The organism is Bacteroidota bacterium (genome assembly GCA_039714315.1).
Classification (GTDB): domain Bacteria; phylum Bacteroidota; class Bacteroidia; order Flavobacteriales; family JADGDT01; genus JADGDT01.
The window spans coordinates 1-57,671 of record JBDLJM010000005.1; the positions used below are offsets into that span (position 1 = coordinate 1).

Annotated in this window: 35 protein-coding genes (1 of these 35 running past the window's edge); 10 read left to right on the top strand and 25 right to left on the bottom strand. The window is 36.0% G+C overall.

What is annotated here, in order from left to right; translation table 11 throughout:
- Positions 1–284 precede the first annotated feature (284 nt).
- The 7 genes from ABFR62_01350 to ABFR62_01380 all read right to left on the bottom strand — a co-directional run bounded on the left by ABFR62_01350 (position 285) and on the right by ABFR62_01380 (position 7,826).
- Positions 285–1,910 carry a gliding motility protein RemB gene (locus ABFR62_01350; protein ID MEN8137056.1) on the bottom strand — a complete coding sequence of 542 codons (1,626 nt, stop codon included), beginning with the start codon at positions 1,908–1,910 and terminating at the stop codon, positions 285–287.
- 1 nt (position 1,911) lies between these two features.
- Positions 1,912–2,487 carry an acyltransferase gene (locus ABFR62_01355; GenBank protein MEN8137057.1) on the bottom strand — a complete coding sequence of 192 codons (576 nt, stop codon included), beginning with the start codon at positions 2,485–2,487 and terminating at the stop codon, positions 1,912–1,914.
- 63 nt (positions 2,488–2,550) lie between these two features.
- A complete protein-coding gene (locus tag ABFR62_01360) occupies positions 2,551–3,048 on the bottom strand; it encodes a hydrogenase maturation protease (protein ID MEN8137058.1) in 498 nt (165 codons plus the stop codon).
- A 125-nt stretch (positions 3,049–3,173) separates the two neighbouring features.
- The gene (locus tag ABFR62_01365; protein MEN8137059.1) at positions 3,174–4,613 is read right to left on the bottom strand and encodes a Ni/Fe hydrogenase subunit alpha; all 1,440 of its coding nucleotides are present in this window, start codon (positions 4,611–4,613) and stop codon (positions 3,174–3,176) included.
- 53 nt (positions 4,614–4,666) lie between these two features.
- A complete protein-coding gene (locus ABFR62_01370) occupies positions 4,667–5,212 on the bottom strand; it encodes an NADP oxidoreductase (GenBank protein ID MEN8137060.1) in 546 nt (181 codons plus the stop codon).
- 145 nt (positions 5,213–5,357) lie between these two features.
- Entirely contained in the window at positions 5,358–6,056 is a 699-nt protein-coding gene (locus tag ABFR62_01375) for a 2Fe-2S iron-sulfur cluster-binding protein (GenBank protein MEN8137061.1), read from the bottom strand.
- A gap of 39 nt (positions 6,057–6,095) precedes the next feature.
- Complete coding sequence (locus ABFR62_01380) at positions 6,096–7,826, bottom strand: NAD(P)H-dependent oxidoreductase subunit E (protein ID MEN8137062.1); 1,731 nt, start codon at positions 7,824–7,826, stop codon at positions 6,096–6,098.
- A 397-nt stretch (positions 7,827–8,223) separates the two neighbouring features.
- On the opposite strand from ABFR62_01380, the gene ABFR62_01385 reads away from it, so the two are divergent.
- Together ABFR62_01385 and ABFR62_01390 are read left to right on the top strand one after the other, a co-directional pair.
- Complete coding sequence (locus tag ABFR62_01385; protein ID MEN8137063.1) at positions 8,224–9,411, top strand: phosphoglycerate kinase; 1,188 nt, start codon at positions 8,224–8,226, stop codon at positions 9,409–9,411.
- Positions 9,412–10,417: 1,006 nt separating this feature from the next.
- Positions 10,418–14,233, top strand: coding sequence for a T9SS type A sorting domain-containing protein (locus ABFR62_01390; GenBank protein MEN8137064.1), 3,816 nt, complete (start codon positions 10,418–10,420; stop codon positions 14,231–14,233).
- A 258-nt stretch (positions 14,234–14,491) separates the two neighbouring features.
- Here the strand turns inward: ABFR62_01390 and ABFR62_01395 are convergent, their stop codons facing one another.
- Positions 14,492–14,692 (bottom strand): hypothetical protein, encoded by a 201-nt coding sequence (locus ABFR62_01395; protein ID MEN8137065.1) that lies wholly within the window; start codon positions 14,690–14,692, stop codon positions 14,492–14,494.
- Positions 14,693–14,852: 160 nt separating this feature from the next.
- Here ABFR62_01395 and ABFR62_01400 point away from each other — a divergent pair, with 160 nt between their 5' ends.
- On the top strand, positions 14,853–16,313 hold the full coding sequence (locus ABFR62_01400) for an FAD-dependent oxidoreductase (protein ID MEN8137066.1): 1,461 nt from the start codon (positions 14,853–14,855) through the stop codon (positions 16,311–16,313).
- Between the two features lie 296 nt (positions 16,314–16,609).
- Here the strand turns inward: ABFR62_01400 and tdh are convergent, their stop codons facing one another.
- The 3 genes from tdh to ABFR62_01415 form a co-directional block, all read right to left on the bottom strand.
- Entirely contained in the window at positions 16,610–17,632 is a 1,023-nt protein-coding gene (tdh, locus tag ABFR62_01405) for an L-threonine 3-dehydrogenase (protein MEN8137067.1), read from the bottom strand.
- Between the two features lie 645 nt (positions 17,633–18,277).
- A complete protein-coding gene (locus ABFR62_01410; protein ID MEN8137068.1) occupies positions 18,278–20,191 on the bottom strand; it encodes a right-handed parallel beta-helix repeat-containing protein in 1,914 nt (637 codons plus the stop codon).
- Between the two features lie 83 nt (positions 20,192–20,274).
- A complete protein-coding gene (locus tag ABFR62_01415) occupies positions 20,275–21,549 on the bottom strand; it encodes a uroporphyrinogen decarboxylase family protein (GenBank protein MEN8137069.1) in 1,275 nt (424 codons plus the stop codon).
- A gap of 372 nt (positions 21,550–21,921) precedes the next feature.
- Between ABFR62_01415 and ABFR62_01420 the strand changes: the two genes are divergently transcribed.
- Positions 21,922–22,788 carry an AraC family transcriptional regulator gene (locus ABFR62_01420; protein MEN8137070.1) on the top strand — a complete coding sequence of 289 codons (867 nt, stop codon included), beginning with the start codon at positions 21,922–21,924 and terminating at the stop codon, positions 22,786–22,788.
- A 105-nt stretch (positions 22,789–22,893) separates the two neighbouring features.
- On the opposite strand, the gene ABFR62_01425 is transcribed toward ABFR62_01420, so the two are convergent.
- Positions 22,894–23,412, bottom strand: a complete 519-nt coding sequence (locus ABFR62_01425; protein MEN8137071.1) for a hypothetical protein — start codon at positions 23,410–23,412, stop codon at positions 22,894–22,896.
- 65 nt (positions 23,413–23,477) lie between these two features.
- Here ABFR62_01425 and ABFR62_01430 point away from each other — a divergent pair, with 65 nt between their 5' ends.
- Together ABFR62_01430 and xylE (ABFR62_01435) are read left to right on the top strand one after the other, a co-directional pair.
- Positions 23,478–23,783: a T9SS type A sorting domain-containing protein gene (locus ABFR62_01430; protein ID MEN8137072.1), complete on the top strand. Its 306-nt coding sequence runs from the start codon at positions 23,478–23,480 to the stop codon at positions 23,781–23,783.
- A 6-nt stretch (positions 23,784–23,789) separates the two neighbouring features.
- Positions 23,790–25,241: a D-xylose transporter XylE gene (xylE, locus tag ABFR62_01435; GenBank protein MEN8137073.1), complete on the top strand. Its 1,452-nt coding sequence runs from the start codon at positions 23,790–23,792 to the stop codon at positions 25,239–25,241.
- A 267-nt stretch (positions 25,242–25,508) separates the two neighbouring features.
- On the opposite strand, the gene ABFR62_01440 is transcribed toward xylE (ABFR62_01435), so the two are convergent.
- From ABFR62_01440 to ABFR62_01500, 13 genes are all read right to left on the bottom strand, one after another.
- A complete protein-coding gene (locus tag ABFR62_01440; protein ID MEN8137074.1) occupies positions 25,509–26,789 on the bottom strand; it encodes a glycoside hydrolase family 172 protein in 1,281 nt (426 codons plus the stop codon).
- Positions 26,790–26,841: 52 nt separating this feature from the next.
- Positions 26,842–29,955, bottom strand: coding sequence for a DUF2961 domain-containing protein (locus ABFR62_01445; GenBank protein MEN8137075.1), 3,114 nt, complete (start codon positions 29,953–29,955; stop codon positions 26,842–26,844).
- Positions 29,956–30,274: 319 nt separating this feature from the next.
- Complete coding sequence (locus ABFR62_01450; GenBank protein ID MEN8137076.1) at positions 30,275–31,942, bottom strand: glycoside hydrolase family 43 protein; 1,668 nt, start codon at positions 31,940–31,942, stop codon at positions 30,275–30,277.
- Between the two features lie 225 nt (positions 31,943–32,167).
- Positions 32,168–33,586 carry a D-xylose transporter XylE gene (gene xylE / locus ABFR62_01455; GenBank protein MEN8137077.1) on the bottom strand — a complete coding sequence of 473 codons (1,419 nt, stop codon included), beginning with the start codon at positions 33,584–33,586 and terminating at the stop codon, positions 32,168–32,170.
- Between the two features lie 231 nt (positions 33,587–33,817).
- On the bottom strand, positions 33,818–35,149 hold the full coding sequence (gene xylA / locus ABFR62_01460; GenBank protein MEN8137078.1) for a xylose isomerase: 1,332 nt from the start codon (positions 35,147–35,149) through the stop codon (positions 33,818–33,820).
- Positions 35,150–35,200: 51 nt separating this feature from the next.
- Positions 35,201–36,685, bottom strand: coding sequence for an FGGY family carbohydrate kinase (locus ABFR62_01465; protein MEN8137079.1), 1,485 nt, complete (start codon positions 36,683–36,685; stop codon positions 35,201–35,203).
- Positions 36,686–36,760: 75 nt separating this feature from the next.
- Positions 36,761–37,819, bottom strand: a complete 1,059-nt coding sequence (locus tag ABFR62_01470) for a GntR family transcriptional regulator (protein ID MEN8137080.1) — start codon at positions 37,817–37,819, stop codon at positions 36,761–36,763.
- Positions 37,820–37,930: 111 nt separating this feature from the next.
- Positions 37,931–39,613 (bottom strand): exo-alpha-sialidase, encoded by a 1,683-nt coding sequence (locus ABFR62_01475; GenBank protein MEN8137081.1) that lies wholly within the window; start codon positions 39,611–39,613, stop codon positions 37,931–37,933.
- Positions 39,614–39,755: 142 nt separating this feature from the next.
- The gene (locus ABFR62_01480; protein ID MEN8137082.1) at positions 39,756–41,363 is read right to left on the bottom strand and encodes an RICIN domain-containing protein; all 1,608 of its coding nucleotides are present in this window, start codon (positions 41,361–41,363) and stop codon (positions 39,756–39,758) included.
- 18 nt (positions 41,364–41,381) lie between these two features.
- Complete coding sequence (locus tag ABFR62_01485) at positions 41,382–42,518, bottom strand: glycoside hydrolase family 2 TIM barrel-domain containing protein (GenBank protein ID MEN8137083.1); 1,137 nt, start codon at positions 42,516–42,518, stop codon at positions 41,382–41,384.
- 112 nt (positions 42,519–42,630) lie between these two features.
- Positions 42,631–44,211, bottom strand: coding sequence for a RagB/SusD family nutrient uptake outer membrane protein (locus ABFR62_01490; protein ID MEN8137084.1), 1,581 nt, complete (start codon positions 44,209–44,211; stop codon positions 42,631–42,633).
- Positions 44,212–44,252: 41 nt separating this feature from the next.
- Positions 44,253–47,339 carry a TonB-dependent receptor gene (locus ABFR62_01495; GenBank protein ID MEN8137085.1) on the bottom strand — a complete coding sequence of 1,029 codons (3,087 nt, stop codon included), beginning with the start codon at positions 47,337–47,339 and terminating at the stop codon, positions 44,253–44,255.
- Positions 47,340–47,680: 341 nt separating this feature from the next.
- Positions 47,681–50,371, bottom strand: coding sequence for a glycoside hydrolase family 3 C-terminal domain-containing protein (locus ABFR62_01500; protein MEN8137086.1), 2,691 nt, complete (start codon positions 50,369–50,371; stop codon positions 47,681–47,683).
- Positions 50,372–50,700: 329 nt separating this feature from the next.
- Between ABFR62_01500 and ABFR62_01505 the strand changes: the two genes are divergently transcribed.
- The 4 genes from ABFR62_01505 to ABFR62_01520 form a co-directional block, all read left to right on the top strand.
- On the top strand, positions 50,701–52,686 hold the full coding sequence (locus ABFR62_01505; protein MEN8137087.1) for a T9SS type A sorting domain-containing protein: 1,986 nt from the start codon (positions 50,701–50,703) through the stop codon (positions 52,684–52,686).
- An 88-nt stretch (positions 52,687–52,774) separates the two neighbouring features.
- Positions 52,775–55,423: an RICIN domain-containing protein gene (locus ABFR62_01510; GenBank protein MEN8137088.1), complete on the top strand. Its 2,649-nt coding sequence runs from the start codon at positions 52,775–52,777 to the stop codon at positions 55,421–55,423.
- Positions 55,424–55,667: 244 nt separating this feature from the next.
- Positions 55,668–56,675, top strand: a complete 1,008-nt coding sequence (locus ABFR62_01515) for a LacI family DNA-binding transcriptional regulator (GenBank protein MEN8137089.1) — start codon at positions 55,668–55,670, stop codon at positions 56,673–56,675.
- A gap of 87 nt (positions 56,676–56,762) precedes the next feature.
- Positions 56,763–57,671 carry the 5' portion of a ribulokinase gene (locus ABFR62_01520; protein MEN8137090.1) on the top strand. The gene runs 774 nt beyond the window's last position, so 909 of the gene's 1,683 nt are visible here — the first part of the coding sequence; the start codon lies at positions 56,763–56,765; its stop codon lies beyond the right edge, outside the window.

The following is a 57,671-nucleotide window of genomic DNA, read 5'->3' on the forward strand; positions in this document are numbered from 1 at the left end:
GATTCACAAACATTTTATATAAAAAAGCTGCCGTTTTTATCCGGGGCGTTTAGATCCCGCTATTCTGTAGTATATTATTTTAATACTTTACGAAGTAATACCATTTACACTTTAAATTTACTGCAAAATAAAGTAGGAGATTTTTGCCTTAGTTGAAAAAGAAAATTTCAGCATAGCAGCGCTACGGTTAAATTTTCTTTTGATGAATAAGGTAAAAATATTCGTTTTATTGCGGTAGATTTAACTTGTAGATGGTATAATGTACATGGTAATACAGGTATTTATTAAAAATCGTAATACGTATTAAATAAATCTGTTCTTAGCCCAAACGAAATAATTGACCCTTTACTGTTTTGTAAAAATTCTGTTTCATTCAAAACATTAAAATCCCGATAAGTAAAATCAATAAAAAGTTTAAGGTTTGTTGCCGGATTAACAATGTAGCCACTTTTTAAATTAGCGAAAAATAAAGTACCGGTGTTCCCCTGGGCGATTTCATTTCCATAGTATTGTTCCTTATCACCATAAGGGTTGTAAATATCTCCTCCCCAATTTGAGTCGGGAGTGTCATATCCTTTTTTGCCATAAATTAATTTCACATCAGCAAATAACCTTTTATATCTGTATCTGATGATTGAAACAGATTCCCAAAAATTAGCTCCCCAGGGATGTCCTATGGGTTGATTGAAATGCCCGTAGTTTTGAAGGGGTATTCTGTGCGAAAAAGTATATGGCCTTGCCCAGTTGACCTCAGATTTTATTTGTAGGTTTTTAATGCCAAATGCATTGTAATAGTTTATTCCGGTTTGAAAAGCGAATTTATTTGCCCAGTAACCTTCACTGTCTTTTACTTCGGCAAGTGTGAATTCGTCTAATACTGCCTGACCATATAATTGTATGGAATTAGTTAGTTTTATTTTAGTGCTAAATCCTAAGAGGGCATTTCCTCCTGCCGAACCCAGGCTAAATTCTATAGGTCGGTAAAATATCACCGGATTTAAATAATTTATATCAAACCCTCTGTTGCCGGTAGAATCTGCCCAGACAATTGCCTCGAAGAAACCAACATTAATTCTGTCGGTTATATTCCAGCTAAGGTGATGTACAGTAACAAATTTTTGTTGATGTACATCGTTTATGGCAGTTTCGGGTCTGATATCCTGCATAAACATCCAGTAGTTTGTGTACTTTATATTCCAAAAGCTTGTGTTTATTTTGAAGTAAGGATAATTAAATCCGGCATCACTTAAAAACATCGACCTGTAGCCGTCGCCTATGAAGTTCTTTCCCGTGCCGAACTGGAGGTTGAAAAATTTACTGGGAGTGAAGGATATATTAGCCTCAGCCATTGGATAATCATATCCGCCGGTTTTAAAATTTTGTGCCAATCCCTGACCGGGGACAATTCCGTCGATTCCGCCTCCTGTATTTTTTTCATGTTCACTAATCCAATTAGTAACATAATCAGGGAATCTTGCCTGAGACTCATAGAAAGCCGATTGAAACGAAAATTTAGATCCAAGCTCACCCTGTATATAAAAACCTCTTGTATTAACATAGGTATAATCATGGTCAGAATTAAGATCTTTTCCAATTTGAAGATTCATAACTGGATCTACTGAAAACCAGAAGTCTTCTTTTTCAACCTTTACAAAGTTTTCATCAAACAATTTACGACCCCACCAATTCTTGTATTTGTAACTCAATGTACTGTCATAATCGTTAAGACTATAATATTGGTTTACCTCTCTCTGAATAAAAGGTTTGCTGGCAGTGTGCGAATTGTTTCCTATTTGGTTATATCCATTTTCAATTTCAGCATATCTGAATTTTGAATATTTAATATTCTGATCTTGTGAATAAGCTTCTGAGAACAGTAGTACAGTTATTAATAGTAAGAGTCTGTGCATATTATACTTTAGTTACTTTACCGTCTTTTAGTAAATAATCATCACCACTTTCGGGGCAAGTAGCAAATCCTTCTTTATTGAATATTAATTTATGGCCATATTCGCTCATCCATCCTATTTGTTTAGAAGGATTTCCAATAACCAATGCATAGGGTTTTATATTCTTTGTTACTACTGCACCCGCTCCAATAAAAGCATATTCTCCAATATCATGTCCGCAGACAATTGTAGCGTTTGCCCCGATAGAAGCTCCTTTTCCCACATGAGTTTTAGTGTATTGCCCTCTTCTGTTTATTGCGCTTCTCGGATTTGTTACATTAGTGAATACCATTGAAGGACCCAGGAAAACATCGTCGTCGCATGTAACACCGGTATATATTGATACATTGTTTTGTACTTTGACGTTTTTACCTAAAATAACTTCGGGAGATATTACAACATTCTGACCAATGTTGCAGTTTTCTCCCAGTGTACAATTGCTCATTATATGGCTGAAATGCCAAATTTTAACACCTTTTGAAATATTGCACCCGTCATCAACTACAGCAGTTTCGTGTGCAAAGTATTCTTTTCCCATTTTCGATATGTTAGATTGTAACAAACATACGAAATTTAAATACTAATAAAACCTGCGATTGTGTTATACCCCAAGTTTGTGACAGATGTCTTTTTTGAATATTGAATCTCTTAATACTGAACGAAGAAACAGTTCTGCCTTGTCTAAATTCATGCTTGCTTCTTTCGATAATCCTTCTGTAATGTGGTAGCTCAATCCTTTTATCGACAGTAAATAGCTTTCGGGTTTTTCCCCGAAAAGTTTATCGCAAAGGTAAAGCAGGTATGATGGCGAGACAGCATGCATTGTGAATTCTATGGTTTTTTGAGCAGGGTTTAATTTTTCAAGTTTACATGTTTTAATCTCTTCTTTCGAAGCATCGACAAAAATAACCCTTTGATAAGAACTTATTTTTTCGGCATCTTCTATATTTAACTGGTAATTGCTCTCAAGGTCAACATCCATTATATAATTATCTTTAAGCCATGACTCCAGGCGAAGAATCATGACATTTCCTATACCATCGTCTTGTCTGCCGGGATTTCCAAATCCGTAAACCAGAGTTTTAATTTTATTTTTCATGTGTCGATAATTTTATGTTTTGGTCATCACTCTTAAGCGCGACAGGTATGTTATCCCCAAAATATTCATCCCGTTTGGTGTACGCTCGTCATTTATGGCCATTTCATGTGTGAAAATATTATGGTTTATGTTCTCAGTCGGTCAATTTCTTTCCCATTGTTATCTAATACTGCAATGTCTAATGGCATTTGTCCCATTGCGTGTGTGGCACAGCTCAAGCAGGGGTCGTATGCTCTTATAGCAGTTTCAACTGCATTCAACATTCCTTCACTTATTTTTTCCTGACCATTAAGGTATGATTTTGCTACATTTTCTACCGACAGGTTCATTGCTGTATTATTGTGAGTGGTTGAAACAATAAGGTTAGCCATAGTAATTTGGTCGTTTTTATCTATTTTATAGTGATGGAAGAGTGTTCCCCTCGGAGCCTCGATCGCTCCTACACCCTCAAATTTTTTAGCTCCCTTTTTTATTAAATCCATATTCTGCAAATCGGGATCTTTAAGCAAATCTCTGATTACCTCTGCCGAATGAAGAATTTCTATCAATCGTGCCCAATGAGTGTGGAGACAACTTGAGTTAGGCTTACCACCCGTATAAGTTTTGAATATTTCGAATTCTTTTTGAGCTAAGGGGGTAGGAATAAAATTAACCGTGTTTAATCGGGCCAGGGGACCTACTCTGTACCAACCATTTTCTTTGCCAAGAAATTTCAGATAAGGAAATTTCATGTACGACCAGTTTTTTACTTCTTCCTCAATGTATTTATGGTACTCTTCATAATTTATATCATCAATGACTTTATTTCCTGATTTATCTACTACTCTTAGTTTTCCGTGATATAAATCCATTGCTCCATCTTCGCGAACCAAACTCATAGATGATGAAGGGAATACTGAGAAGTTATCTATAAAGTCTTTATTGTGTTTATGGTATATCTTAAAAAAGTCTAATGCCTCTTGTGCCCAGTCGACCATCATTTCGGCATTTAGATCCGGATTCTTAAGCAGAGCGTCTCTTTCATCAATGCTTAATTTTTTATTTATTCCACCCGGAATAGCTCCTGTTCCATGAATTTTTTTACCGGCTGTGAATTCAATTATCTGCTGTCCGAATTTACGCATCATCACACCTTTTATAGCCAAATCGCGGTGCTCATCTATAACACCAAATACGTTTCTGGTTGTAGGATTACCATCAACTCCAAATAATAAGTCGGGAGAGCTTAGATGGAAAAAGTGCAATGAGTGAGATTGAAAAATCTGGCCATAATGCATTAAACGGCGCATTTTTTCGCCAACAGCAGTTAGCTTATCTACTCCCACAATTGTATCAAGTGCTTTGGCAGCAGCTAAATGATGACTTACCGGACAGATACCACACAAGCGCTGAACCAAGACCGGAGCTTCCCAATATGGACGGCCTTGTATAAATTTCTCAAAACCTCTGAATTCTACAATGTGTAAACGCGATTGTTTTACCTGTTTATTTTCATCCATCAGGATGGTCACTTTTCCGTGTCCCTCTACTCTGGTTACAGGTTCTATGGTTATCTTTTTGTCCATTGTTTCTCTTTTTAAGGTCAAATAATTACATTTTGGAACAGTAACAAATTATTTCAGTCGAATTTCAATGATTCGTAGCTTGGTTCTATTTCTCTTCCCTGCAGAAGTGCTGTTAGGGCTTCCCAGATCAGATCTGCTCTTGGTGGACATCCCGGTAGGAAATAATCTATTTCCACAATCTCGTTGCAGGAGTAAACACGTGGTAAAATTTTTGGTAATTCCGGGTCGTCCGGAACTATTTTTTCATGGTTAAGTTTTACGGTAGGCCCCGACAGATATGCTTCATCAAAACACTCTTCAATTTCTATTCCGTTGCGCATAGCCGGAACACCTCCCATCAGTGCACACTCTCCAACAGCCACAAGTATTTTGCAGTTTTTTCTGAACTCCTTCAAGGTTTCAATGTTTTCTGAATTGCAGCATCCACCTTCTATAAGTCCAATGTCTATAGGACGTGTGAATTTTTTTATGTCGGTTATTGGTGATTTGTCGAACTCTACAAGATCAGCAAGATCCAGTATTTTTTCGTCAATATCTAAAATCGACATATGGCAACCGAAGCAGCCTGCTAATGAAGTTGTCGCTATTTTTGGTTTCATCTGTTTAAAATTGCCGCGAATTCGCGAATTATTTGCGCCGCCTACCGGTCGGCTTTGTTTTTAATCGGTCTGATGGTACATTCATGTATTATCATTTTTCTGAGTGATAACGATAGTACTCATGAATGTTTCATTTGCCTACATTTTATTTTTTGTTACTTTCTATCGGGACTTTATCAAACTGACGTAGTCCTATTGGTGTTTGGAATCCGTTTGCTTCTTTTATCAATATGCAACCTACGGGACATTGTTTTACAGCATCTCTTGCTTTTTCCATTGTGAATTTGTCGTTCATATCTTTGTCGAATATAACTTCAAGAGCATTGCTTCGTCCCTGAAGAACGAAAAATGGTTTTCCATTATCGTCTTTTATTGCCTGGATACAGCGCTGACATAGGATGCACCTGTTCTTTTCCATCATTATTTTATCAGAAGATGATGTGTCGATACCTTTTTTAGGATAAAGATGTTCGAATCTCGAGAATAGTAACTTGTAGTGATATCCTATTGCCTGTAGTTCGCAATCACCACTTTTTTGGCATATCGGACAAATGTGATTTCCTGTAGAAAACAGGAGTTCTGTAATGTATTTTCTCATTTCTTCCAAATCGTCTGAATCACTGATTACATTCATTCCGTCTTTGGCTATAGTAGAGCATGAGGGATAGTGATAGCCATCTATCTTAATTGTACAGATTCTACAGTTACTGTGGTCAAGCTTATCTTTTAGGAAACAAAGGGTAGGAATGAATATTCCGTTTTCACGGGCAATTTCTAAAACAGTTTTAGGGTACCCGGATTTAACCTTTTTACCATTTATTGTTAGTGATATATTGTTTTGCATAATCTTTTTATTTCAGTTGTTATTATTTGTGAAATTTTCTTAATTAACACTCAAAAAATTATCCTCAATACTATCCTCAATCTCATAATCGTCGGTAAACTTTCTGATAAATCCTATCAGTAAGCTTGAAACGCTTTTACCCAATCCGCAGCGACTTATGCTCAAAAGCTTACTCCATTCTTCTATCCTCAGAAGGTCTTTTTCCGATAGTTTTTTGTGTTCCATATATCTTGCAATTTCTCTAAGATATCCCGGTACATTTCTACATGTTGAACATGAACCACATGATTCATCAATGAAGAAATCAAGAGCCGGTAATACGACATCTTTTAATAGATTTCGGTTGTTGTTTAGTATCATAAATGCTCCTCCCGTTGCAAGGTCGGAGTAGCAAATTTTTCTATCGAATTCTTCGGGAGGAATTAATTTACCTGACATTCCCCCAACTATTACCGCTTTAGAGTTTTTGGCGTAGCTGAGTTTTAAAATTGTATCTACTGTTATCCCCCAAGGAAGTTCATAAATACCTGGTTTAGCACAGTCGCCCGCTATACTCAATACTTTTGTACCTGCCGAGAATTTTGTTCCATAGGCTTTGTACCATTCAGCTCCGTTTTTAATGATTGAAGGAACAATTGCAAAAGTTTCAACGTTATTTACGATAGTTGGTTTTCCAAGATATCCAAACTCTGTAGGTTGCATGTATTTTTCTCTGGGTTCGCCCCGTTTACCTTCCATCGACTCGAGTAGGGCAGAAGCCTCACCACAAACATATGCACCGGCACCAATTTGTATCCGCATTTCGAAATTATAGCTGTTGTCACGTCCCAGTATACCTTTATCTCTCATCTGCTGAAGTACATTTTCGAGATAGGGTTTCATGTATTCATACTCTTTTCTTAAATACAGAATTCCTTTGTGTGCTCCGATTGCATAAGCACAAATTAACATTCCCTCAAATATTTTTTCCGGTTTTTCAGTTAAAAGAACCCTGTCCTTAAATGTTCCCGGTTCACCCTCATCAGCATTACAGATCACATATTTTTTTTCACTTTTTACTTTTGCTGCCGCTTTCCACTTTCTACCTGCAGGGAATCCTGCTCCACCTCTTCCCTGTAGTCCTGAATCGGAAATGATGCCTAAAATATCTGAAGGAGAATTCCTGGTATTTAGCAGTTCTACCGCAGAAAAATTGCTGTAATCATTATCGAGAAGCGGCCCTCTTATATAAGTTTTAGTCTTGTTTACGGACGACTGCCCTATGAGCAGTTTGTATTTATCTGTTTCGTATTTGTTAAAAAGCTGTTTTAGTTCTACTCCTTCTTTTAAATCGGAAATTATGTTTTTAGTTTTCTCAGGAGTTAGGTCGGTGAATGGTAGCCCGTTAATAAGTATGGCCGGTTCCTGATCGCTCATTCCTATGCATGATGTATTCCAGAGACCAAATTTTGCAGATTCAGAAAGTGATTCAAGTTTGCAGTTACATTCCTCTTCCAGTGTTTTAACAACTTCGGCATAACCACTAATCAGGGCGACAACGCTTCTGTTAATGTGAATTGTGTATTCTCCCATGTTTTTATCATATAAATAATGATAAAAGCTGATTACCTGTTTTATCTGACTTGGTGAAATATCCATATCAGTAGAAAGTTCATCTATAATATCCTCTGATATGAATTTATATTCCGACTGCAGCTTGTGAAGTATGTCTAATAGCCTGTATCTGGCATTTCCTGTACTATTGATTATTGAAGAAATTGTTGTTTTCATTGTAAACTTTTTAAAAATTACAATCATTACATATAAATGTATCAAATGTTACATAGTAATAACATGATTTTTCTCTAAAATGGAAATGCTAATTAGCATATGTTTAAATAATGCATATATTTATGGTAGGTAAATGTGTATTTACCAGACTTAAATTAAATATACCCTCTATTCCTGTCTAAGCTTTTTAATGCTATTGTTTTACTGTATTATATTGTGGTTTGGATTAAGCATACTTTTTTCTTAAATCAGGTATAAATGAAAATTATAAATTTTCAGGAAATAAAAGTGTAAAAAATACACTTATTGTTTTCTTTTAAGTGGAAGAAAGTTTAAATTTGTTGCTTAAATCATATGTAAATAAGTGCTTTAATAGCATGTTTAATTTATAGAAAGAATGAAAACACTCGATCAGTTAAATTTTGCGGGTAAAAGGGCAGTAATCAGAGTAGATTTCAACGTGCCTTTAGATGAAAATTATAATATTACTGACGACACAAGAATTCTTGGTGCAGCACCAACAGTGAAGAAAATTCTTGCTGACGGTGGATGTGCAGTTTTGATGTCGCATTTAGGTCGTCCAAAAGGTGTGGAGGAGAAATTCTCATTAAAACACATTGTAAAGCGAGTTGAAGAAGTAATGGGAGCTGAAGTTATTTTTGCTGATGATTGTATTGGCGAAAGTGTTGTGGCTAAAGCTGAAGCTCTGAAGCCGGGACAAATTCTATTGGTTGAGAACTTACGTTTTCATAAAGAAGAAAAGGCAGGTGATGTTGAGTTTTCGAAAGAACTGACAAAACTTGGTGATATTTACGTTAACGACGCATTTGGTACGGCTCACCGTGCGCACGCTTCAACTACTGTTATGGCGCAGTTTTTCCCTGAAGATAAATGTTTCGGAGCTTTATTGGCCAAAGAAATTGAGAGTATCAATAAAGTATTGAAAGAAGGAGAAAGACCGGTTACTGCAATTTTGGGAGGAGCAAAAGTTTCTTCAAAAATTACTATTATTGAAAAAATGCTTGATACTGTTGATAATATTATTATCGGCGGAGGAATGGTATTTACATTTGCCAAAGCACAAGGTGGAAACATTGGTTCTTCTTTGGTAGAAGATGATAAATTAGAATTAGCTATAGATATTCTTAAGAAGGCTGAAGCCAAAGGGGTAAAAATTATTTTACCTTCTGATGCTGTTGTTGCTGATGCATTTTCTAACGATGCAGCAATAAAGGTAACTGCTACAGGCGAAGTTCCTGAAGGATGGATGGGACTTGATGCAGGACCTGAAGCTCTTAAGGAAATAAGAGAAGTTGTATTGGCTTCAAAAACTATTCTTTGGAATGGTCCATTGGGAGTTTTCGAAATGGATAACTTCGCTAACGGAACTAAGAAATTAGGCGATTTTATTGCTGAGGCAACTGAGAATGGAACATTTTCGCTTGTAGGTGGAGGTGATTCAGTTGCAGCAGTTAAAAAATTCGGATATGCCGATAAGGTGAGTTATGTATCTACAGGTGGTGGTGCAATGCTTGAATCTTTAGAAGGTAAAACCCTTCCCGGTATTGCTGCAATTTTGGAATAGCAGTAAATTAAAATAATATCAGTCCGTGAAACTATGGTGAAAATATTGCTGTGGATTCACGGATTTTTTATTGCTATTTAGTAACGAGATGTTTTCATGAATTTATCTGTCAATTCATGCTTTTTTCATCTAATACCATCTACGCATTTAATATACTGTGATAAAACGAATGTTTTCACCTTATACCAATTACGATTCAAAGTGATTGATAAGTAAATTGAATTATATTTTTCTTAATCGAGGCAAAAAATCTTTGCATCTAGGCTAAGCCTAGACGGAACTATTTTTTAACGAAGAATAAGGAAAAGAGAAACAATTTATGTCGGTCAGTTTGATTCGTAATTGGTATTACTCTTCAAAATAAAATTTAACCGTCTAGGCTGAGCCAAAATGCTGAAATTTTCTTTCTCAAATAAGGTGAAAATCTTCTACTTTATTTCACAGTAAAATTAAAACGTAAATGGTATAATAGAAATTTTCCATCCTAAACTTAGTTCTCCAAAATCAGCCGATAGATATATTTTTTCGCAGTTTTCTATCATTATTACTATATGGTATTATACCAAAATCTAAGATTATTATTAATAATGCTTTGGGGCTTGTTTACTTAGGCTAAATGCATAGTTTACCTCTGGAAACAAATATTCTTTGATCAAAGGTTCTTTATATATGTATACTTGTCCGGTTTGGAATCAACAAACGAAATATCCTTGCAATATTGGTGTTTCAGAATGAAGTTTGTTCTAATTTTTTTCAACTGATCCGGCCCACCTATCAGATTATCTACTGTTGTGATTTACAACAGAATTTATTTATAATTCCAGACAATCAATTGCAAAATATTCATTCAATCTTGATGTATAGGTTCTAACGGTTTGAAAATCAACGTTTTATTTGTATATTTAGTGTTGTGGTGAATACTCTTAGTAATAGAACATAAATATTACCCTTTTGTTCACTCAAAATCAGATATCAATAATTATTTCTACTATTAAAATTATTTTTTATGAACAAAGTAAACTACTTTTTGATCGTTGTATTGTCCCTTTTTACAATGACAATAACTGCACAAGAGGAATGGAATCAGGTAGGTTCTTCTATTTTGGGAGCAGACTCGGGAGATGAATTAGGACATTCGGTGAGCTTAAGTTCCGATGGTTCTGTAATGGCTGTAGCGGCACCTAATAACGGAGACAATAACGGGCAGGTAATAATTTACCAAAATACAATCGGTAGCTGGGAGCAAATAGGTTCGCCTATTTCCGGTGAAAGTGGTGACCGTTCCGGTTATTCGGTAAGTTTAAATTCTGAAGGTTCAATAGTTGCAATCGGATCTCCCACGCATGGAGAAAACAGTCCGGGTTGCGTAAGAATTTACCAAAATATTGATGGTGTCTGGACTCAGATAGGAGATAAAATAGACGGAAAGATTATAGATAATCAGTTTGGAAGGTCGGTAAGTTTAAGTTCTGACGGTTTAACCTTAGCAGCAGGAGCAGTAGAAAACGGCACAACAGAAGCCGGGCACGTTGGAGTTTACAAACTAATTGATGGATCCTGGCAGCAGATGGGATTAGATATAACAGGGGAATCCGGAGGCGACCAGTTTGGAAGCGCAGTAAGTATAAGTTCGGATGGTTCAGCAGTAGCTGTCGGAGCACCGTATAATACTATTGGAGGTACTTTAGTTGATGTGGGACATGTTAGAGTTTACATGTATAGCAATAACGAATGGATACAGACAGGGTTAGATATTGACGGAGAAACTGCGGGCGATAAATTTGGTAGTTCTGTAAGTTTAAGTAATGATGGTTCATTATTAGCAATAGGTGCTCCTGATCATGACGATAGTAATTTCGGACATGTAAAAATTTATCAGAATAACAATAACGAATGGGAACAGGTAGGAGAAACTATCGAAGGAAAGTTATCGCATAATTATGCCGGTACTTCTGTAAGTTTAAGTTCAGACGGTTCTATGGTAGCAATAGGCGGAGTAGAGGATAATGATCTCAATAGGTCTCCCGGTTATGTTATGGTTTATAGAAATAATGGAGGAGCCTGGCAACAGGCAGGTCCGGATATACAAGGAGCCACAGATGGAGACAAATTCGGTAAATCGGTAAGTTTGAGTTCTGATGGTAAAATAGTAGCAATAGGAATACCAGGTTTTGGACCTGATCAGGGTAGTACTGAAGTATATGAACTTAGTGGAGAAGTAGTTGAACCACCAACAATTGATGAAGAATGGGTACAGGTAGGTTCTTCTATTTTGGGAGCAGATTCGGGAGATGAGTTAGGACATTCAGTGAGCTTAAGTTCCGATGGTTCTGTAATGGCTGTAGCAGCACCTTATAACGGAGATAATAACGGACTAGTAATAATTTATCAAAATATTGCCGGTAGCTGGGAGCAAATAGGTTTGTCTATTTCCGGTGAAAGCGGTGATCGTTCCGGTTATTCGGTAAGTTTAAATTCTGAAGGTTCAATAGTTGCAATCGGATCTCCAACACATGGAGAAAACAGTCCGGGTTGCGTAAGAATTTACCAAAATATTGATGGTGTCTGGACTCAGATAGGAGATAAAATAGACGGAAAGATTATAGGTAATCAGTTTGGAAGGTCGGTAAGTTTAAGTTCTGACGGTTTAACCTTAGCAGCAGGAGCAGTAGAAAACGGCACAACAGAAGCCGGGCACGTTGGAGTTTACAAACTAATTGATGGATCCTGGCAGCAGATGGGATTAGATATAACAGGGGAATCCGGAGGCGACCAGTTTGGAAGCGCAGTAAGTATAAGTTCGGATGGTTCAGCAGTAGCTGTCGGAGCACCGTATAATACTATTGGAGGTACTTTAGTTGATGTGGGACATGTTAGAGTTTACATGTATAGCAATAACGAATGGATACAGACAGGGTTAGATATTGACGGAGAAACTGCGGGCGATAAATTTGGTAGTTCTGTAAGTTTAAGTAATGATGGTTCATTATTAGCAATAGGTGCTCCTGATCATGACGATAGTAATTTCGGACATGTAAAAATTTATCAGAATAACAATAACGAATGGGAACAGGTAGGAGAAACTATCGAAGGAAAGTTATCGCATAATTATGCCGGTACTTCTGTAAGTTTAAGTTCAGACGGTTCTATGGTAGCAATAGGCGGAGTAGAGGATAATGATCTCAATAGGTCTCCCGGTTATGTTATGGTTTATAGAAATAATGGAGGAGCCTGGCAACAGGCAGGTCCGGATATACAAGGAGCCACAGATGGAGATAAATTCGGTAAATCGGTAAGTTTGAGTTCTGATGGTAAAATAGTAGCAATAGGAATACCAGGTTTTGGACCTGATCAGGGTAGTGCTGAAGTATATGAACTTGTAGAGACTCCGATTGAACCACCTATGTTTGAGGATGATTGGGTGCAAATAGGATTAGATATGGTAGGAGAAGCTTCAGGAGATGAATTTGGACACTCGGTGAGTATGAGTTATAGCGGATCAATTGTGGCAATTGGAGCTCCTGATTATGAACAAAATAAAGGACAAGTAAGAATTTACAAAGACATCTCTAATAGTTGGAAACAACTGGGGTTGTCTATCATAGGTGAATCCTGGGATCATTCCGGTTCCTCAGTAAGCTTAAATTCGGATGGATCGATAGTAGCAATCGGATCTCCCACACATGGAGAAAACAGTCTGGGTTGCGTTAGAATTTACCAAAATATAGATGGTGCCTGGACCCAGATGGGGGATAAAATAGACGGGAAGGTTCTTTTTAACCAATTTGGAAGATCGGTAAGTTTAAGTTTTGATGGTTTAACAGTTGCAGTTGGAGCCGTAGAAAATGTTATAACAGAGGCCGGGCATGTAGGAGTTTACCAATTTATTGATGGTGCATGGCAACAGTTAGGATTAGATATAACAGGAGAAGAAGTAGGTGATCAGTTTGGAAGGACAGTAAGTTTAAGTTCCGATGGATCGACTGTGGCTGTTGGAGCTCCTTATAACACAATAGGGTGGGCTTTTGTTGATGTAGGTCATGTAAGAGTTTATAGGTTTAATAATAATGAATGGATACAGATAGGATCAGATATTGACGGAGAAGCTGCGGGCGACAAATTTGGAAGTTCTGTAAGTTTAAGTATTGATGCTTCAATTTTAGCCATTGGTGCTCCTGATTATGACGATAGTAATTACGGACACGTAAAAGTTTATCAAAATAATAACAACGAGTGGGAACAGGTAGGAGAAACTATCGAAGGAAAGTTGTCGCATAATTACGCAGGCACTTCGGTAAGTTTAAGTTCAGATGGTTCTACTGTAGCTATCGGCGGAGCTGAAGATAATGATTTAAACAGATCTCCGGGATATGTGATGGTTTATAAAAATGTAGAAGGTACCTGGCATCAGATGGGTGTAAATATTTTAGGAGCTGAAAATGGAGATAAATTTGGAAAGTCGGTAAGTATAAATTCTGATGGAACAAAAGTTGCAGTAGGAGCTCCGGGATTTGGACCGGATCAGGGTTTGGCAGGAGTATATAATTACGGAGAACTTGATCCTCCACTAAGTAATTTTGATATTTCTTCAGAAAAAGTAATGGTATATCCAAATCCTACATCAGGTAATGTGATTATTAACAATATTAATAAAGAAAGATTATCTGTAAGATTATTTACTATCAATGGGGTGTTGGTTGTTGAATCAATGTCTGAAGAAGAGAAAGTCAGAATAGATCTCGGGAATTATCAGGCCGGTATGTATATTATGCATATTGAAAATGGTAATGATAAGGAGATAATAAAAGTTATTAAATACTAGAGATAATAAATTGTTCGGCTATTTAAACCGCTCTTTCACCGGCTTTGTGAAAGAGCGTTTTTTTTTGATAATTTAGACACTATCCCATAAAGTATTGAAGGGTCTTCCTTTCTTCGATGTTTATTTGGTATAATCATCCACTGGATGCCAAATTTATCAGTTAACATTCCAAATAGGGATTCCCAAAACTGTTTTTCGAAGTGTATAATAACATTTCCGCCTTCAGATAAACTCGTAAAAAAGAATTATACTTTAAAACTAACAGCGCATTCCATAATTCAATTGGTATATTAGGGAAGAATGCATTATTTTACTTTTCGTTACGTCGTCTATCTCCATTGGACTTTCTTCAAAGGTCATTAACTCCAGTTTTACACCCAAAATGGAATTGTAATGTTCCATTGCTTCTTTACAGTTTCCGTTGAAGGTGAGATAAGGACTTATTTTACTTTGTTTCATTTTTTAGATATTTAGTTGTTTTGATATAAAAACACTCAAATCACCTCATTTATAGTGTTTTAGTTAAGATTATAATCCATCAGGTAGAATTTTGTTTGCTGTGTTGGGATATTGTTTGTACATTGATTATCAAATAACTAACCTTTAAATAAAAGTATTCATGTCAAAAGTTTTAATTCTCGGTGCAGGAATATCCGGGCACACTGCTGCACTTGTAGCCAGACGCAAACTCTCAAAAGATCATGAAGTAACGGTAGTAAGTCCAAATTCTAATTATCAGTGGGTTCCGTCAAATATATGGGTAGGAGTAGGGCTGATGAAAGCAAAACAGGTAACTTTTCCACTGGCTCCGGTATATGAGAAGAAGAATATTAACTATATTCAGGCTAAGGCTGTTTCAATTCACCCTGAGGGTAGTAAAGGATCTGCAAAAGCTTTTGTTAAGGCAGAGTATGTAGTAGGAGATAATAAGGGGATAGTAGAAAATATAGAGTACGATTACCTTATAAATGCTACCGGACCCAAATTAAATTTTAATGCAACCGAGGGTTTGGGGCCTGATAAGTTCTCACAATCAGTTTGTACTTACGGACATGCCGAACATGCATGGAAGAATCTGGATGCAGCCATGAAAAAGTTGGAAAATGGCGAGAAACAAACCTTCCTGATCGGAACCGGACATGCTATGGCCACATGTCAGGGCGCAGCATTTGAGTATGCTTTGAACATTGCTTTTGAGATAAATAAGCGAAAACTAGACCATTTAGCGGAGATAATATGGATATCGAACGAGTATGAGCTCGGCGATTTTGGAATGGGAGGAGCTTATGTGAAACGTGGAGGGTATATTACTCAAACAAAAATATTCACAGAGTCTATTCTTAAAGAGTATGGGATAAAATGGATAAAAAGGGCAGGAGTTTTTAAACTGGAAGAAGGGAAAGCACATTACGAACTTTTGGATGGTACTTATAACGTACAGGAGTTTGATTTTGCCATGCTGATACCCGGATTTGCAGGAGCAGGAATAAAAGCTTTTAATCATAAGGATGAAGATATAACATTAGATGTTTTTGCCGCCAATGGTTTCATGAAGGTAGATGCTGATTATACTCCCAAACCGTATGAGGAGTGGAAAGCGTCTGACTGGCCGAGTATATATCAAAGTGTAGGATACAAAAACATGTATGCTGCAGGAATAGCATTTGCTCCACCGCACACAATGTCGAAACCTATGGAGAGTCCGAACGGAACAAAAATATTCCCTACACCTCCGAGAACGGGGATGCCATCGGGGGTAATAGGAAAGATTATTGCCGAAAATGTGGCACACCAGATGAAAACGGGGAAAACAGATGAGCATCCGCATAAGGCATCGATGGCAAAGATGGGGGCAGCCTGTATAGTTTCGGCCGGATATGGTTTGAGAAACGGTGCTGCAGCTACTATGACCGTATTTCCTATTGTTCAGGATTGGGAGAAATATCCAAAATGGGGTAGAGATATAACCTATACTGTTGGTGAAGCAGGATTGGCAGGCCACTGGATTAAGCTTATATTACATTACATGTTTATTTATAAGGCAAAAGCGCTGCCGTTTTGGTGGTTGATTCCTGAGTAGATAAGTCCAAAGTCCAAAGTCTAAGGGCCAAAGTTTAATAATTAAATAAATCAGAGATATGAATCCATATAATGAAGATAAGAGAACAGAACCTTACACATACACATCGTATTCAACAATACCTACGAGAACTACACGTTTTTTCAGGAAGTGTATTTGCTGGCAGATATGGAGGTTTTTTGTTTTGAATTTGAAGATAATGAGGATAATTGTTGGGGGGCATTCTTAAACAATATTAGTCACGGCGTCACTTTTAGTGACACCGTGGCTTTTAAATCGTGATAGAGATTCTCGTTTTATTCCCAACTAAGAATAACTTTTCCGCAATTTCCTTCTTCCATTACATCAAAACCTTTTTGGAAATCGTCAATTGAAAAGCGGTGAGTGATCATTGGTGATAAATCCAAGCCCGAAAGTAACATCTGTTCCATGTGGTACCACGTTTCGAACATCTCTCTTCCGTAAATTCCTTTCATGGTAAGTCCCTTAAATATTATCCTGTTCCAATCTACCTGAGTAGAAGAGGGAAGAATTCCAAGTAAGGATATCTTTCCTGAATTATACATGTTATCTACAAGCTGATTAAAAGCTACAGGCGATCCTGAACACTCCAAACCTATATCGAAGCCAATCATGCCAAGTTCATTCATAACTTCTTTGAGGTCTTCTTTCATTGGATTTACAACATGAGTTGCACCCATTTTTTTTGCCAGCTCTGCTCTATATGGGCTTGTTTCCGTCGCAACAACATAGCGGGCTCCTGCAAATTTTGCAACTGCTATTGCCATACTTCCAATTAATCCTGCCCCGGTTATCAACACATCTTCACCAATCAAAGGAAAAGAAAGAGCAGTGTGTGTTGCATTACCAAAAGGATCCATTATTGCCAGAATTTCGTCCGGGATTTTGGGATTTATCTTCATCACATTAGACGAAGGTACCTTAACATATTCGGCAAAAGCTCCATCTATATTTACTCCTATCCCTAATGTGGTTTCGCAAATATGCTGACGCCCTCTACGACAATTTCTACAATGTCCACATGCTATATGCCCTTCTCCTGTTACTCTGTCTCCTTCTTTAAACTCAAAAACCTCACTACCAACTTTCGAGACATGTCCAACATATTCATGCCCTATAGTCATTCCAATAGGAATAGTATTTTGGGCCCATTCATCCCACTTGTAAATATGCAGATCTGTTCCGCATATTGCAGTTTTAGTAACTTTTATTAAAACATCATTAGGTCCAACCTCAGGAATATCTACTTCCTGCATCCAAATACCCTTTTCAGCTTTTGCTTTAACCAGAGCTTTCATCTTAGCCATGACTTGTTTGCTATTTTATAATATTAGTACTCTATTTGAATATCAAATTTAGCTAAATAAATAGTATTATGTTAATACGAAAGTAGATTTAATATTTTATTGCTGAGTAAAAATATTTAAATATTCTTTCCATCTATATCAAATAATATCTCGATAGTATTCAATAATCAAAACACCGTTACCATTAACATTTCCGGGAACAAATCATATATATATATACGCTGTCAATATCTCTAATACTTGTACTATTCCATGTTGAAAAAAATTAGCCGTAGATATGACAAGAGAGTTACTTAACAACAAGTTGTTTTATAACATTATCAGTTCCTTTATTGAACTTTACAAAGTATAAGCCTTTAGCATAAGAAGAAATATTTACCTCGATACTCTTCTCTGCTTTAAGTGTATATAACCAATTACTACAACGTCGTCTAATACTTTAGAATCGGGCTGTAGATTCACAGTTATTGTAGAAGTATTATTTATCACTATAGCTTTTTTCAGAAAAGTAGTAAACAACAAATAAGTTGCGAAATTGGAAAATTAAAAAAGCTGCAATTCATTATCATAAATTGCAGCCCTTCCTATTTATTCAAGAAACAATACTTACTTCACAATAAGATGTTTAGAAATATATTATCTGTTTGTTAATTTAAATTTATTTTTTCCTTTTCTAAGTTTTGCGAAGGGACCGGGAATTGGGCTATTCTTTTTTATTTGATTTTTTTGGATATCATTATTTATAACGATAGGGCTTCCATCCGGATCTTCATATAGTGCTTCAGAAGTAATTGTTGCTCCCAAAGTTTCAGTAGTAACAAGTGATGTTTTATAATTTTTCGGGAGCTTATCTAGCTTTATCTCCAAATACATTCCATCTTTCTCTTCCAATAAATTTATTTCAGGCTTTTGGTCTGGCAGTTCAATGAAATTGCTTTCACTTTTATATGTTTTAGATCCGTTATAATGAATATTACCTTCTGCAGCATTTTCAAATTTTGCTATATCATACCCATTTAATCCATAAAACCACCCCTTACTGTTTTCCAACTTTTCCTCACGTTTTTCTGTATTGATAAAAATATTATTGTAATATCGGTTGTCACCAAGTTGAGAATCTCTAAGTCCGGCAACTTTTGTAGAATGAGGCAAATTATATGGTGTAAAACGTCCGCCAACTTTATTTATATGAGTTTGTCCGGCTATAAGATTGTGAACAAATGCAGCTCCTTCTGACCATTCGTTTATAGCAATATCAGAAAGCATTACATTATTATCTACCAAATATGGTCCGTGATTAACTTCAGAAAACAGGTCATCCATTGTATTGTCATAAAACAAATTACGGCTAATACGTGTACCCTGCGCCATCCAGTCTATCCATACACCATGACCGGCATTATGAATATGATTATCTGCTATTAGCATATCAATTGCTCCATGAATCTTTATCCCAGCTATTTCAAATCCAAAGAATGCTCGTTTTTTCCATATATCATGAATATGATTATTTGATATTTCACTAAATACTGCTCCAAGACTTCCAACAATACCGGCTTGCTCACAATTAGATATATCGTTGTTACGTACTATATGAGAACCAATATTATCTTTATTCCATCCTATTTCCAGAGCTCTAAATATTACTTCATTATAATGTGTAGCACCGTCTTTTCTGCGGTTAGCACTAGCAACATTATGTCCGGTAGATCTGTCTTTACCTAGTGTAATACCAACGCATTTTGAATTAGAAACAGTATTGTTTTCAATAATCCATCCTTTGCTCCAATGAGTACCTATTAATCCAACTTGTTCTGCTGTAGGAGCTGCCCACTGAGTTGCTGCCATATCCATTACAAAACCTCTTACTGTTATGAAGTCAACTCCAGGTTTTTCAGGGTAAAAACAAGTAGGCCTTACATTAATTTCAATTGTGTTTTTGTTTGGGTTTTCTCCCTGAAAGTTTGCCCATATAGTTGTATTATCCCCATCAACTTCACTATACCACGTATAAAGTGACTCCTTTTTGTTTCTAGAATCAGGATACTCTTTTGGAGTTACTACTTTATACAAAGAATCTTGTTCATAAAGAGAGCGTCCGTTTATATACACTTCACCTGTATGGTGTTTCATTTCCTTTTTTATAAACCAATCTCCTGCTATATAGTCAGAAAACGGGTTATAGTTTCCAAAAACTGCGTTTGGGACAACCGCTTTCCATACATTACCTTCCACTAATTTCCAGTTGCTTACAATTTCAGATCCTTTTATTACAACATTTTCTCCGTCGGCGGCTCGATATAGGATTCTTTGAATATCACTTTTACCCTCATTTACAGGAGATACACTTTCTCTGTAAACTCCTTTATGAACAGTGACAGTATCTCCGGCTACCAAAATTTCTGCTGCTTTTGAAATTGTTTTAAACGGCTGAGCTTCAGTTCCGGGATTTTTATCATCTCCATTTTTGGAGACATGGTATTCTTTTGCTAATAAATTTGCAGAAAGTGTACAAATAAATAGTACAAGGCTTAGTTTTAAAATTCTCATTTTATATTTCTTTTTAATAAAGAAAGGGGCAAATTCATAGTTCTAAAACCTAAATGGAAAAGCTACAAAACAGCCCCCTTAAATCATTTTAATGCTCCAACACCCACTCCGTTGAAGACTTCTATTCCTTTTAACATTGCTAATACATTCTCAAAAGGCACATTTGCCTGAACATTATGTATTGAGTTGAATACAAAACCTCCATCTTTACCTAGTATTTCACATTGTTTTACCACTTGTTGTTCCACTTCATTAGGTGTACCAAACGGCAATACATTTTGTGTATCAACACCACCTCCCCAAAAAACAAGATCTTTTCCATATTCCTTCTTCAGGTGATTTGGTTCCATCCCTGCTGCACTAATCTGCACAGGATTGATTATATCAAATCCTGACTCTATAAAATGAGGCATAAAATTCTCGACTGCACCACATGAATGTTTAAAAGATTTCCATGTTGTATTTTGGTGAATCCAATCGTTAATCCTTTTGTAATAAGGGTGCCATAATTCATCGTATTGTTCAGGTGCACAGAACGATGAATCCTGTGTTCCGAAGTCGGTTCCGCAAATAAACAGGGCATCAATATTATTTCCAACAACACCATAGAATTTCTCCATGTTTTTGATAGCTATTTCTGTCTGTTTTTCGAAGATTCCGTGTAAATAATCGGTACGCATTACGGTTGACATATACCACTCGGTAATATCTCTTATTCCCTTTGGATCGGTTAAAAACGGAGCGGGAACCAGTGCAATATCTCCAAGAGCGGTACCTCCCATATTTGCAATAATTGCTTTGTCGCTGTCTTTGTTTTTATCGATCATTTTCTTCCAGTACGCCAAATCATCATCGCTCAAATAATCGAATTCTTCAAGATTATCTTCAACATCTAATTTATCTTCATCTATTGGGTGCTGACGAACAATTGTATCAAAAAAGTATCCCGATTTTGGCATTTTACCACTAGGCTGAGCACTAGTGTCTCCCTTTGGGTAAATTAATAAATCACCATTATCATCCTTTATTGTTTTGAAATCATCAGAAACCAAAAGATTCTGCCCCCAAAAAGTCTCGATCTCTTTCCAGTTTTTATTTTCAAATCCAAATATTGTATTGCGCGGATCTAAACCTATAACATCAACACCCATGGCCTCACGCAGTTCATTATCTACCTCTCCAAGCATTTGATAGGGCTCCACTACCTTTACAGGTCTTTTTTCAAGTCCAAAGTGATTGCGCAATTGTTCAACAATTTTTACATGTATCCCGGATACAGGAGTCGATCCAAAATCAACTGCTACTTTATCCGATTGTTTATGATTTAAACTTTGTATTACTCGTTCTTTTGAATTCATTTTGGTTAGTTTATTTCCAATTAATTAACTCCTACAATTTCACTAGCTCTTTGAATAGCTCCTTGAGGATCGGGACTAAAAAAATCTGCTCAATCCTGGCCTCTCATTGTTAGTGGATATGGAGATTTTTTATTTATTTTTCCATACTCTACAGTATGGGCAATCTTTTCCAATATTTCCATTATCAATAAATCTTATTTCATTCAACTATTCTGTGCTATTCTTCTGTGATCTTTACACTGTAAAGAAAAAAAATCAAACTTTATATTTTATTACATGCATATTCACAAATATTAACTATTTTACCACAATTAACTTTAAATAGTCATTTTTAAGAATAATTAGACAAGTCAAAACTGATATATTAACCCAATGAAAATATTATTTCAGCATCTCGAATCATCGGAAGATGAAACTTTTTTAACATATCACCTAAAAAAGAAATATTACGATGTGCCCTTACATTATCATCCGGAAATAGAAATAATGTATGTAATAAAAGGCCAAGGCATGAGAATAGTTGGCAACAGTATCCAAAACTTTAAAGAAAACGACCTTGTTATAGTAGGTTCCGGAGTATCACATGTATGGAAAAGTGATAAATCATATCATTTAGACAATGATTTGGAAACTGAATATATTGTTCTGTTTATTAATGAAGAACTTGTAAACAAATCATTATATACCCTACCCGAATTCATTTCAATAAGGAATATGCTACTCAATTCTGATAAAGGAATTTCATTTGATAAAGAAAAATCTAAAAAACTAAAAGATTCTTTCATAGAAATAGCACAAAGTACCGGAATAAACAAACTGCACAAAACAACAAAGCTATTATCTAAACTTTCTGAAATAAAAGAAATCAAATATTTATCAGAAAGAAATCTGGCAGAAAACGATAATAACAACGACTCTGACCGTTTAAACAAATGTATAGACTACATTACTGATAATTTTCAAAATAAGATAGAACTAAAAAAGGTTGCAGATCTTGCAAGTCTTACACCTAATTCGTTTTGCAGATACTTTAAAATTAGAACTACCAAAACCTTTTCGCAATATGTATCAGAATTAAGGACAAGCAAAGCATGCAATCTACTGATAGAAACTGATTCTACAATCGAAAATATTGCTTTCGAATGTGGATTTAACACAATGCCAAACTTTTATAAGCAGTTTAAAAATAAGTTCCATATTTTACCGAAAGAATATAGAGAAAAGTACAGGGTAGAATAACGAACTTTTCTCTATATCCCTATTGTATATCGTTGATTATTGGATTTCATAATAGTTACAGAAAACAACCCCATTTAGGTTTTATTCCAATTATACCAATTACAACTATTTACCCTTTATTTCTACTCTAACTCTATACATATAATCATGGTCGTGATTATCCATTTTCTTTCTTGGGAAATAGATATAAAAATCTCCATCCACTACATGACAATCATTAGTTGGCCCATCGAAATCTACAAAACTTGAATATGGCTGCATTTCGGTTGGTCCGGTTGCCACATCTATCACTGCTTCTTTTGTCCACTCTAAACCATCTTCTGATGTATAAAGCAATAGTTTATTGAACTCGTGTGTTTGTACAGTCAGCAAATATTTTCCAAGAGCAGTACTATAGGCAGCATCTGCGTGAAGATTTTCTCTTCCTAATTCTACTTCGAATATTGGATCGCCCGGAATACCTGATAACCCCGGAGTTTTCCAGTTTCCATCTTTGTACTTAAACCATTCGCTTACTTTTCCTTTTTTAGCTTCTTTCAACACCTTTTTTAGTTTTGAACGAATAACAACAGGACGACGTGGCTCAGGAGTTTCTTTTTCAGAATCGTTGTAGTATAACATCATATAATCATCTTTAATTATATATGCACCACCTCCAACATTTGTAATATACTATTGATTTTTATTCGATGGAAGGAAAAGAATACAATCCACTTTCTGTCGATGAAAATATTCAATTTGCTTCGATCAAAAAAGAGAGTGCAGTTAATATTTATACAAAATATAAAAATATTGTTATTAGTTCTGAGAAATCTCTAAACGGTGCTACTGTATTTGTTTACGACCTCAATGGGCGATTACTTAAAACTAAAACAATCAATAGTCAGAGTAAAGATGTAGAGATAGAAACAGGCTTACCTAAAGGAGTATATGCTGTCAGGTTAATTTCTGTATTCTCTAAAGCATCGAAAATGGTAATTATAAAGGGAGACTAATAAGCTATGGGAAACAAATATTTATTAAAAACAACAATAATAGCAACCTTGGGAGGTTTATTATTCGGATATGATACTGCTGTTATTTCGGGTACTGTATCTGCTTTGAAAGATTTCTTTATTATACCTCAGGGAATAGGAGAGCTTGAAGCTAATTCGCTACTTGGCTTTGTAGTTTCCAGTGCTTTGATAGGAAGTATTATTGGAGCTTTCAGCGGTGGAATTATTTCGAAAAAGTTCGGACGAAAAAAAGGATTGATTATTGCCGCGACTTTGTTCTTGATATCAGCATTAGGTTCTTCGATGCCGGAATTAGGCTTTGCTCCGATTGGAGAAGGAAGTTATATTCATTTGTATCAATTTGTGTTTTATAGAATAATCGGTGGGGTAGGAATTGGTTTAGCATCGATGTTATCGCCTATGTATATTGCCGAAATTGCACCTTCCGATAAGCGAGGAGCTTTAGTTAGCTTTAATCAGTTTGCAATAGTATCGGGTATATTAGTTGTGTATTTTGTTAACTATTCTATAGCTTCACAAGGAGATGATTCCTGGATAAATGCAATTGGCTGGCGTTATATGTTTGCTTCCGAGGCAGTTCCTGCAATAGTATTTTTAGTATTGTTATTGTTGGTTCCCGAAAGTCCAAGATGGCTTATACTTAACAACAGAGAAGAAGAAGGAACAGATATCTTGACTAAGATAAATGGAGAAGAGAAGGCAAAGATAATATTGGAAGAGATAAAAGCTTCTTCGGGGCATCACACTTCTTTATCAATGTTTTCGTACGGTTCATTAATCCTTGTTATTGGAGTTATGCTAGCTGCATTTCAACAGTTCTCGGGAATTAATGCAGTATTGTATTACGCTCCCGAAATATTCAAGAGTATGGGATATGGTACCGATTCGGCCTTAATGCAAACAATTATTGTAGGGGTTATCAATGTGATATTTACTATAGTTGCAATTAAAACAGTCGACAAATATGGAAGAAAACCTTTAATGATATGGGGTTCAGTATCGATGGGGTTAAGCATGATTTCCTTAGGCTTAACTTTCTATTTTGATAACGTAGGAATATTGGCATTGATTTTTATGCTGATGTTTATTACATCATTTGCCCTATCATCGGGACCGGTAACATGGGTGTTATTAACCGAATTATTCCCAAATAAAATCAGAGGAAAAGCAATGTCGCTTGTTGTTGCTACAACATGGATTACAAACTATATTGTTTCGTGGTCTTTCCCTGTAATGAACGATTCGAGTTATTTAACTGACAGATATAACCACGGTTTTGCGTACTGGGTTTACGGAATAATATCAATAGTCTCGGCGGTATTTGTTTGGAAGTTGGTTATGGAAACAAAAGGAAAAAGTCTCGAAGAGATTGAGGCTGCCTGGAAAACAGGGCAAAAGTATTTATTCACCAATTTTTATTTTTTAAGGAGTTCATGATTACTTCGTAATTAAAATAAATTCGCACATAAATCTCTCGCAAAGGCGCTAAGCCGCAAAGATTTTATAAATTTTCTTAGCGTCGTTGCGCCTTTATTATGATAATATCTATTTTTATAGTACTTCATGATTGCTTACGCAGTTGCGAGATAAAATGAAAGAAAAAAAGTTAAATGTTTTGCATTGAAGGTAAATACTGTTAATGGGGTTAAGAAGTTATAACATGTAACCTTTTAACCCCATAACCTTTTAATCTTCTAACCTTTTTTAAAGTCCTATCTCCTGATCAGTCTGCTCAATTTTCTTATTTCCTTCCAAATTCTCTGTTCTTTTCTCAACTTCCGCCAATACAGGTAAATTACTTTCAGGCTTGTCTAAATAGAAGTATGCAGTAGCCGAATAATCGTCTCTTCTATAGAAGTTTGCCCATCCTGCTCTAAGGTCTTTATCTGTTATATCCGCTAGTTTTAATTCGGGGTTATCCAACATACTAGCAAACTTGTTTGCCGCTTCCAGATCTTTTTGAACAGATACAATTTTTAATTCAGCACCTTTATCAATAAACGACTGAACTCTATCGGGAGGAAAACCGCCTAAAGCCTGAATAGTAGCTTTAAAATCGCTATAGAAATAAATAGGATCTTTGATGTGGTAGCGGTAAAACGACCATCTTCCTTCTTCCGGTTCGCCTATTAAACAACCTTGATAACGGTGATTGTATCTTCCTTGACCCCAAGCAGTGCCTATGTAATCTTCGGTTCCCGAACCTACCATTGTTGGGGTTTCTCCATCGCCATCCAAATACATTTTAACTTCACCTTCGCCCCACCACGAGTCTTCGTAATCGGGATTTGTAATAACGCCAATGTGACTTCCTATAAAACGACCTGTACCTTCTACTTTTGGTAAAATCTCAAAATCTTTCCCTATTTCTGTTCTGTGAACTCTGTTCCAGTGCGTGTGGAAGTAAAGTATTTTATCAAAAGGTTTTGGCGAAATTGTATAATCGATATCATAAAATATCATTCTCTGCTCTTTCTTTGTTTCGTTTGTTACAACAATCTTTGCCGATTTATTAAAAGGCATTGGTATTGATGCGTTGAACGAACGTGCCTCCGGGTCTGAGAAAAATACTTCCTCGTGTGCAACCTGTTTACCCAAATCTATTCCAAAGAAATCACCAAATGGTGCCGATACAGCAGGTTTCTCCGCCCCATCCCAATACATGTCGATTCTCATTCCGCGCAACATTTCGGGGCTGCGATCCATAATTGTAAACCACATACGGTGAATAGTTCCGGGACCTTTTACATCGAACATCACCTTCGATTCTCCTGCTTCTATCCTGTCGAAAGCATGTCCTTTTCCTCCCTTGTTTTCGAGTCCGCCCTTACCCTTTTCGCCATATTGGTTTTCGAAACTTACCCAGCGCGATTGTGTTCCGTCGGGATATGAGAATAGCTCTCCTTTAACCTCGTTACTTTCCTGTTTACATGCCGATATTGCAACTATGGCAAGTGCTCCTATGATTAGTTTTTTTAGGTTCATTTTTTTAGCCGCGAATGCGCGAATTATATTGTCGCCTACCGGCGACAGTTATCTATTCTTTAATTATTTTCTTCGTAAAATATCCAGTTTCAGTATTCACTTTTATTAAGTAAACTCCATTGTTTAATCCCGAGATATTAATGTACTCAGACGAATTAGATATAAACACCTCTCTTCCTCCAAGATCGAATATTTGAATGTTATTTACTTTACCTTCTAAACCTTTAACCGAAATGTAATCGTTTGCCGGATTTGGATATACCGAAATCTTTGAAGTTAATTTAACATGATCATTGTCTAACATTGTACCTTTTTCTACTGAATAAATCCAATAGCGAAATTCTGACCAGTTGAATTCACTGTCTGACGCTACAAACTTCAATGTAATTTCTGCTTTTCCTTCGGTGAATGATGCAGGGATGTAGAAGAATTCTTCTCTCCAACGTTTAAATTCGTTCATGTAAACCGAGTACCATGTTCCAACTTTTACATTATCAACATAAACATCAGCCTGTTGATCCTGCATTCCGTAATCGAACATACGTTTTATTTTTACAGCTTTACCGGGAGTTACCGCAACTGTAAATTGAGTACTTCCCTTTATGTAGTTCCCCGATTCAACTACTGCCACATCATCATCATCTCCTTCAAAATAATAGCTTTTGTTTAATTGTTCTTGTTTTTCGCCGGTTACTGTATAATTGTGATTGCTTTCTGAAGTAGCATCTCCAATATTTATTTCGTCAGTCAATTCATTTTTGGCTGTAGCATTATGATAATAATATGCCAAAGTATGATAATCGGCAAACTGGTCGTTATGTGGTCCGTGTTCCATTCCGAATTTAGCCCCGTTAGTAAAGTGGATAGGATCGGTTATATGGAAGCGATATAAGCTTCTGTCATAATCCTTAAAAGCATTAAATCCGTGCTGGGCAAGATTGAAAGGTCCGTGACCAAAATACCATGCTCCATTGAAATAATCTTCAAGACCTGTACCTTGTAACTGTGGCGTGCGACTTCCATCGATATAAAATCTCTCATCACCCTCAAGCCAAAATGCATTTGGAGCATCTCTAACTTCAAATACTACACCAACATATTTTCCCGAACCATTTTCGTCTAAAATCATATGGTCTTTTCCCGCAACAGGAGGATTTGCATTGTTGTATTGTGTTTTTAAATATCCGCAGTTTGCAAAATCTTCGTTAAAATCGGCGTAGTTCACACTTACATTTACACCATTCAATGCTTTACCGTAATTATTTACAAGTTTTACCTCATACGAGTTTTCAAATGGCATTGGCAGGTAGCAGTACATGGTTCTTTCTCCTTCAATTATACCTACCGGTAGCGATTGAAAAGCAACTTTCTCGAAAGTCCCTGTTCCGAAGAATAAACCAAGCGGTGCATCAATAGCCGGAGTAGATTCTCCGTTGTAGAATATCTGAATATTTACTTTTTCCAGTATTTCAACAGTTCCGTCTTCGACCGGTGGAGGTGTTTGTCCCGGATATTCAAAGGAAACAGTACCCGACCAACCACCCGTAGCACTATAACTATGTGCTGTTTCACTTGCTGTATTAGCCACATCCAACTCATCGCTAAGCTCTCCATCGCTGTACATCCAGTAACGGAATTCGTTCCAATCTACATCGGCACTTATGTAATCTATTTTTATAGTTAACTGTGATTTAGCACCAACTAAATCGGAAGAAATATAGAACTCAGAATCTTTCCACGAATCACCAACTTCGGCTCTTCCTTCATCAAACCAGACACCTGCCGAAACACCATCAACAAAAACTTCTGCTTTTTGATTTCCTATTCCGAAGTTTAGCCTTCTTACTAATTTGTATTCAGCAGCATTAGGTGTTACTGTTAATGTAAATTGACTATTATCTGTGTGTGCTCTTCCATCGTCGGTAATCAAAAATCCATATCCATAAGTATATGTCCTTTCTCCCGACCATCCACCTGAAGTTGTGTAGTTGTGAGCTGTTTCGCTTGTTGCATTATTTACATCCAACTCGTCGGTTTGTTCTCCATCGCATATTGTCCAATATCGGAATTCATTCCAGTCAAATTCAGCTGATACATATTTTACTTCAATGGTGATTTTGGTTTTTGTTCCAACTAAAGATCTTGGAATTTCAAAATCAATATCACGCCAACGGTCGATACTATCATAACCTTCCGATTTCATTGTTCCGGCTTTAACACCATCGATGTAGATATCTGCAATCTGATGGTTGCCACTACCATAATCGAATCGTCTTCTAAGAATAATTTTTGCCGCATTTGGGTCGACATCCATCTCAAACTGACTGAAATCGGTATGTGCTCTACCTGCATCAGTAATTGCTCCTGAAAAATCCAAATCAGGAATTTCAACAAATAAACCGGTAATATTTTTATTGCTTTCATTTATTGCAATAGCTGTTTTGCTTTCTCCAATAGCTAAATCAATAATATTGTTTTGTGTTTCATACGTTTGATCCGAACGAGGGTCTGATCCTTTATTTGCCAGAATATTATTTTCCTCAGTTAAACCGTCATATCCGTTCCAACTTGTAATATCGGCATCTGCAGGATACATTTCGTACTGTACATTGTTGAAATAGTTGGTAGCATCAGGAGCATAATCATCGGCATTGGTTGTGATAATTATCTCGTTTTCGAAAGGAAAAGGGATGTATGATATCGATCCCATGCTCGATTCCCAGTAACCTGCTATAAGGTTAGGATAATAATCAGCAGACCTGTTACTTTTATCAAAAAAGTCAACTACTCTTTCATCAATACGAGGAAGCTCTTCTCCATCGAAATAAATTTTTATTCTTTGAGTCCAATCACAACATACACCTGATGTTCCATCAAAACCTGTAAGCCATATACGCTTCACAATACCTTTTCCTTTTACACGAAGCATAATGTTTTCTCCATTATAATGCCCGTAAAAATTATTTTGTGCAGGTTCTCCGTTTTCGGCTTTAAAGCCATCTTTATTACCTCCTTCGGGGTCGTGACTGGAATTTTGCATAGTTATTACAGCTGTATTTAAAACAGGTAATTTATCTATGTCTGTCAGTTGTTCAAGTCCAATATTTTGACCATTTATTCCTATAGAAATAAATAAAACAACGAGTAATGAAATTATATTTTTCATCTGTTAATTATTTGTATGTTTAGGTCAGTGGTGTTCGCAAAACAAAATTTTAACATTCCCCTGTGGGTCAAAATTGTTAAAATTTTGTCATGCTCGTTTCATCTGTTAATAATTTTATGTTTTGGTCAGATGGAACCTCCTATTATCATCCCCCTGTGTGAAGAAAGATTATACATATCGGTTTTATCTGCTAATAATTTTATGTTTCGGTCAGATGGTTTTCACCTGTTAATAATTTTAATAAATCTATCAGATAGAACCTCCTGTTATCATCCCCCTGTGTGAAGAAAGATTATAAATGTCGGTTTCATAATGAAATTTATTTTAACTCTTTATATTCAAAATAATCAAATTCTGCTTTTATGCGCTGATATCTGTAATCTCCAACAAACATACCTGTGAAAGCTCCTGTAAAGTGCAACCCATTATAGTCATCGGATAAAATTGTAGCATCTAAAACAGGTCCGATGTTATTCCAATTTTTTCCATCTAAAGAATAAGAGTATTGAAGTTTTCTATAATCTAAATTAACTCTTAAATGGACAGTTTTGTTACTTGGAATAGCAACTATATCTTCAAGATATTCGTTGTATTTACCTTTGTCGTTTTGTGAAATTCTAAGAATTTTCCCTTTTTCTTCGTCATAGGTAATTGTTAATGCATAGTGACAATACTCATCGTAATACGCAACTAAACCGGCTAACTCCTGGAAATTTTTTGGTTCGAAATCAACAGCTGTAGTAGATTGAGATTTAAAATGCTTAACTCTTCTTGCAATTAAACTTAAATCGTGATTGGATATAAGTGACTCTCTACCTCTGATAGTAAGTTTTCCTTTGTTCTCTTTTAACGAAGCCCATTCTTCGGTAATTGGCAGGCGTGGAGAGTTCATGTGAACACTCAATTTATCATCACTGAAATCTTCTTTAGGGTTTTCTTTTTTGAACTTATGAGTCTTTAAACCTTTTGGAAGTTCTACAAATTGCTTAGGAGAATTTGAACCATCAGCCATACGTAACCAACCATCTTTTGTCCATACCATTTTCTGAATAGCAGTTTCTCTACCCAATGTACATCTGCGCTTTGGATCTTCATCAACAGTAATTGGACGGCCAACCAAATGGGCAACATAAGGTTCTCCTTTCTGTGTAATTACCAACGAACCATGACCTGCTTTTTGCAAGTAATTTTCCGGACGTTTGTCGGAAGTGATACACGGTCCCTGAGGATCTGTTTCGTAAGGTCCCCAAATATTTTTTGAACGAGCTAAAATTACTTTGTGCCACCATTCTGTACCACCTTCGGCAACCATTAAATAATAGTAATCACCGTGTTTATAGATGTGCGGTGCTTCTGTACCAAAATCCCCCGAACCTTTCCATACATTTTTAGCTTCTCCAACCAACATTTTTTTATTTTGGTCGTATTCCTGAAGCATTACACCTGAAAAACGTTCTTTGCCTTCGCGATAATCCCAAAGCATATTCATGAAATATTTTTTCCCATCGTCATCGTGAAATAAAGAAGGGTCGAAACCTGATGAATTCATGTAAATTGGCTCACTCCATGGACCTTCAATATTATCGGCAGTAACCAGGTAATTGTGAGTATCGTTGTTTGTTCCAAATTTACCTGCACCTTCCCAAGATTTTACATTTGTATAAATTAAATGAAATTTATCGCCATCGTGTGTTAAACACGGTGCCCAAACGCCTTCCGATGTTCTTGCACCATCCATATTAAGTTGCGAACGGCGGGTTAGGGGGTGGGTTAATAACTTCCAATTTCGTAAATCTTTTGAATGATGAATCTGCACGCCCGGAAACCACATAAATGTAGATGTTGCTACGTAATAATTATCATCGACACGTAAAATTGATGGGTCGGGATTAAATCCTGTAAGAATAGGATTTTGTATCATCTTTTTTTGCTGGGCACAGGCAGTAAAAGAGACCAATATGGCGAGTAATAATATTTTTGTTTTCATAATTATTATATTTTACGTTATTCTGAGGCTTAAGTTTTAAAGAAAAACTTCAATGAGGTAATGACAATGTTAACGTCACCCTGAGCGGAGCTTGCGGAGTCGAATGGGTCTATTTCGTAATAGATGTTTCGACTACATTCCGCAAGCTCCATTCCGCTCAACATGACGACTTTGTCATGGGTAGCGGAGCCTTTGCAAGCTCCGCTCAGGGTAACGTTTTTAATTTTATTTTTTTTCCCAAACGGCTTCTATCTCCTCAAGAGTTTTGCCTTTTGTTTCCGGAACAAACTTATAAACAAATATAGCTGCTAAAACTCCCATTGCGCCATAAACCCAATATGCAAATCCGTGATTGAAATTTTCGGTTAAATAACTGGAATCATTCATCATTGGGAAAGTCCACGACACCAAATAGTTAGCTATCCATTGTGTTGCAACAGCAATCGCCAAGGCTGCACCACGTATTTTGTTTGGAAATATTTCGGAAAGCAATACCCATGTAACAGGTCCCCACGAAAGTGCAAATGAAGCAACATAGGTAAGCATAAATATCAATGCTACTGTTCCAACATTATCTAAGAAAAATGCCATTCCCAGTGCAAACATACTTACTGCCATTCCTACTGCTCCAACAATTTGAAGTGGTTTTCGACCGTATTTATCAACTGTTTTTATAGCTACAATTGTAAATGTAAGGTTAATAGCTCCAACAATAATTGTTTGGAACAAAGCTGCATCGGTACCCATTCCCATACTTTTGAAAATTTCGGGTGCATAATAAAGAACCACGTTTATACCAACAAATTGTTGGAATACCGACAATAGCATACCTACTACAATAATGAAATAACCAAAAGAGAAAACACTGGCAGATGCGTGGTGCTCCATAGATCCAACAATATCGTCGTAAACCAATTTAGCTTCTTCTTTACCATTTATAGTTTCTAAAATATGTAATCCTTCTTCCTCCTTGTTGTTCAAAATCAACCAACGCGGACTTTCGGGAACGAAATTTAATAAGAATAAGAAAGTAATAGCCGGAATAGCTTCGGAAGCAAACATCCAACGCCAACCAATTGTATTTAGCCATGCATCGTCTCCTTGTGTGGCGATTGAATAGTTTACAAAATAAACTATAAGCATACCGAAGATAATTGCAAACTGATTCCACGAAACCAGTCCTCCACGTTTTGAGGCAGGAGCCATTTCGGCAATGTACATAGGGGCAAGCATTGATGCTAAACCAACACCTATTCCTCCAATAATTCGGTAAATTATAAATTGTGTGATGTGAATATGGCTACCATCGCCAATAGGTGCAAATCCCATTTCAGGAATAGAAGAACCTATAGCGGAAATAAGGAATAATGTGGCAGCAATAAGCATACCTTTTTTTCTTCCCAATTTTCGGGCTATCAAACCTCCCGATAATCCTCCGATTATACTACCTATTAATGCACTCGAAACTACAAATCCCAACAACGAATTGGCATCAAACTCTTCTAGTCCCTTTGGTAGAATAAAAAAATCTTTTAAGGCACCTACTGTACCAGAAATAACAGCTGTATCGTACCCAAACAACAGACCACCAAGGGTAGCAATCATTGTTATTTTGGTAATAAATGTTTTATTGTATTGACTCATAGCACTGGTTATTGGTTACTGGTTACTGGTTGCTGATTACACACGTAACCAGCAGTCAGTAACTAATACCATCTACAACTTAAAACTACTGTAATAAAATGAATCTTTTTCCTTTATATTTCAAAATAAAAACTCGCCGTAGCTCTGCTATGCCTCATTTTTCTTTTTTACCTAAAGCAAAAATATTCTATTTTCTTATCTAGTAATTTTAAATAGTAAATGGTATAATTTTTAAATATAAAGATTTATCAATTGCTCAAACAACTCTTGCTTACCGCTAATTTGCTTTGGCTCACCATTTTCAAGAGCGTAATCTCTTAAGTCTTCGAGCTTCAATAATCCTTTTTCGAAATCAGAACCTTTTCCACTATCGAAAGATGCATAACGATCTGATCTTAATTTTTTATAATCAGAATTTGTAAGAATATCATCAGCAATAACTAACGAACGTGCAAATACATCCATTGCTGCAATGTGAGCTATAAATATATCATCAAGGTCGGTTGAATTTCTACGAGTTTTAGCATCGAAGTTTATTCCTCCGTTTTTAAATCCACCACCTTCTAAAATTACAAGCATAGCTTCTACAGTCTCGCGAATATTGATTGGGAATTGATCTGTATCCCATCCGTTTTGATAATCACCACGGTTGGCATCGATACTTCCAAACACACCCATATCGTATGCCATTTGTAACTCGTGCTCGAAAGTATGACCAGCCAATGTAGCGTGGTTTACCTCGATATTCATTTTAAAATCTTTGTCTAAACCGTACTCTTTAAGGAACCCAACTACTGTTTCGGTATCAAAATCATACTGGTGCTTTGTAGGCTCCATTGGCTTTGGCTCTATAAGGAAATCTCCTTTAAAACCATTTGCACGACCATAGTCACGCGCCATTGTAAGGAACTGAGCCATGTGCTCTTTTTCTCGTTTTGTATTAGAGTTTAACAAAGACATATAACCTTCTCTACCTCCCCAGAACACGTAGTTCGATCCACCTAAAGCGATAGTTGCATCGATAGCATTCTTTACCTGAGTACCGGCATTTGCAACAGCTCCAAAATCAGGATTTGTCGATGCTCCGTTCATATAACGTGGATTAGAAAATACGTTTGCAGTACCCCAAAGTAATTGCACTCCCGATTCGTCTTGCTTTTTCTTTGCGTAGGCTACTATTTCTTTTAAATTTTCTTCTATTTCGGCAACACTTCCGTCACCTGCAATATCAGTATCGTGAAATGCCCAATATGGAACTCCTAATTTTGTAAAAAACTCGAATGCAGCATCCATACGATCTTTGTTTCGCTGAGTTTTATCTGCTGCTTCCTCCCAAGGAAATTCTTTAGTTCCCGGACCAAATGGATCTCCACCTGTACCGGTCATTGTATGCCAATATGCTACAGCATAGCGTAAATATTCCTTCATCGATTTTCCTGCTACAACTCTGTTTTCGTCGTACCATTTAAATGCCATAGGATTCTTTGAATCTTTACCTTCGAATTTAATTTTTTCTACTCCTTCGAAATATTCTTTTTCTCCAATTGTTACTTTAGTTTCCATTTTATTACTTTTTATATTGTTGATACGCACGTCAGTGCGTTCTTACGGTTATTAACCAATGATTGTTTCTAATTTATTTTTCCAATTATTATATGCTTCTTCTAATCTTTCATCTTTTTTTGGTTCGATGGTTTTCAATTTCTCCATTTCTCCAAATGCATTATCTAGACTTTCGAAATACCCTCCTCCAAATCCGGCTGCTCTTGCTGCTCCCTGCGATCCGTCGGTATCGTACAATTCTATTTTTGCTCCTGATATATTAGATAATGTTTCGGCGAAAATAGGAGAGAGGAACATGTTGCTTAAGCCAGCTCTGATAACAGATGTATTGATGCCCACTTTTTCCATAATCTCCATTCCGTATTTAAAACTGAATGCGATAGATTCCTGCGTTGCTCTGATTAAATGCCCCTGTGTATGAATATTGAAATTCAGATTATGAACACTTGCTCCGGGCTCGCTATTTTCGAAAATTCGTTCAGCCCCATTTCCATATGGAAAAACCATTAATCCATCACTTCCTGATGCCACTTTTGATGCCACTTCATTCATTTCTTCATAGCTAAGATTTGCAGCAGTGTTTTTACGAATCCAGGCATTCATAATTCCTGTTCCATTTATGTTTAATAAAACTCCTAAACGACGTTGATCCTGTCCGTCAGACAGGTGATTAACATGTGCAAAGGTGTTTACTCTCGATTTCTTATCGAATTTCAACTCGTCCGAAATACCATAAACAACTCCGGAGGTTCCTGCAGTTGCAGCTACCTCTCCACTTTTAAACACATTTAAACTCAATGCATTGTTTGGCTGGTCACCTGCACGATAACTAACCATTACATCTTCGCCTAATTGTAATTCTTTTGCTATTTCTACACTTATTTTTCCCTGATTTGAAAAAGTATCTACTATTTCCGGAATCAGATTTTTATCAATTTGATAGTATGAAAGAAGATCTTCCGAAACTTCTTCCTTTTTGAAATCCCAGAAAATACCTTCCGAAAGTCCTGATTTTGTTGTAACAAACTCACCCGTTAACTTATAAGCTATATAATCGCCCGGAAGCATTATTTTATAAATTTTAGCATAAAGCTCCGGCTCATTTTCCTGAACCCACTTAAGTTTTGATGCTGTAAAATTTCCGGGAGAATTTAACAGTGACTCTATTCTTTCCTGACCTAAATCTATAGATGCTTTCTTACCTATTTCAACGGCACGACTATCGCACCAAATAATACTTGGACGCAGTACATTACCTTCTTTATCAACTGCAACCAATCCGTGCATTTGATATGATATACCAATGAATTTTATTTCTTTTGTATCTACTTTTGAAGAAGCAAATAGCTCTTTTAGAAGTATTTTTATGTTGTTCCACCAGGTATCAGGATGTTGTTCTGCCCAGCCTGCTTTGTGAGCGACAATTTCCATTTCCTGTTTTGGATAAAAATCCGATGCAATTACTGCATTGTCTGATAAGTTAAGCAATGATGCCTTTATTGATGAGCTTCCTATGTCTATACCTAATGAATACATATTGTATTGTTTCGTTCTGTTCTGTGTGTAATTTAATGAAAAACTGTCTTTATACAAAAGACAGTTTGTACTTTGTTATAGCGATTTTCTAATTGTTAATTTCGTTGGCACACAATAGTTCATTTCATCTTTGATTCTTACAAACTCCGCAGCTTTTTGTCCCAAAAGGCCAAAATCGGTTGATACCACTGTAATCCCGTTATAAATAAATTGTTTCATCGGCGTTTCGTTGTAGGATATAAAACCTACATCTTTACCTAATGTTAATTTTCTTTCTTTAATCTGTTCGAGCGATTTACCTAAAATCCTGTCCGAAACACTTATATAAACCTTTCCGGCTTTTATATTTAAATCTTCGCTATTGTATTCTACAGAATGTTTTATCTGATTGTCTTTACAAAATTTCTTAAAATATTCGACAGATTCGTAAGGATGATTAGTGTATTCGGGATACAAAAACACAAATTCATCATATTTTTTGATCAAATTTATACCACTGTCTAAGCTATTATAAAGTGCTTCTCCAAAATCCTGATACAAATAATTCTTACAATTCGAATTATTTGTTTTCCAGTCCAGTATTAGCAGTTTGTCCTTCGGAATTTTCGACAAAACATCTTTCACTTCAGGATTGTCAAATGGCATTATAATATACTTCGAGAATTTACCAATTGAGTCCTGTACAAAGCGTTTAAATGCATCTATATCGTAATGGTGAAACTGTACAGTATGCGCATAATTTTCGGGTAAGCCTTTTTTAAAATCAGCATAAAGAACCTCTTTATACGCTTTTATTGTATCGAGTAGAAGGAATACTTTTTTTACGCCTGTCGACACAAAATATCCTTTATTTGGAACTGAATCTACAATTCCTCTTTCCTTCAATTCGGAATATGCCTTAAAAACAGTATCGCGCGATAATTTAAAATCCTTAATAATCTGATTAACCGAAGGCAAACCGTCACCTACATTCAGTTGACCATTAGAAATAGCCTGAGATATAGAATCAACAATTTGAAGAAACTTTGGTTTATCACTTTTTGGATTAATAGATATAATTTGCATTGCCATACTTATTTCTTCATTGTCGTGTTCTGTTCTGCTAATATATGTATTTGAAGTAATAAATGTCATAAAAAAAAGTAATCTTTAATTATTATATTGAAAAGAAACCGATTCTTAGTTCTATTTTGTGTTCAGAATCGGTTTTTTCTATAAATACAAACTATAATATTTGCGCGTGTATTATTGGTTAGCCAACCATTCGGCAAAAGGGTCATCATAACCTTGAATTGGAATTGCTATAAACTGCTGCCCTTCTAACAACCCGGCTTCTTCATCTATAGCTATCAATGATTTTCCATCACCAACGGCATTATTTTCAATTGTAAGAACCTTGTTAGGGAATTTCTTATTGGTGATTTTATAATAATCATCGCTGATAGATTCTACAGTCCAAAGCTGATTATCTGTACCCAAATTATCCCAAAGATGAACATTTCTGTCATCTCCCGAAAGATCTACAACTTTATCGTAACCATATTTCTCGGCATGAACAGACTTAAGTAAAAAGTAGCCATCTCCATTATCTATAAGTTTCCACATTTTTGTAGTTGCTCCGGGAGCAAAAGACCAGGTATGTATATTAACGTTTTTTCCTACTTCAACATCCCATGGCAGGTCTATATCAACAACGTAATCATTAGTACTTTTAGGAAATAGATAGAATGGATATCCCAACGTAGCATCGTTTTCGGGTTGATTACCTATTTTGTAATTAACTCCTGAAGTTGCTAGGTAAATTAGTCCTTTTGAGCTTACAAAAACAGTATTCCACAGTTTTGCTTCGCCACCCCACATACGGTAAGCTGATGTCCAGGTAGATCCATTATCGTCGCTCATCACATAACCAAATTGTGTGCTTTCAAAGGTTCCAAATTGGAATGTCACTATAAGTTTGCCATCAGGTAATACCGCAATATACGGTGCACCGGCTCCATAAGTTGAGCTTCCTGTTGGGTAATCGTAAACAGTTTTAATTTCACTCCAAGTTGCTCCATTATCATCAGAAGTAACCATTCCTATAGAGAAAGCATTATTGTATTTTTTACTTTGAGTTTCGAACACTACGATAAGTTGTCCTGAATTTGTACGAACTACACCATTCATTCCGGCAGAACCCAAAGCACCAAATTGTTCGATACCTGTTACTACTTCTTCTTCACCCCATGTAGCTCCATAATCTGTTGAGCGTTTCATTGTTAACAAAAGCGGATGCAAATCACGTCCATCGTTCTGACGAGAATAAAGACACCAAAGTTCTTCAAGTTCATCATTATAATACAAGAAAGGCTCCCAAGCTCCTTCACTTTGATCTGACTCTAAACCTTCATCTCCATTATATGGATTTCTTGGATCATTAAGTGCACTACTTAAAAATTCGTAACTCAATCCTCCGTCTTTACTAACAACTAAATCAATATTCCACCATTTAACTCCATCCGGTTCCTGGTCATATTTATCGATATCATTTAAATGACGGTATGCTACTACTATATCTTTGTTAGGTAAAACCAAAGGAAATACGTTTCCTTTTCCTTCGTTCTTTACTCCACTGTTTGGTGCAGCAATTACTTCGCTTCCGAATGTTATTCCGTTATCATGACTTTCAAAAAGCTTTACTCCTTCACCTGTATCCATACCAAGTATCATACGAGGATTACTTGTAATAGTATCTTCTGCAAAACGTGGATATCCACCACCACCATGATGAAAATCTCCACTCCACATTATATTATTTACTGCATCAGGCTGTGGTACTACCGGTGTAGGTTTTGAGGGTGGAGTGAATTCGTACTCCTTATTACATGAACCAAGTATTGCTATAGTACTTAGCAAGGCTATACTTAATATATTTTTTATTTTCATTTTTGTCTTTATTTTCGTCATCCAAACTGAAGCTTTAGCGAAGAGAATAATTCGTTATTAGCAGTGCTAAATCTTTTTAATAAAAAGACATTCTATTCCGCTAAAGCTACACTCAATATGACAAGTTAATTAAAACTCAATTTTACCAATCATTATCTTCATTTTCCTTTAAAAAATGCTCAAATGGTTTATAGTCAGGGTTTAATGATCTAGCCTGCCATAACTGTGCATCACTGCCAACATAGGGCATTGGTCTCAGTTCTGTATTAGGATTATCTCCATCTGCATTTGCAAAAGGTTCACCACCATCTTTTCCAACAGCAGTAAGAACTAAGCCATTGGCTCTACAAACTATTCTATAGTATCCATCTTCAACTTCCACTACTGTCCATAGTTGTTCGCCTTTGCTCAGATCAATTTGTTGCTGCTTTACAACTTCTCCTTCATTAATAGACTCTACAGCAGTACCGGTACCTCCATTTCCGTTTATACCTGAAACAGATTGAAACCAAAAGTATCCGTCTTTATTATTATATAAAGACCATGTTTTTTGTACTGCTCCCTGCATATTATCATGTCCCCAGAAATGAACAGGGTTTCCTGAACCTGTTGGCCAAGGGAAATTAGCATCAACACAGTAATCATCGTTTCCTTTTACGAATAGATAAAATGGTGATTTTATAATTGCATTAGGATCCATTGGAGCAAGATCAATACTAGTTCCGGATATAGCAACAAATAAATATGCATTATCGGTTACGTAAGCTGTAGTTCCATTTGCAACCTTACCTTTGAACAGGTTAGTTGCAGTACTCCATGATTTTCCGTTATTATTACTTATTACATATCCGAAATCTCCACCACCATCTCCGGCCTGGAACGTTGCAATAAGTCTTCCGTCTTTAGTTTTAGTAACAAAAGAATCTCCTGCACCGTAAACGTCAGGATTAACTCCGGGATATGAGTACGCTGTAGTTGGTTTAGACCATGTTATTCCATCTATACTTTTACTGCAAAGAACAGATCTAGCCGTACCAAATACTAAATCTTTACCTTCAAAAACAGCAACAAATTCGTTATTTCTATCCATCACAAACGATGGTGAGTTTATAAAACCATCAGCCTCTAACACTTCCTCGTTCATCACTTTTACAGGTTCAGACCAAGATTCTCCATCATCGATAGATTTTATTAGCATAAGATGGGTAAGCGGAATATCAGTTCCGGCTTTTTGCGAATAATAACAGTAAATACCATTATCAGTATTTAATAAAAATGGAGATGAAATTGGTAGCTCATCAACAGCTACAACAATATCACTTTTAATTTCCCATTCTTCCCCGTACATAGTTCCTTTCAACAATCCGAATGACTTATCATTTTTATTATAAACAATTAACGACTGACCTTCATTTTGTGCCAACATATGAGGTTCTTTTGGGTTTGTTGTAATTGAACTAATGGCTAAAACATCCATTTCAAAATCCCACTTTGAACCATATTGGGTTGATTTTGCAACATGAATACCTAAGTCATTTTTAGTTACTGCATATAACAAAGTTGTATCTGACGCCTGAGAAAAACGAGGACGTATACCTTGAGGTCCAGCGAAAGTCCCTGCCCATTGAATATCAGGGCCTTGCTCCAGTTTTGGAGGCTCCACATAATCAGCCACCGGGTCTTTTGCACATGAAGCTAACATCAGTACTGATGCAGCGAATAGTGCTGATTTAATATTTTTTAGTATCATAATTAAGATTTTTTCAGATTAAAATACACCGTCAACTTTCTTCTCTTTTGCAGGAGCTTTCTTTCCGGTCAATTCCATTATTAAATCAGTTTCGCGGGTACTGTATGGAGTACCATCTTTACGAAATACATCGTGCAACCAAACTTTTGGCTCATCAGGATACTCGTTACTCCACGAATCCCAAGGAAAAATAGTTTGTGATTTACCATCAACCAATCCCCAATTATAAGCACTGATATTGTTTTCTTTCATATATGGCAAATGAGTTTCGAAGATCGACTTGTTTGTACGTCCCATATACTCTGTGCACATCATTGGTCTGTTGTATTTTTTTAAAGGCTCGGCTTTAGAAGCAAACTTCTCAATAGCATCATAATTGTGGAATGTGATTATATCAGAATTCTCTAACATAAATTTATTGAATTCAGATAATGTATTTGAATCATTCCAATCGCAACACCATGCTGCCGATGTAATTGGTTGTGAGGGGTTAACCTCTCTTGCCCATTTGAAAGACGACTTTAATAATTTTAAAGAATATGGTTGTTTACCATCGTCGTTGTAACAAAATCCATTATTATTTTCAGGCTCGTTATACAAATCCCAAACAATTACTCTTTCATCGTCTTTGAAACGCTCCATTATGCTTTTCACATAAGGTTTAAGTTCTTTATGACGAGCTTCGTTGGTAAGGATTTCGTATCCCGGACATTGTACCCAACCTGCGTTGTGTGTACGTGGTTTTGGTGTTCCTTGATCTCCTAAATGAGAATAAGGATTCCAAACATCATCAAAAAATATAAACATTATCTTGATATGATGTGTACGGGCAATATTTAAGAAATGATCTATTCTTGAAATATATGCTTCAGGATTTTCCTGCCAAACTAAAAAGTTAAGAAAAACTCTCATTGAGTTCATCCCTATCTTTTCGGCATATCCAAGTTCTCTGTTAATTGTAACAGGGTCGAAAGTTGATGCCTGCCACATTTCAATCGGGTTCTGAGCTGTTGACGGAACAAAGTTTGCTCCAACTAACCAACCTGTTTCTTTGTACCAGTCATTGGCTTTTTGCTCGCTCCACTGCTTTTTTGATTGTGCATTTACTGAGAATGCTATAATTAAAGCGGCTAATATTGATATTGTTTTTTTCATAATTCTATTTTATAACCGTCATTTCGAGCGGAGTAGAGAAGTCTGTTGATGGTTTATGGAATACTATAACAAATTTCTCCATGCGCTATCTCTTAGGCGGAATGACATTTATTTAATAACCTATATTTTGTTCTAAATTAGGATTGTTAGCTACTTCTTCTAAAGCAATAGGTAACCTTTCATTTTTACCGGGTACAAATCCATTAAAATCAGCATCTCTGAATTTAATTTCAGTTATATTTTCTTGTTTAAGATCATCCCAACGTTTAAGGTCGGACCAACGCCATGTTTCGAAACATAACTCTAATGATCTTTCTAACTTTAAGTGTCTTTTAAATAGTGTAGAATTTGTGGCTGCATCCTTATAATCATAATCCATAACAGCATTTTCCATTTGAGTTGATCTGGCATTACTCGCTTCAAGCGTTCCGAGTCCTGCTCTTTCTCTAACCATGTTAATGTATTTTACTGCATTAGCCGGGTTGCCTTCAACCTCATTTAACACCTCTGCATACATCAAAAGAATGTCAGCATATCTTATAAGTCGCAAATTGTTTTCTGAAAACAAATCTTCATCATTTCTATAGTAATCTCTCTGATGTTTTCTTACAAACACCTTGTCTCCCCATGCATTATCATCCCAATCATTTCCGTAAACTTGATAATCATCCGGAAAATCAACGCCTTTTTCTTTATAGAATAATGTAGCTCTTAGACGTTTATCACCTGTTTCATTTCTGAAAGCATTTAATAACCATGGACGTGCAACACCGTTTCCAAAACCTCCTACACTCCTTGGAGCAAATGACATTGCTCTACCAGATGCAAGGTTCGGTTTTAATACGTCGCCACTACCTCCACCTTTGTTAATATCTGAAAACTGAATTTCAAATATTGACTCGTTGTTGTTTTCTGAAGTGTGTTTGAAGTTGTTATAATAATCAGCAACCAACTCATATTTACCGGCTAATGTACCGCTAATAAATATGTCCAGAGTAGTTTTTGCTTCTGACCATTTAGTTTCCATCCCATCGATCTGACCTGCTTGTTGCATTTGTACTTTAGCAAGCATTGCCAAGGCGGCACCTTTAGTAGGACGAGCTACATCAATACCCCAATCAATTGGTAAATCTTCGGCAGCCAAAGCAAATTCAGTTTCACAGAAAGCAAACATTTCTTCCACAGTAGAAGAAGAGGGTTTGTCTGTTACAGACGAAACTTTAGTAACTATAGGCGCTGTTTCGAAAGCTATTGCAAGATTCCAGTGAGCAAGGGCTCTGAAAAATCTCGCCTGAGCCAAAATTAGTTTCTTTTGTTCTTCGTTGTCAAAATCAATTTCCGGCACTAATGTTAAAACCTGATTAGCTCTAAATATCATTTTATACGACTCTGACCACAATCCTGAACCAATTCCGTAATTATAACGGAAAGCCACCGATTCATTAAGACCATAATCGCTTCCTCCTCCATAACCTTCGTCTGAAGTAAGATCGTTTTTAATGTATATGTCTCCCACGTACGGACCTCTGTAAAGCATATTGTATACAGATATAAGTCCTTTTTCAGCCTCTACAGGTGTATTCCAATAGGTGTCAACCGTAGGGTTGTTAGGGTTAGGAATATCCAGTAATGATTTATCACAACTTGTGAAAATCATTGATAAACCTACTATTGATAATATTATTTTTTTCATTTCTTTAAATCTTTGATGTTTTAATTCAACTCAAACCATTTCTAAAACGCCAACTGAACTCCTCCTGTAATTGTAAAAGGTGCAGCAAATGCTCCGGGCTCCATTCCTCTTGCCCAAAAACTCTGTCCCATAAAATCCGGATCAAGTCCTGAATAGTTGGTTAATGTAATTAAATTTTGCCCTGTTATTGAAAATCTTAACTTGTCAAGTTTAAGTTTATTTGTCATTTCTTTTGGCAAAGTATAACCTGCAGTCATTGTTTTTACTCTAAAGAATGATCCGTCTTCCATCCATCGGTCAATATGTCCCCATGATCCGTTTGGTGTATCACCCAAAACTGCTCTGGGAGTATGATTATTAGGATTCTCAGGTGTCCATGGAGTTAAGCCTTTAGCATAATTTGAATCGTCATTAATTTTCTCCATCTGCCATTTGTTTCCGTTTAGCACATCATTTCCAAACTGACCGTTACCCGATAACGAGAAATCAAAATCTTTATACGATGCACTGAACATTATTCCCATTTGCAAATCCGGCCATGGATTTCCTAAAAACTGACGATCATTTTCATCAATATTTCCACTACCATCGTAATCAATAAATCTAATATCTCCAGGTTGAGGACGTTTTCCATCAATAGTAATAGCATTTCCATCATTTGTAAGGTATTCATCTACCTCTGCTTCTGATTGGAATATTCCATTAGACTGTATAAGGTATAACATAGCTAATGGCTGTCCTTCAATAGTACGCGATAAGAAACCATCTATTTGACTGTTTCCGGCACCTAACGACGTTACCTCATTTTGCATTTTTGAAAGATTCAAATTTACAGAGTATGCGAAATCACCTTTGGTTTCTTTCCATCCTACGTTAAGTTCGACTCCCGAGTTTAACAAACTGGCAGCATTGGATATTGGAGGTGCTCCCTCATCACCTGACGTCATCAATAGAGGCACACCAACTAATACATTTTCTGATTCAGAATAATAGTAATCAGCAGTAAGTGTTAATTTGTTTTGTAAAAAGGCAGCATCAATACCAATATTTCGTTGTATTGATGTTTCCCATATTAAATTGTCGTTAGTAATATTTGTTTGTGAAATACCAAAACTACGTTCATCAGGATTTGAAGTCATTATTGCCTCAGGGTTAGTACTTAAAGTTGGCACATAGTCCCAATCACCAATATTTACATTACCTAACTCACCATAACTTGCACGTAGTTTTAGTATAGATAACCATTCAATATCTTCCATAAAGCTCTCATTTGATATTTTCCATCCCACAGATACTGAAGGGAATGTACCCCATCTGTTAGCTTCAGGCAATTGAGAGTTCCCATCCCTACGAACAGTTGCTCCTAAAAAGTACCTGTTGTCATAGTTGTAATTAAGTCGGGTAAAATACGATATCATAGCACTTGCACCAATACTACTCCCGGTACGCATATCTTGAGTACCTGCAAGCACCCAGAAATAATCATCTTCACCAACTTTATTTAGATCTTTTACTTCGCTCCACTGACTATCGTAATGTACTCTATAGTATTCAGAACCTGCGACAAAGTTGAAGCTGTGATCTCCTAATTCTTTATTAATATTTAAAGTATTTGTCCAGGTTAACTTATTATAAGTACCTCTGCTCTGTGAGTACATCGAAGGCCAATATCCCTGATCCATATGCCAGTTACCCGGTTTACGTTTTAATGCCCATCTGTCTCTCGACATTTCGTAAGCCCCGCTGGAACGAACATTTAACCAATCGGTGAAATTTAACTGGGTATAAATATTTCCTCGGATTCTATCATTTTCATTATGATTATTTTCCAAATCCATTATACCTCTAATATTGTTACCTCCTGTGTTGGCATGATATGGATCTCCATAGCCCCAACCTCCTGGATTATCTGAATTCTTAACCGGGATAGTTGGAACTAAACGTTGCATATTCCAAAACATACTGGAATTCCATCCTGCCTGTCCATTAGCTTGACTTAGAGATAATTGTATATTCTCTCCTATTTCGAAAATCCCTTTTTTAAGAGATGAATTAATCCTTAAACTGTAACGGGTAAAATCATTACCATAAACAGTTCCACTATTGTTAAAGTAGTTTAACGAAACAAGATATACTCCATCTTTATTTCCTCCCGAAAACGTAAGGTTATGATCGTTTATAATCCCCGGTTTTGTGAAAACATCTTGCCAGTCAGTATTAGTACCTTCGAAACGAGTTCCATTAAAGTGTCCTTGAAGTGCAACCCCAGAGTTTTTATGCAACATATCATTTAAGTAGATATACTCCTCTCTATTAGCTAAGTCAATTCTTGGCAGCCACTGTACACTGGTGTTTCCGGAGTATTCTATTTTAAGCTCTCCGGCTTTTCCTTTTTTGGTAGTAATTATGATTACACCATTGGCCGCTTTAGAACCGTAGATAGAAGCCGCCGCAGCATCTTTTAATATCTGAATAGATTCAATATCGTTGACGTTAAAGTCTCTACCTCCATCGGTTGGCATACCATCAATTATATATAGAGGATTACTATCCCCAAAAGTACCTACACCCCTAATCTCTATTGATGCTGCCCCATCAGGCGATCCGGTTGATTTTACAGAAACCCCCGGAGCACTACCCTGAATAGCATCTGCTATATTTGATGTAGCAACATTTTCTATATCTTTAGTTTCTATTACAGATATAGCACTGGTAAGGTCGGCTTTCTTTTGAGTACCGTACCCAATTACAACCACATCGTCAAGCACTGCGGCATCTGGCTGTAAAGATATTGAGATATCTGTAGCTCCAGTAACATTATATGTTTGTGTTTTGTACCCAATAAAAGAGATACTTAATTTTGCACCTACTTCCACATCAATTTCAAATCTACCGTCAAAATCGGTAGATGTTCCAGTAATAGTTCCTTCGACGATGACACTAACTCCCGGAAGAGCTTCGTTGTTTTCGTCAGTAATTGTTCCTGTTATTTTGACAAGTTCTGATTGATCTTGAGAGATGGGTATCTCATTCACTAAATCAGTGCTATTTGCCAAAACCGTAGTTTGGATTCCAAATAATAACCCTAAACTAAGAAAAGAATTTAGTAATAATCCTCGTAGTTTCATATAGATTTTGTTTACAAATATTTTAGATTTGATTAGTTGAACAAACAAGCCATTCTGTAGTGTTCTGTTCTTTGTGGTAAAATTAATTATAATATAGTATAATGCAAATTATTTTCCGGAAATATTTTTTTAATAAAACATATGTAACGATCTGTACAATAGGTAGATGAAGAATTAAATTAGTAAATACTTATTAATAGATGATTTATACTAATTAAATTTGGGTCTAGTTCGTAATAGACCTTTCGACTCCGCAAGCTCCGCTCAAGGTGACGTGTGCTAATTTTAGAAAATTGAGAATACCTCAAACGACATAGACCCAAAATTAATCGCATAGTAATTTACTCAACAGTAATTACTTGTTTCAATCTAATATCCTCACTTGAGGCACCAACTTGAATTTCGAATTCCCCTTTCTCTACACAGTATTCTCTTTGCATTGCATTATAATACCTTAAATCTTCTTTTGAATTCAATATAAACTCAATTGATTTTGATTCTCCTTTTTTCAGATGAATACGCTTAAATTCTCGTAATTGTTTATTTGCTTGCCATGTCGAAGATTCAACATCTTTGATATAAAGTTGTACAACCTCATCTCCGTCAACATTTCCTGTATTTTTAACTTTTACAGAAATAGTAAACTCATCTTTTTCACCAATTTTCTTTTTGTCAATTTTAAGTTTTGAATATTTAAACTTGGTGTAACTTAATCCATGACCGAAAGGATATAAAGGTTCTCCCTTGTAATATCTATACGTAAATCCTTTCCCGGCTCTCATATTATAATCAGTAAAATCGGCCAATTCGTCTGTAGATTTATAGAAAGTAACAGGTAAGCGTCCGGCAGGATTGTAATCTCCAAAAAGTACTTCAGCCACTGCATCGCCTCTTTGTCCGGGATACCAAGCTTGTAATATCGCTGGCATTTTGTCATCCAAACCTTCAAAGGCAATAGCACTACCACTCATTAGAACAAACACTATAGGAGTTCCGGTTTTTATCATAGATTTAACTAATTCTTGTTGGGCTGCAGGCAACTCAATCCTTGTACGATCGCCACCTCTAAATCCTTCAATATTATTTCTATTTGCCATTTCTTCGCCCTCCCAAGTAGCATCAAGTCCACCAACAAATATTGCCACATCAGCATCTTTTATTGATTTCAACTCTTCATTGTTTAGATGCATCGGGTCTTTATCAACAATTTTATTCTCACCGGGTATCTCCCAAATAAGTTTTACACCTGCAACTTTTGCGCCTTCAGCGTATTCAAGTTTTATATCGTAAATCTTATCTTTTTCGAATCTAAAAACATTCAAGAATGAACTCCAACCATGATCGTACCATTCGTCTATAATCAATTTACCGTTTATCCATAATTTTGTGCCATCATCAGAAGCTGTACCTATTTTGTATTCACCTGTTTTAGGAACTATAAGTTTTCCGGTCCATCGAACTGAAAAATTATCTTCATTTATTATTTCATCATGATTTACTTGACCTTGTGCTGCTTCAGTTGCATTTGGCGAAGAATTACCCCAACCAAAATTAACTTGTTTATCATTTCTTATATAAATAGGAGTACCTTTCAAATCTTTTCCATTAAAATACTCACCTTTTAATCCTAATATTTTTTCACCCTTTTCATCAGTATGTGATAAATATTCAGTACTAATAACCTCATACTCTTCTGATGTAGTTTCGTTTATTACCAATGGACAGCCTTTGTAGTATTCAACTTCAATATTTTTACCTGCTAATTTTTTTATACCATCAATTACTTTGATTGGTCTTGAAGATACACCATTGTAATTTCCATACAATGCACTTAAAGTATTAGCATTTGGGCCAACAACAACAATTTTTTTGGTTTTACTTCTGTAAAGTGGAAGAATGCCATCATTTTTTAATAATGTCATAGATTCTCGTGCCATGTTTAATGCCAGCTCATTGTTTGTATCGCTTTCGTTTACACTATATGGTATTTGAGCATATTCAACCTTGTCAGCAGGATCAAACATACCTAATTTCATACGAGCAAGCATCAATCTATAAACTGCAAGATCTACTTCCGACTCATCTATATAACCTTTTTTTACTGCTTCCATTGTCCATTGTTGATACACAGAGCCACAATTAAGGTCGCATCCTTTACGAATTGCTATTGCAGCGGCTTCTTCGGGGGTAGGTACTGTTTTATGATTTTTATGAATATCAACAATTGCCCAACAATCAGAAACTACAAATCCATCGAATTTCCATTTATTCCTCAAAATATCTTCAAGAAGCAACCAACTTGCATTAGCCGGCTCGCCATCAACACGATTATATGCACCCATTATCGAGTAGGCTTTTGCTTTAACAATTAAGTCTTCGAAGGCAGGAAGATAGGTTTCCCATAAATCGCGCGTATTTGGTGTTACATTAAAACTATGCCTCTCAGGTTCAGGACCATTGTGTACTGCGTAGTGTTTTGGTGTAGCTACTAATTTATAGTATTTAGGGTCGTTTCCTTGCAATCCTTTTACAAACTCCATCCCTACTTGACCGGTTAAGTATGGATCTTCTCCATAAGTTTCCTGTCCTCTACCCCATCTTGGATCTCTAAAAATATTTACGTTTGGCGACCAAAATGTAAGACCTCTCCAACGACCTAAATCTCCTTGCCTTACAAATTTGTGATGTTTTGCTCTTCCTTCATCAGCAATAGCACTTGCAACGTTATACATTAAATCCGGATTAAAACTTGCTGCCATGGCAATAGCTTGAGGAAAGACTGTGGCTTTGCCTGCAAACCCAACACCGTGCAAACCTTCACTCCACCAATCGTATTCGGGTATACCTAATCTAGGTATGGCTTTAGATTGATTTCCTATTTGAGAAATTTTTTCTTCAAGTGTCATTTTTTCAACCAAATCTTTTGCGCGCTCTTCGAAACTAAGAGAAAGATTCTTGTAGTTTGGCTTGTTTGTTTGCGCATACCCTACAAAGTAAAAGTTGATTAGTAATAAAATAAGTATTTTCTTCATCTGTTAATCATTTTATGTTTTGATGACTTAATGTGTTAATATAATTTGAAAAAAAGATCACAATTGTGAAACTATTTGGCTGTTTTCTTATTTTAATAATAAGGTAAAAAAGTATTTTTATTTAATAAGGTCAACTGTCAATAGCTATAATCATAATTTAGTAATAAACAATCTTTCTATTCTGTCTTGTTCTGTTTGTAAAAGATCAAATTTAAATATTTTATTAAATTAATTATACGAAAATCGAAAATAATTAGTACTTTTCCAAAGAAATTACAGAACAGTACAGGATAGGAAATGATTATAAACTATAAATAAAATTAATACTTATGAAAACAAAAATTTTTACTTTTTTAAGTGGGTTACTATTTATTACATCCGGATTGTTTGCCCAGGATTGGGTTTATCTACAATCAGGAAGTTCAGCCGGTTCAAATGTTGTTTTTGGACCGTGGTCGGGAGACGATGGAATATTTGGTACTGCCGATGATGATATTCATATTTGGGATGGTGATAATCCTGAGCGTGAAGTAATCATTACGGCAACAGGCGGTGCTGATGGTGTGAAAAAATATTTTACAATATCGGTGGCAGCAATGTGGACAGGTACTGCACAAAATTTCGCAATAGCTGTTAATGAAGATGCCACACCAACTACACAACCGGTTGAGGCATCTGCATATACAGGAACAGCTACTGATGCACAGCTATGGTATGTAAAACAAGAAAACGGACACTATGTAATTTACAGTAAGTTAAACGATAAAGTATTTGCTGCCGGAGCAGGAAATGGTACTGATATTGAATTGCTTGATTATGATAAAGCAGACGTAAAACAACACTGGACTTACTTTAAAGTTTCAACTGAAGGATTTGACCCATTTGCTGACCTTGCCGAAGTAATTACCTGTACTTTTGATGGAGGGCTTATTAATAGTAGAATGGCAAGTGTTAATTGGGCAATTAATGTTTTTCCTACGGAATTAAAAAACTCAGTAACACCATGTAATGCAACAGGTACTATTAATTATACATGGGAATATTCAAACGATGGTACTACTTATACAGTATTACCTTTAGCCGAAGAAGCAAATTATGAAGAATCTTATACTTTTATATCTAATTTAACAGAGTTGGGTGCAACAATTGGTTCTTCAATATTCTTTAAAAGAATTGCAACTGACGATAATGGATCATTTGATTCAAATATTATAGAGTTACCGGTTGTGGAGGCAGTTGATTGGGTGAAGTTAACACCTAAATCGGCTGTTACCGTTCACGAAGGAGATGGTGTTCAGGCTTTGGATGTTAATGATGTTGATAAAACTCCAGCGAACTTTGACGAAGTACACCTTTGGGCACACAGATTTGGTAATGAAGGTCAACAAATGATGATTTTACCCGTTGAGGAAGCAGGTTATTTCGCAATACAGGCGATGAATCAATACGGAAGTAATTTTATATTTGATGGTTGGGATCCTGAGGTGAAAATTTGGGATGGCGGAGGAGCTCCGAATGATGAGAAAAAATGGTATGTTACACGAGAAGGAGATGATAAACAATACGTAATTCACGTAAAGAGTACTTGGCAAAATGGCGATAGATGTATTACAGCTGACAGTGATGTTTTAGGAGCAGGTGTTAATTCACCAGCGTATGAGGCAGACAAAGCAGAGCAACAATGGAGTTACTTAGAATTATCTAAAGATAATTACGATCCTTTGGCAGCTTATATAGTTGGTGATTTAGACGAAGGAATTATTGCAGCAGTTGGTGATGTAATAACTGCAGCTCCCGAAGATAATATTCCAGTGTTTAACTCTAAACTAAATGCAGGTGGAGGAGATAATACTATCACTTATACATGGGAGTACTCTACAGATGGCGGGACAACTTACACCCCTGTTGATGGTATAGAAACTAATTTCATGGATATGTCTGCTTTTACCTATTCTCAAATAGGACTTGTAGAAGGAGAAGGAGGTACTTTGGATGTACGTAGAATTGCTACAGATGGAACAGAGACTTCGGTAACTGCTCAGGCTGTACAAATAACAGTTGATGATGGTCTTTCGATTAATGATATTGATGCATCTTCAATAAAAATCTATCCAAACCCTGCTACATCTTCTGTTTCTGTTTCGGCAGAAAAATTCGATACTGTTGAGGTTTTAAATGCTCTGGGACAGTCAGTTCTTAAGCTTGAAGGAGGAAAAGATATTAAAGTAAATACGGCTGGTTTTAAAGCAGGTATTTACATTGTAAAATTCTCTAATAATAATGGTTCTGTTGCAAAACGACTTGTAATAAAGTAAATTTATTGGACTATTGTAAATCAAAGGTGTCATGGTATAAATTCTACCATGGCACCTTTTTTTTAACCATAATAACAACACACCTAATATGAACAAATTATACTATCTATTATTCCTTTTAATCCTATCAATAAGTACAAATGCCCAATTAACGTGGACCGACGAAATTAAAACTCCAATAGGAGCAGGATACCCACGTATGGCACAGATGGCCGATGGTACACTATTACTTGGTGGAGATGCCGATGGACTTCCTCTTTATAAAAGTACAAATGGTGGTGCTACATGGTCGCCAACTACAAGCGATGGCTCAGCGGCAGTACCAAACCCCGAACCTGATAATAATAATCATTCGGTTGGTAATATTTTCCCCATAGGTATGCCAAATGGCGATATAGTTATTGCATACAGATACCTTAACACTAACAATTATTACGATGATGAGAAGGGTGTAGAGGGTGATGCCGATAATATAAATTTTTACAACATAGATATACATCGTAGTACCGATGGTGGTAAAACATTTTCTTATGCAAGTAGTGTAATTAGCGATGCCACTGCTCCAACCGGCGATAATTCGGATGTAAACGAAGGTGTTTGGGAACCATTTTTGTATAACGGTCCTGATGATAAACTTTGGTGTTTGTATTCTATTCAATACGATGTAAATGCTGATGGTACTTATAAACACCCACTACATTTGGCAATGAAAAAATCGTCTGACGGAGGTCTTACATGGGGGGCACAGACATATATAATAGGGCCTGATAGCCATCCCGAAATGCATGATTATCATGCCGGAATGGCAGCAATAGTACAAGCTGATGATGGTAATTTGGTAGCAGTAATTGAAACCGCATATAATGCCGGAGGTAATGGAATGGGGATAAAAATGGTACGTACTTCTGATATAACCGGTGAGAGTGGTTGGGGGGGATTAGAAAATGTGTACAATGCTCCCGATGGTACCGGCTATGGCGCTGGAGCTCCGTATATTGTAAAATTAAATGATGGTACATTGGTTGTGTCCTATCAGGTTGGTGGGACTCAACAACAATTTGGTTATGTAACAAGTACAAACAATGGAGGTACATGGAGTGCTAATACCAATTTATTTCCGATAGAGTCGATGTGGCAAGGTATGTTTGTTGATGCTGATGGAACTCTATACGGTTTAACTTCAGGTATCAAATACAAAAAACATTTTCCCTCAGGTAGTGAACCAAGCTATAATGGCGAGGCTTTTTATCTAACATCGGCAAAAAGTGATAAAATTATTGGTGTATCAGAAACTAATCCTACAAATGGAAATTGGGTGAAACTATTTAGCAAAGAATCCATAACTTATAACAAGTGGACACTTGAAGATGCGGGAGATAATTTCTTTTACTTAAAACTAAATGGCAGCTCAAATTTGTGCATGTCAACATTAAGCTCCGAAGCAAATTTCTCAGAAAATATTATTCTTTGGGATAAAAACGGAGGTGATAATCAAAAATGGTATGTAACCGAAGAATCAGGTTATTTCAAAATCATAAACAAAAAATCAGGTTTTGTGTTAGATGTTCTTGCAAACGAAACTTCTGAAAATACTAATATAGTTTTATGGGAAAATTTAGGCAAAAAAAATCAACAATTCTATACATTAGTTGATGGCGGACTTCATGTAAATCCATTTTCGGGTTTCGAAAACAAACAGTACTACAAAATCAAAGGAAAACAATCAGGCAAAATCATAAATCTAGACTCAAAAGATGATGCAGGAAATGGAACAAATATTAATATCTATGGCGCTGATTTTAGCAACTTCTGGATCAATCATAACTGGACAATAAAGAAATATGATGAAACATATTTTTGGCTCGAACCACAAAACAAACCCGGGTATTGCTTAAATGTAGATTACGATTTTGTTTCTGACGGAACAAATATTCATCTCTGGGAATACAGTGGTGGAGAGAATACTCTTTGGTCTGTGCAAGAAGATGCTCAAGGATACATTACTTTTATAAATAAAGGAAGTGGAAAAGCTATGGAAGTTTCGGGTTTTGGTACAAGCGATGGAGATAATATTCAACAATGGTCTATTACAAACGCAGATAATCAAAAATGGCAATTTATAAAAACTGATGCCGATGTTGAACAAAACGCAGTATTTGCATATTTATTTCCAGAAAGAGTATCATTAAATCAAGGTATTATTGGCAATAGTCAGGAAATAGCAGAACATGATGACCCTGCAACATTTACTTCAGAAAAAGATGCAATAGGAAATGGTGTAATAACCTATAAATGGCAATGGACAGAAACTCCAAACAACCTGGATTCTTGGTCTGATATCGCAAATTCAAACTCTCCTACATACAAAAGTTCTAAATTAGATGGACTTGGTAAAACAGAAGATTTCGAATTTTTTGCACGAAGAGTAGCAAGCGATTTGTATTACGAGCAAATATCTAATTTGGTTTCTATCAGAGTTAAAATACAAGCTCTGGGAATAAATAAAATAGACCAATCAAAAATTTCTGTTTACCCAAATCCGGCAACAGATAAACTGATTATTGATACAAAAAATGAAGTGTTAATTGAAATATTTAGCATTAAAGGATTAAAATTAATAAGTAAAAATATTAGTTCTAAAACTAATATCGATGTTTCAAATTTTGAAACAGGAATATATATTATCAAATCTACTAATGAATACTCTATTTCCACAATGAGGTTTATAAAGAACTAAATTTAATTAGGGCAAAAGCATTTAACTTTTTTTGTACGTCATCTCGACCCTGTCTGCCGATACAGGCAGGTTCGCAAAAGTTCCACTCGAAATGCAATTGACATAATTATAACATTTTAAAATAAAATTGTAAAAAACATTTGTAAGCTAAATCGTTTTAGCTACTTTCGTCTTAACTAAATGTGATAATTAGTTTTTGGGAATATATAAATAATATATTGTGTCAATTACTATTCGAAATGTTATGATAAAAAAAGTAAAACTAAGTGATATAGCGACAAAACTCAATGTTTCGGTTTCTCTTGTATCGTTTGTAATGTCAGGTAAATGGAAAGAGAAAAGAGTTAGTCCTGAACTTGCAAAACGAGTTATGCAGACTGCCAAGAAAATGGGTTATCAGCCAAATTCTACTGCCCGTGCTTTAAGAACCGGTAAAACAGGAGTTATCGGATTGGTGGTCGCTGATATTTCCAATCCCTTTTATGGGAAAATAGCCCGTGAGATAGAAAATGAAGCATCAAAATTGGGGTTGCAGTTAATGTTCGCATCAAGTGATGAAAACCTGTTAAAGTTTAAAAAAATTGTGGATACTCTAATTGGTCGTCAGGTTGACGGTCTTATTGTAGTACCTGTTCTAGGGTCGGAAAAGTTTTTGTTACAGAAGAATAAGCATGGGGTTCCGATTGTGCAGATAGACAGGAATTTTAAAAATACCGGGTTACCTTTTGTTATTGATGATGGAATTTACGGCGGACAAAAACTAACAGAATTGCTGATAAATAGGGGCTATAGTAATATTTCTACAGTGGTGTTTAAGAGTAAATTATCAAATTTAAAAGAGCGTGTAGAAGGATTTAAGAGAATAATTAAAACTGATAATGACAGGCATATTATAGAGGTTCCCGTAAGAGGTTATGAAACAGTTTTGGAGGAGAAATTAATGGATAGTGTAAAAAAGGGAGTTGATGGATTTTTCTTCACTCAGAACAGGTTGGGTATAGCAGGTTTAAAAATCCTTAAAAGAAATAATGTTAGAATTCCCGGAGATGTTGTAATAGTAAGCTATGATAATCCGGAAATCTTTGAGTTGGGTTCTCCTTCTATATCCTGTTATCAACAGTCAATAATGGAAATGTCTAAAGCCTCTGTTGCTATAATTACTGATATAATAAACAAGGGCAATTCAGAAAAGGTTCATTATAGAATTAAAGGACAACTAATAGAAAGAGAATCGAGTAAATCGGTTAAATAATAGTATATCAAAAATTTTGTGAACGCATTTTTTTTTAATAAAATTGCTAAAACGTTTTAGCAAATACAAAAACTAACTGTATCTTAAATGAAAAATATTGTATTAGGGATTGATTTTGGTTCATCTGCAGTGAGGGTTCTCAGTATGGAGCTTGAAAGCGGGAAGGTGTTGAATTCTGTAGAACAATCATACTCAGAAGGAGATAATGGTGTTTTAACTTCCGATAATATTCATCTGGCACGCCAAAGTGCTACAGACTACATAAAGTCGATGGAGATTGCTTTACAAAAAGCAAAAAAAGTAAATGAAAAATCAGGAATAGACATGTTGTCAGTAGTTGGTATTGGTGTAGATGCAACCGGTTCAACTCCGCTTCCTGTAAAACGAGATATGACTCCCTTATCGGAAGTAAAAGAATTTAAAAGCAATCTTAATGCTTACTCATGGATGTGGAAAGACCATACTTCTCATCAGGAGGCAGATTTTATAACAAAAATAATTAGCGAAATTCGTCCCGAGTATTTAGCTACAATCGGAGGAGCATATTCATCGGAGTGGTTTTGGGCAAAAATTCTTCACTGTCGTAATATCGATAAAGATGTATTTGATGCAGCTGATACATGGGTTGAATTGTCAGATTTTATTCCCGGAGTATTAGTAGGAGTAAATGATATTTTAGATTTGAAACGCAATATTTGTGCTGCAGGTCATAAAGGTTTGTACAACGCAAAATGGGGTGGTTTTCCGGATGCTGAATTTATTGAAGCACTTCATCCCGACTTGTTAAAAGTAGCAAAAACACTTCCAAAAGAAGCTTTTTCCATTGAGCATATAAGTGGAACATTATCGCAAGAATGGGCTGAAAAGATCGGAGTAAAAGCCGGAATTCCTGTTGCTATGGGAGTATTAGATGCTCATGCAGGAGCAATTGGTTCGGGAATTAAGGATGGAAGTTTGGTAAAGATTATTGGTACTTCAACTTGCGATTTAGTGCTT

Bases quoted from the DNA above. Each gene is read 5' to 3' on its own strand.
- ABFR62_01350 (MEN8137056.1), bottom strand. From the start codon at position 1,910: ATGCACAGACTCTTACTATTAATAACTGTACTACTGTTCTCAGAAGCT.
- ABFR62_01355 (MEN8137057.1), bottom strand. From the start codon at position 2,487: ATGGGAAAAGAATACTTTGCACACGAAACTGCTGTAGTTGATGACGGG.
- ABFR62_01360 (MEN8137058.1), bottom strand. From the start codon at position 3,048: ATGAAAAATAAAATTAAAACTCTGGTTTACGGATTTGGAAATCCCGGC.
- ABFR62_01365 (MEN8137059.1), bottom strand. From the start codon at position 4,613: ATGGACAAAAAGATAACCATAGAACCTGTAACCAGAGTAGAGGGACAC.
- ABFR62_01370 (MEN8137060.1), bottom strand. From the start codon at position 5,212: ATGAAACCAAAAATAGCGACAACTTCATTAGCAGGCTGCTTCGGTTGC.
- ABFR62_01375 (MEN8137061.1), bottom strand. From the start codon at position 6,056: ATGCAAAACAATATATCACTAACAATAAATGGTAAAAAGGTTAAATCC.
- ABFR62_01380 (MEN8137062.1), bottom strand. From the start codon at position 7,826: ATGAAAACAACAATTTCTTCAATAATCAATAGTACAGGAAATGCCAGA.
- ABFR62_01385 (MEN8137063.1), top strand. From the start codon at position 8,224: ATGAAAACACTCGATCAGTTAAATTTTGCGGGTAAAAGGGCAGTAATC.
- ABFR62_01390 (MEN8137064.1), top strand. From the start codon at position 10,418: ATGAACAAAGTAAACTACTTTTTGATCGTTGTATTGTCCCTTTTTACA.
- ABFR62_01395 (MEN8137065.1), bottom strand. From the start codon at position 14,692: ATGAAACAAAGTAAAATAAGTCCTTATCTCACCTTCAACGGAAACTGT.
- ABFR62_01400 (MEN8137066.1), top strand. From the start codon at position 14,853: ATGTCAAAAGTTTTAATTCTCGGTGCAGGAATATCCGGGCACACTGCT.
- tdh (MEN8137067.1), bottom strand. From the start codon at position 17,632: ATGAAAGCTCTGGTTAAAGCAAAAGCTGAAAAGGGTATTTGGATGCAG.
- ABFR62_01410 (MEN8137068.1), bottom strand. From the start codon at position 20,191: ATGAGAATTTTAAAACTAAGCCTTGTACTATTTATTTGTACACTTTCT.
- ABFR62_01415 (MEN8137069.1), bottom strand. From the start codon at position 21,549: ATGAATTCAAAAGAACGAGTAATACAAAGTTTAAATCATAAACAATCG.
- ABFR62_01420 (MEN8137070.1), top strand. From the start codon at position 21,922: ATGAAAATATTATTTCAGCATCTCGAATCATCGGAAGATGAAACTTTT.
- ABFR62_01425 (MEN8137071.1), bottom strand. From the start codon at position 23,412: ATGATGTTATACTACAACGATTCTGAAAAAGAAACTCCTGAGCCACGT.
- ABFR62_01430 (MEN8137072.1), top strand. From the start codon at position 23,478: ATGGAAGGAAAAGAATACAATCCACTTTCTGTCGATGAAAATATTCAA.
- xylE (MEN8137073.1), top strand. From the start codon at position 23,790: ATGGGAAACAAATATTTATTAAAAACAACAATAATAGCAACCTTGGGA.
- ABFR62_01440 (MEN8137074.1), bottom strand. From the start codon at position 26,789: ATGAACCTAAAAAAACTAATCATAGGAGCACTTGCCATAGTTGCAATA.
- ABFR62_01445 (MEN8137075.1), bottom strand. From the start codon at position 29,955: ATGAAAAATATAATTTCATTACTCGTTGTTTTATTTATTTCTATAGGA.
- ABFR62_01450 (MEN8137076.1), bottom strand. From the start codon at position 31,942: ATGAAAACAAAAATATTATTACTCGCCATATTGGTCTCTTTTACTGCC.
- xylE (MEN8137077.1), bottom strand. From the start codon at position 33,586: ATGAGTCAATACAATAAAACATTTATTACCAAAATAACAATGATTGCT.
- xylA (MEN8137078.1), bottom strand. From the start codon at position 35,149: ATGGAAACTAAAGTAACAATTGGAGAAAAAGAATATTTCGAAGGAGTA.
- ABFR62_01465 (MEN8137079.1), bottom strand. From the start codon at position 36,685: ATGTATTCATTAGGTATAGACATAGGAAGCTCATCAATAAAGGCATCA.
- ABFR62_01470 (MEN8137080.1), bottom strand. From the start codon at position 37,819: ATGACATTTATTACTTCAAATACATATATTAGCAGAACAGAACACGAC.
- ABFR62_01475 (MEN8137081.1), bottom strand. From the start codon at position 39,613: ATGAAAATAAAAAATATATTAAGTATAGCCTTGCTAAGTACTATAGCA.
- ABFR62_01480 (MEN8137082.1), bottom strand. From the start codon at position 41,363: ATGATACTAAAAAATATTAAATCAGCACTATTCGCTGCATCAGTACTG.
- ABFR62_01485 (MEN8137083.1), bottom strand. From the start codon at position 42,518: ATGAAAAAAACAATATCAATATTAGCCGCTTTAATTATAGCATTCTCA.
- ABFR62_01490 (MEN8137084.1), bottom strand. From the start codon at position 44,211: ATGAAAAAAATAATATTATCAATAGTAGGTTTATCAATGATTTTCACA.
- ABFR62_01495 (MEN8137085.1), bottom strand. From the start codon at position 47,339: ATGAAACTACGAGGATTATTACTAAATTCTTTTCTTAGTTTAGGGTTA.
- ABFR62_01500 (MEN8137086.1), bottom strand. From the start codon at position 50,371: ATGAAGAAAATACTTATTTTATTACTAATCAACTTTTACTTTGTAGGG.
- ABFR62_01505 (MEN8137087.1), top strand. From the start codon at position 50,701: ATGAAAACAAAAATTTTTACTTTTTTAAGTGGGTTACTATTTATTACA.
- ABFR62_01510 (MEN8137088.1), top strand. From the start codon at position 52,775: ATGAACAAATTATACTATCTATTATTCCTTTTAATCCTATCAATAAGT.
- ABFR62_01515 (MEN8137089.1), top strand. From the start codon at position 55,668: ATGATAAAAAAAGTAAAACTAAGTGATATAGCGACAAAACTCAATGTT.